47 protein-coding genes and 4 pseudogenes (2 of these 51 only partly in view) are annotated in these 57,475 nt (G+C 66.6%); 27 read left to right on the top strand and 24 right to left on the bottom strand.

The features are described from left to right. Positions 1-1,415: pseudogene (tnpC, locus tag BG90_RS00450) on the top strand (IS66 family transposase) (it extends 184 nt beyond the left edge of the window). A gap of 88 nt (positions 1,416-1,503) precedes the next feature. Then, a pseudogene (locus BG90_RS00445) lies at positions 1,504-1,782 on the top strand (IS3 family transposase); the annotation flags it as partial. 109 nt (positions 1,783-1,891) lie between these two features. Here BG90_RS00445 and BG90_RS37980 read toward each other — a convergent pair. Next, positions 1,892-2,038 (bottom strand): annotated as a pseudogene (locus tag BG90_RS37980) (methyltransferase family protein); the annotation flags it as partial. A 535-nt stretch (positions 2,039-2,573) separates the two neighbouring features. Here BG90_RS37980 and BG90_RS00440 point away from each other — a divergent pair. Genes BG90_RS00440 through BG90_RS00410 form a run of 7 tightly spaced genes read left to right on the top strand, consistent with a single transcriptional unit; the run spans position 2,574 to position 10,762 of the window. Beyond that, the gene (locus tag BG90_RS00440; RefSeq protein ID WP_010111068.1) at positions 2,574-3,734 is read left to right on the top strand and encodes a serine/threonine protein kinase; all 1,161 of its coding nucleotides are present in this window, start codon (positions 2,574-2,576) and stop codon (positions 3,732-3,734) included. A 20-nt stretch (positions 3,735-3,754) separates the two neighbouring features. Continuing rightward, positions 3,755-4,240: a hypothetical protein gene (locus tag BG90_RS00435; protein ID WP_010111067.1), complete on the top strand. Its 486-nt coding sequence runs from the start codon at positions 3,755-3,757 to the stop codon at positions 4,238-4,240. Further along, the gene (locus BG90_RS00430; protein ID WP_010111066.1) at positions 4,233-5,399 is read left to right on the top strand and encodes an alpha-hydroxy acid oxidase; all 1,167 of its coding nucleotides are present in this window, start codon (positions 4,233-4,235) and stop codon (positions 5,397-5,399) included. Before BG90_RS00435 ends, BG90_RS00430 begins: the two co-directional genes overlap by 8 nt. Next, the gene (locus tag BG90_RS00425; RefSeq protein ID WP_010122461.1) at positions 5,390-6,583 is read left to right on the top strand and encodes an aminotransferase-like domain-containing protein; all 1,194 of its coding nucleotides are present in this window, start codon (positions 5,390-5,392) and stop codon (positions 6,581-6,583) included. The genes BG90_RS00430 and BG90_RS00425 overlap by 10 nt, the downstream gene beginning before the upstream one ends. A 9-nt stretch (positions 6,584-6,592) precedes the next feature. Next, positions 6,593-8,605 carry a glycosyltransferase family 2 protein gene (locus BG90_RS00420; protein ID WP_010122463.1) on the top strand — a complete coding sequence of 671 codons (2,013 nt, stop codon included), beginning with the start codon at positions 6,593-6,595 and terminating at the stop codon, positions 8,603-8,605. Beyond that, the gene (locus BG90_RS00415) at positions 8,602-9,432 is read left to right on the top strand and encodes an alpha/beta hydrolase (protein WP_232239028.1); all 831 of its coding nucleotides are present in this window, start codon (positions 8,602-8,604) and stop codon (positions 9,430-9,432) included. Before BG90_RS00420 ends, BG90_RS00415 begins: the two co-directional genes overlap by 4 nt. Positions 9,433-9,448: 16 nt before the next feature. After that, on the top strand, positions 9,449-10,762 hold the full coding sequence (locus tag BG90_RS00410; protein WP_010111062.1) for a nucleotide sugar dehydrogenase: 1,314 nt from the start codon (positions 9,449-9,451) through the stop codon (positions 10,760-10,762). 93 nt (positions 10,763-10,855) lie between these two features. Here BG90_RS00410 and BG90_RS00405 read toward each other — a convergent pair whose 3' ends face one another. The 18 genes from BG90_RS00405 to BG90_RS00320 form a co-directional block, all read right to left on the bottom strand. Further along, positions 10,856-11,467: a LysE family translocator gene (locus tag BG90_RS00405; protein ID WP_025990554.1), complete on the bottom strand. Its 612-nt coding sequence runs from the start codon at positions 11,465-11,467 to the stop codon at positions 10,856-10,858. Positions 11,468-11,556: 89 nt separating this feature from the next. Further along, positions 11,557-12,351 (bottom strand): hypothetical protein, encoded by a 795-nt coding sequence (locus BG90_RS00400; RefSeq protein ID WP_010122464.1) that lies wholly within the window; start codon positions 12,349-12,351, stop codon positions 11,557-11,559. Further along, positions 12,327-13,133 (bottom strand): eCIS core domain-containing protein, encoded by an 807-nt coding sequence (locus tag BG90_RS30890; protein WP_010122465.1) that lies wholly within the window; start codon positions 13,131-13,133, stop codon positions 12,327-12,329. The genes BG90_RS00400 and BG90_RS30890 overlap by 25 nt, the downstream gene beginning before the upstream one ends. 310 nt (positions 13,134-13,443) lie before the next feature. Continuing rightward, a complete protein-coding gene (locus BG90_RS00390; protein WP_010110924.1) occupies positions 13,444-14,472 on the bottom strand; it encodes a histone deacetylase family protein in 1,029 nt (342 codons plus the stop codon). Continuing rightward, positions 14,469-16,088, bottom strand: coding sequence for a dipeptide ABC transporter ATP-binding protein (locus tag BG90_RS00385; RefSeq protein ID WP_038802557.1), 1,620 nt, complete (start codon positions 16,086-16,088; stop codon positions 14,469-14,471). The genes BG90_RS00390 and BG90_RS00385 overlap by 4 nt, the downstream gene beginning before the upstream one ends. Then, positions 16,085-16,936, bottom strand: a complete 852-nt coding sequence (locus BG90_RS00380) for an ABC transporter permease (protein ID WP_045568015.1) — start codon at positions 16,934-16,936, stop codon at positions 16,085-16,087. The genes BG90_RS00385 and BG90_RS00380 overlap by 4 nt, the downstream gene beginning before the upstream one ends. Positions 16,937-16,946: 10 nt before the next feature. After that, the gene (locus BG90_RS00375; protein WP_010112309.1) at positions 16,947-17,954 is read right to left on the bottom strand and encodes an ABC transporter permease; all 1,008 of its coding nucleotides are present in this window, start codon (positions 17,952-17,954) and stop codon (positions 16,947-16,949) included. Between the two features lie 13 nt (positions 17,955-17,967). Beyond that, positions 17,968-19,521, bottom strand: coding sequence for an ABC transporter substrate-binding protein (locus tag BG90_RS00370; protein WP_025990557.1), 1,554 nt, complete (start codon positions 19,519-19,521; stop codon positions 17,968-17,970). Between the two features lie 56 nt (positions 19,522-19,577). After that, a complete protein-coding gene (locus tag BG90_RS00365; protein ID WP_232239027.1) occupies positions 19,578-20,492 on the bottom strand; it encodes a DMT family transporter in 915 nt (304 codons plus the stop codon). 5 nt (positions 20,493-20,497) lie between these two features. Then, positions 20,498-21,241, bottom strand: a complete 744-nt coding sequence (locus BG90_RS00360) for a class II aldolase/adducin family protein (RefSeq protein ID WP_010112318.1) — start codon at positions 21,239-21,241, stop codon at positions 20,498-20,500. Positions 21,242-21,251: 10 nt separating this feature from the next. Then, on the bottom strand, positions 21,252-22,196 hold the full coding sequence (locus tag BG90_RS00355) for an NAD(P)-dependent oxidoreductase (protein WP_010112320.1): 945 nt from the start codon (positions 22,194-22,196) through the stop codon (positions 21,252-21,254). After that, a complete protein-coding gene (locus BG90_RS00350; protein WP_010112322.1) occupies positions 22,193-22,792 on the bottom strand; it encodes a DinB family protein in 600 nt (199 codons plus the stop codon). Before BG90_RS00350 ends, BG90_RS00355 begins: the two co-directional genes overlap by 4 nt. A gap of 13 nt (positions 22,793-22,805) precedes the next feature. Beyond that, on the bottom strand, positions 22,806-23,933 hold the full coding sequence (locus BG90_RS00345; protein ID WP_010112324.1) for a pyridoxal phosphate-dependent aminotransferase: 1,128 nt from the start codon (positions 23,931-23,933) through the stop codon (positions 22,806-22,808). Positions 23,934-23,948: 15 nt separating this feature from the next. Beyond that, positions 23,949-24,500, bottom strand: coding sequence for a hypothetical protein (locus BG90_RS00340; RefSeq protein ID WP_010112325.1), 552 nt, complete (start codon positions 24,498-24,500; stop codon positions 23,949-23,951). Between the two features lie 63 nt (positions 24,501-24,563). After that, positions 24,564-25,541 (bottom strand): iron-containing redox enzyme family protein, encoded by a 978-nt coding sequence (locus BG90_RS00335; protein WP_232239087.1) that lies wholly within the window; start codon positions 25,539-25,541, stop codon positions 24,564-24,566. 401 nt (positions 25,542-25,942) lie between these two features. Further along, complete coding sequence (locus BG90_RS00330) at positions 25,943-27,187, bottom strand: metal-dependent hydrolase family protein (protein WP_010112328.1); 1,245 nt, start codon at positions 27,185-27,187, stop codon at positions 25,943-25,945. Continuing rightward, positions 27,178-28,530, bottom strand: a complete 1,353-nt coding sequence (locus tag BG90_RS00325) for an MFS transporter (protein ID WP_010112330.1) — start codon at positions 28,528-28,530, stop codon at positions 27,178-27,180. The genes BG90_RS00330 and BG90_RS00325 overlap by 10 nt, the downstream gene beginning before the upstream one ends. A 195-nt stretch (positions 28,531-28,725) precedes the next feature. Then, entirely contained in the window at positions 28,726-29,643 is a 918-nt protein-coding gene (locus BG90_RS00320; protein ID WP_010112332.1) for a LysR substrate-binding domain-containing protein, read from the bottom strand. 96 nt (positions 29,644-29,739) lie between these two features. On the opposite strand from BG90_RS00320, the gene BG90_RS37700 reads away from it, so the two are divergent. The 5 genes from BG90_RS37700 to BG90_RS00305 all read left to right on the top strand — a co-directional run bounded on the left by BG90_RS37700 (position 29,740) and on the right by BG90_RS00305 (position 33,849). Beyond that, complete coding sequence (locus BG90_RS37700; protein WP_257791830.1) at positions 29,740-29,871, top strand: hypothetical protein; 132 nt, start codon at positions 29,740-29,742, stop codon at positions 29,869-29,871. A gap of 305 nt (positions 29,872-30,176) precedes the next feature. After that, a complete protein-coding gene (gene tnpA, locus BG90_RS31390; RefSeq protein ID WP_010122516.1) occupies positions 30,177-30,650 on the top strand; it encodes an IS66-like element accessory protein TnpA in 474 nt (157 codons plus the stop codon). Beyond that, positions 30,650-31,003, top strand: coding sequence for an IS66 family insertion sequence element accessory protein TnpB (gene tnpB / locus BG90_RS00315; protein ID WP_010122518.1), 354 nt, complete (start codon positions 30,650-30,652; stop codon positions 31,001-31,003). Before tnpA ends, tnpB begins: the two co-directional genes overlap by 1 nt. Before the next feature lie 99 nt (positions 31,004-31,102). Beyond that, positions 31,103-32,725 carry an IS66 family transposase gene (tnpC, locus tag BG90_RS00310; RefSeq protein WP_010122519.1) on the top strand — a complete coding sequence of 541 codons (1,623 nt, stop codon included), beginning with the start codon at positions 31,103-31,105 and terminating at the stop codon, positions 32,723-32,725. Positions 32,726-32,862: 137 nt separating this feature from the next. Further along, on the top strand, positions 32,863-33,849 hold the full coding sequence (locus BG90_RS00305; RefSeq protein WP_107950886.1) for a helix-turn-helix domain-containing protein: 987 nt from the start codon (positions 32,863-32,865) through the stop codon (positions 33,847-33,849). Positions 33,850-34,082: 233 nt separating this feature from the next. Here BG90_RS00305 and BG90_RS31385 read toward each other — a convergent pair whose 3' ends face one another. The 3 genes and pseudogenes from BG90_RS31385 to BG90_RS00300 form a co-directional block, all read right to left on the bottom strand. Beyond that, the gene (locus BG90_RS31385) at positions 34,083-34,754 is read right to left on the bottom strand and encodes a type III secretion system effector phosphothreonine lyase (RefSeq protein WP_010122524.1); all 672 of its coding nucleotides are present in this window, start codon (positions 34,752-34,754) and stop codon (positions 34,083-34,085) included. Between the two features lie 174 nt (positions 34,755-34,928). Then, a pseudogene (locus BG90_RS31380) lies at positions 34,929-35,114 on the bottom strand (integrase core domain-containing protein); the annotation flags it as partial. A gap of 63 nt (positions 35,115-35,177) precedes the next feature. Beyond that, a protein-coding gene (locus tag BG90_RS00300) for an IS3 family transposase (RefSeq protein WP_374189749.1) occupies positions 35,178-36,313 on the bottom strand; the annotation gives its coding sequence in 2 pieces (ribosomal slippage) (positions 35,178-36,049 and positions 36,049-36,313; 1,137 coding nt in all). A 285-nt stretch (positions 36,314-36,598) separates the two neighbouring features. Between BG90_RS00300 and tssF the strand changes: the two genes are divergently transcribed. Continuing rightward, positions 36,599-38,449 carry a type VI secretion system baseplate subunit TssF gene (tssF, locus tag BG90_RS00290; RefSeq protein WP_010122528.1) on the top strand — a complete coding sequence of 617 codons (1,851 nt, stop codon included), beginning with the start codon at positions 36,599-36,601 and terminating at the stop codon, positions 38,447-38,449. A gap of 79 nt (positions 38,450-38,528) precedes the next feature. On the opposite strand, the gene BG90_RS00285 is transcribed toward tssF, so the two are convergent. Continuing rightward, complete coding sequence (locus tag BG90_RS00285; RefSeq protein WP_045568268.1) at positions 38,529-39,935, bottom strand: hypothetical protein; 1,407 nt, start codon at positions 39,933-39,935, stop codon at positions 38,529-38,531. A 23-nt stretch (positions 39,936-39,958) separates the two neighbouring features. Continuing rightward, on the bottom strand, positions 39,959-40,225 hold the full coding sequence (locus BG90_RS00280) for a PAAR domain-containing protein (RefSeq protein ID WP_010115879.1): 267 nt from the start codon (positions 40,223-40,225) through the stop codon (positions 39,959-39,961). Between the two features lie 516 nt (positions 40,226-40,741). Between BG90_RS00280 and BG90_RS00275 the strand changes: the two genes are divergently transcribed. The 12 genes from BG90_RS00275 to BG90_RS00225 form a co-directional block, all read left to right on the top strand. Further along, a complete protein-coding gene (locus BG90_RS00275; protein ID WP_010115878.1) occupies positions 40,742-43,540 on the top strand; it encodes a type VI secretion system Vgr family protein in 2,799 nt (932 codons plus the stop codon). Positions 43,541-43,542: 2 nt separating this feature from the next. Next, on the top strand, positions 43,543-44,379 hold the full coding sequence (locus BG90_RS00270) for a DUF4123 domain-containing protein (RefSeq protein ID WP_010115877.1): 837 nt from the start codon (positions 43,543-43,545) through the stop codon (positions 44,377-44,379). A 112-nt stretch (positions 44,380-44,491) separates the two neighbouring features. Then, on the top strand, positions 44,492-45,070 hold the full coding sequence (locus tag BG90_RS00265; protein WP_025989866.1) for a DUF3304 domain-containing protein: 579 nt from the start codon (positions 44,492-44,494) through the stop codon (positions 45,068-45,070). A gap of 17 nt (positions 45,071-45,087) precedes the next feature. Beyond that, complete coding sequence (locus BG90_RS30885) at positions 45,088-45,666, top strand: DUF3304 domain-containing protein (RefSeq protein WP_085967513.1); 579 nt, start codon at positions 45,088-45,090, stop codon at positions 45,664-45,666. After that, positions 45,663-48,071: a T6SS phospholipase effector Tle1-like catalytic domain-containing protein gene (locus BG90_RS30880; RefSeq protein ID WP_038801968.1), complete on the top strand. Its 2,409-nt coding sequence runs from the start codon at positions 45,663-45,665 to the stop codon at positions 48,069-48,071. Before BG90_RS30885 ends, BG90_RS30880 begins: the two co-directional genes overlap by 4 nt. 108 nt (positions 48,072-48,179) lie before the next feature. Further along, positions 48,180-51,515, top strand: a complete 3,336-nt coding sequence (locus BG90_RS00250; protein ID WP_045568014.1) for a type VI secretion system Vgr family protein — start codon at positions 48,180-48,182, stop codon at positions 51,513-51,515. Further along, positions 51,493-51,987 (top strand): hypothetical protein, encoded by a 495-nt coding sequence (locus BG90_RS00245; RefSeq protein WP_010104375.1) that lies wholly within the window; start codon positions 51,493-51,495, stop codon positions 51,985-51,987. Before BG90_RS00250 ends, BG90_RS00245 begins: the two co-directional genes overlap by 23 nt. An 86-nt stretch (positions 51,988-52,073) precedes the next feature. Beyond that, a complete protein-coding gene (locus tag BG90_RS34415) occupies positions 52,074-52,301 on the top strand; it encodes a hypothetical protein (protein WP_124072276.1) in 228 nt (75 codons plus the stop codon). Positions 52,302-52,310: 9 nt separating this feature from the next. Further along, positions 52,311-52,892 carry a hypothetical protein gene (locus tag BG90_RS00240; protein ID WP_232239026.1) on the top strand — a complete coding sequence of 194 codons (582 nt, stop codon included), beginning with the start codon at positions 52,311-52,313 and terminating at the stop codon, positions 52,890-52,892. Between the two features lie 11 nt (positions 52,893-52,903). After that, a complete protein-coding gene (locus tag BG90_RS00235; protein WP_025989864.1) occupies positions 52,904-55,744 on the top strand; it encodes a type VI secretion system Vgr family protein in 2,841 nt (946 codons plus the stop codon). Position 55,745: 1 nt separating this feature from the next. After that, positions 55,746-56,621: a hypothetical protein gene (locus BG90_RS00230; RefSeq protein ID WP_010115868.1), complete on the top strand. Its 876-nt coding sequence runs from the start codon at positions 55,746-55,748 to the stop codon at positions 56,619-56,621. Further along, positions 56,618-57,475, top strand: partial view of a T6SS effector BTH_I2691 family protein gene (locus BG90_RS00225; RefSeq protein ID WP_010104369.1) — the 5' end (the start) only. 1,992 nt of this gene lie beyond the right edge of the window; only the first 858 of its 2,850 coding nucleotides appear in the window; it begins with the start codon at positions 56,618-56,620; its stop codon lies off the right edge, out of view. Before BG90_RS00230 ends, BG90_RS00225 begins: the two co-directional genes overlap by 4 nt.

The raw sequence follows: 57,475 nt of genomic DNA, 5'->3' as shown, positions 1-57,475 counted from the left end.
GCGAAGCCCGCAGTGCCGATCAACGGGACTTGTTCTTGAACGAGGCCGAAGCGCTGGCGCCGACGGCGGCAACGCTTCCGGCACAAGAGGAAGACGAAGCCCAAACGCAGGTAGCCGGCCACGCGCGTAAAAAGCCCGGGCGCAAACCGCTCGATCCGGCTTTGCCGCGCGAAGTCATTCGCTATGAACTGCCGGAATCGGAGCGCATGTGCCCTCACGACGGCTCGGTACTCGTTGAGATCGGCGTGGAGGTGAGCGAATAGCTCGACATCATCCCGCAACAGGTGCGGGTGATCCGCCACGAACGTGTGAAGTACGCCTGCCCGCGCTGCGACGAGAGCCTGAAGGTGACGCCGGCACGCTCGCGCGTCATCCCGAAGGGCTTGTTTACGGAAGCGGCGCTGGCGTGGTTCGTCGTCTCCAAATACATGGACGGTCTACCGCTGTATCGAATTGCTGCGTTGCTCAAGCGCTTCGGAGGCGACATCTCGCGCAATACGCTGGCCGCGAGCTTAGTGCGAGTAGGCGAAGCCGTGCAGCCGGTGATCAACCTGATGCGAGATCACCTGCTCGATAGCCACATCGTGTTCGCGGACGAGACGACGGTACAGGTACTGAAGGAGCCAGGAAGAGTGCCACAGACGAAGAGCTACATGTGGGTGCAGATGAACGGCAGCGGGCCACCGGTGCGACTGTTCGGCTACGCGCCGGGGCGCGGCAAACAACACGGCAGCGATCTGTGGGCCGGCATTCGCCGTGGCGCCGTATTTATGACGGACGGCTACGAACCGTACAATGCGATCGCCGATGCCAACGGTCTCGTCCACCTTGGCTGTTGGGTGCATGCTCGCAGGTACTTTGTAGAAGCGCAGAAGGTCCTGCCGAAGAAGGCTCAAGGTGCGCATCAGCCATCGACGCAGTTCATCACGCTGATCGGCAAGCTGTATGCAGCAGAATCGCACGCAGATCAGAAGCCGCATCGTCGGGCTCGCCTTCGCCGGCGCTATAGCCGTGCGGTGCTTGCACAAATCAGGGCGCTGCTCGATGAGCACCTGGCGACGACGGCCCCCAGCGGCTTGCTAGGCAAGGCCCTGAACTACCTCGCCGGACAATGGCCGAAGCTGAACCGCTACGTCGAGAACGCGGCGTGGCCAATCGACAATAACCCCTGCGAGAACGCGATTCGCCCATTCGTAGTGGGACGCCGTGCGTGGCTGTTCGCGGATACGACCGGCGGTGCGAAAGCAAGCGCCAATCTCTATTCGCTCGTCGAGACGTGCAAGGCCAACGGCGTCGACGCCTACCGCTACCTGACCGAGTTGTTCAAAGCGCTGCCTTACGCGCGAAGCGCCGACGATGACGAGGCGCTGTTGCCGTGGATGCTCGGCCAGCGCACGGACACCACGGCGGCCTAATTCGCGTCAACGCGCAAGGGCGTGGTCAATCGACCGCTTACCATTTAACACCTCCAATATGGAGATGTTGCAACGACCGATTGAATCCGCCCAATATGCAAGCCGGACCTACCGGAAACTGGCTGCCGACTTCAAGCTAAATATCTCGATGAGCCGACGCGCGAATGCGTGGGACAACGCCCCGATGGAGAGCTTCTTCAAGACGCTGAAAGTCGAAAGAATCTATCAGCTTCACTACGAAACACGTGCCCAGGCTCGCTTGGACATCGTCGACTGGATCGAAGGCTATTACAATCGGCAACGCCTGCACACCTCAATCGACTTCCAGACCCCTGTCGACTACGAGGCCGGATTGATCGCCGCATGACTTGCTGTACGTGGAAACGAGACAGGGTCATGCGCAGGGTGTCGAGCAGCGACGTGCCCGCAAACCGCGATTCACCGTCGTACGTGAGCAGCCCGAGCGACGCGCAGGTCCGCAGGAACCGGAACGTGGCCGACGGATCGGTGCCTTCTGCGGCGGCGATCTCGGCCGCCGTCGCGGGAGCGTCGGCGACGTGGTCGGCAAGCGAATAGGTGGCGGCGGCATGGACTATCTGGGTGATCCAATAGCCCGTGATCATCTGCATCATGCGATCGGTGTCGGCCAGCTGGGGCGTCGTGGCGGTCATGGTTGTCCTGAATCGGTTGGGAGTGCAGGGTATCTGTCTGATGAAATATTGGGAGTCCGAAATGATGACGGCACGACGGCGGCCGAAGCGATTCGGTTCGCCCGATCCTGCTTGCGACATCCGGAAACACCGGTTCCCGCCAGCAGAACAACCGGGCGCGCGAACTTATTCCATCGGCCATTCGCGCGGCCGGCCCGCATCCCGGGCTGTGTGTCGAGTCGGACGGCGCACGATGGCTCGGCGCATTTGCCAAACGATCACTTGGAAAAATCATGTGCGGCGCGGCCCGCGCATCGGCTGAGCCATCGCGCCGGACGCCACCGATCACATGCATCGTGCGCATGCGCGCATTCGGAATTATCGATTCGTCATGCGTCGACGCCGCTTTAGTATGGCTGGGTCGTTTCGATGCAAAGCATGTCGTGCTGGCGGCGCGGTGTGGATGCGAGCCGTCGGCGGAACCTGATCCAGATCGGAGACAGATGGGATGCAAACGGAAATCGGCAAGGCCGGCCGCCAGGCGCCGGCACGCGTCAATAGTTGGGACGAGTGGGCGCCGCTGCGGCGGATCATGGTGGGGCGCGCGCGCGGAACGATGGTGCAGGCGCCGGAGCCGGCCGTCTCGCGCGACTGGCCCGAGCACGGTTTCCCGCACGGCAGTTTCGGGCCGATGCCCGACGATTTCGTGGCCGCGGCGGATGCGCAGCTCGATCATCTCGCCAAGCTGCTGACCGACCGCGGCGTGGTGGTGGACCGCCCGCCCGAATTCGATTTCTCGCAGGCCGTGGCCACGCCCGACTGGACACAGCAGTCGATGTTCGGCTGCATGCCGCCGCGCGACGTGCTGATCGTGGTGGGCAACGAGATCCTCGAGGCCACCATGTCGCAGCGCAGCCGCTGGTTCGAGTATCTGTGCTACCGGCCGCTGCTGCTCGATTACTACCGCGACGATGCCGCGATGCGCTGGGAGGCGGCGCCCAAGCCGCGGCTGACCGAGGCGTCCTACGATGCCGATTTCCACACGGGCTATCCGGCGCTGCCCGATAACGAAAAGATCGATCGCGTGCGCGCCAACCGGCTGCTGCTGACCGAGGCCGAGCCGCTGTTCGATGCTGCCGATATCGTGCGCTTCGGCAAGGATCTGTTCGTGCAGTTGTCGATGGTGACGAACCAGCTCGGCTACCGCTGGCTGCGCGATCATTTCCCCGAGCATCGCGTGCATGCGGTGACCTTCGACAACTTCTACCCGCAGCACATCGACGCGACGCTCGTGCCGTTGCGGCCCGGGCTGGCCCTGCATTGCGGCGAGCGTGCGGCCGACCCGGACATGGTCGAATACTTCCGCCTCAACGACTGGCAGATCGTGTCGGCCGCGAAGCCGGCGCGCACGCGCGAGACGCTGCCGCAGCTCTGCTTCTGCTCGCAATGGCTGTCGATGAACCTGCTGAGCCTGGACGAGCGCACCGTGTTCGTCGAGGCGAGCGAGTTCGCCCAGCAGGAACAACTCGACCGGCTCGGCTTCGAGGTGATCCCCGTGCCGTTCTGGGATGTCGCCCCGTTCGGCGGCGGGCTGCATTGCTCGACCGTCGATATCGAGCGCGCCGGCACGATGCACGATTATTTCCCGCACCGGTATCGCCGCTTCTAACCCGGCTTCAGGGCTGAACCATGAATGCATTCGACGACGCGCGCTGGCGTCCCGACGCGCTCGATGCGCTGGTCGATGCCGTGCTGGCGAAGTCGAACCGCGATTTCCACGGCTTCGGCATCATCGTGGCCGACGACGCGGCCCGCCTGCCGGTGTTCCAGTTGCCGGCGGTACGCCACCGCGCGCGCGGCGAGCCCGGGCCCGACGACGAGCTGCTCGACGACCGGCTCGCGCGCTACGCCTGCGCATCCACGTCGCTGCACGACGGCTTCCATGTGCTGTCGCCCGATCTGCATCTGCGGATCGCCTCGTGCTACGTGGCCGCGCCGGTGCCCCCGCGCGAGTGGGAGCCGCCCTGCATGCGCGGCATGGAGGACCGGATCGGCAGCCGCTGGATCACGGGGCTGTTCGCCTCGCTGCTGCCCGGCGTGGTCTGCGTGCTGGTGGTGAACAGCCAGCGCGTGGGCAGCCGCTTCGTTGGCGGCGAATGGGCCGGCCATGCGTAGCGCGCGGCTCTACAGCGTCGAGCAATATCGGCACGCGGCCCGGCGCCATCTGCCGCGCTTCGTCTTCGATTACCTCGAAGGTGGCGCCGGCGGCGAGGCGGGCCTGCGCCACAACCTGCAACGCCCGGGCGAGATCCGCCTGCATCCGCGCCGGCTCGTGAACGTGTCGAACGTGACGACGCAGGCGGCCCTGTTTGGCCGCACCTACGCGGCGCCGATCGGCATCGCGCCGGTGGGCATGAGCGGCTGTTTCCGGCGCGGCGGCGATCTGCACCTGGCGACGGCCGCGGCGCGGGCCAATGTGCCGTTCGTGATGTCGATGGCGTCAAACAGCACGGTGGAGGAGGCCGTCGCGATCGGGGGGCCGGTGCGCACTTGGTTCCAGCTCTATGTGATGGAGGCGGCGCTGTCGGACGCGCTGCTGGCGGACCTGCGCGCGGCCGGATGCGAGACGCTGGTGGTGACCGTCGACGTGCCTGTGAGCGGCAAGCGCGAGCGCGACCTGCGCAACGGTTTTGCGTTGCCGTTCCGGCTGCGGCCCGCGCACTGCGTCGACGTGCTGCGCACGCCGCGCTACTGGCGGCACGGCAGCCGGCTCGCGGACCTGCGTCTGCGCAACATCGAGCGCGTGCTCGACGTGCGCGATCCGCTCGCGCAAGCGAGCCTGCTGCGCCGCCAGATGGACATGACATTCGACGCGGCGGCCTTGCGCCGGATTCGTGCAGCGTGGCCGGGCCGGCTGATCGTGAAGGGCATCCTGCGTGCGTCCGATGCACTGGCTTGCGTGTCGGCGGGCGCTGACGCCATCGTCGTGTCGAATCATGGCGGGCGGCAGATCGACAGTTGCGTCTCGCCGTTCGACGTGCTGGCCGAGGTGGCTGACGCGGTGCGCGTGCCGGTGCTCGTCGATAGCGGCATCCGCTGCGGCGAGGATGTGCTCAAGGCGCTGGCGATGGGGGCGAGCCTGGTGCTGGTCGGCCGGCCCGCGATCTACGGGCTTGCCGTGGATGGCGCCGACGGCAGCGAGGCGGTGCTGCGGCTGCTCGCCGACGAATTGCGGCTGGCCATGGCGCTGTGCGGATGCCGGTCGGTCGCGGCGATCGATCGTGACCTGTTGTATCCGGAGCGGCTGGCGCGGCGATCGTGCGAGTGGGGCTGAGCCGCGCCGCGTGGCGCGTGGGCAAGGCCGCCCGGGCCGAGGCCGGCGGGCGCGACAGAACGGAGGAAAGTGTGGACACGACGGACCTGAAGGTCGATCTGAGAATCGGGCAGATGGAGGACCAGCGGTTCCCGTCGCGCCGCTGGGGCGACGCGTGCCGGCGCCTGTTCGCGCAGGACGGCGACGCGTCGTTCCAGTACGCGCCCGAGGCCGGCTTGCCGGCGCTGCGCGAGGCGCTGTCGGCGTTCCTTGCGGCGCGCAACGGCCGCCCGGTGCCGGTGGCGGAATTGCTCGTGATCGGCGGCGCCTCGCACGCGATCGACCTGATGCTGAAGTTGATCCTGCCGGCCCGCGCGACCATCGCCGTCGAGGATCCGAGCTATTTCCTCGCGCTGCGCATGTTCGCGGACTGGGATGTCGAGCTGTTGCCGATTCCGATGCAGGAAGACGGCCTAGATGTCGAGCGGCTCGAACAACTGCTGCGCCACGGCCGCGTGGACATGCTCTACAGCATTCCCGTCAACCACAATCCGACCGGCATTTCGCTATCGGCGCAAAAACGCGAGGCGCTGCGCGCGTTGTCGGCGCGCCATGGCGTCTGGATGCTGTTCGACGAGGTCTATCAATTCGTCGGCGAGCCGATGCCCGAGTGCATGTACCGCCATGGCGACGAGCGGATCGTCTCGGTCGGCTCGTTTTCGAAGATCCTCGCGCCCGGCGTGCGGCTCGGCTGGATGCATGCATCGGCCGCGGTGGTCGAGCGGCTGGCCGGCTCGGGCGAGCTGCTCAGCGCCGGCGGCGTCTCGCCGATCACCGCACGCGTGGTGGCCGATCTGCTCGCGCGTGGCGAGCAGCAGGCCATCCTCGACGAACTGAACGCAATCGGCACGACACGCCGCCTCGCGCTGTCTCAGGCGCTGCGCGAGACGCTGCCCGCGCGCGTGCGCTTTCGCGAGCCGAGCGGTGGGTATTTCGCCTGGCTCGACTGCCCGGCCTCGCTCGACATGGGCGAGCTGCGGCGCCGCGCGCTGGCCGCCGGCATCGCGTTCCATACCGGCGACGTGTTCTCGTGCCGCAGCGCGCACGGCAACGGCATCCGGCTGGCTTTCACCTATTACCCCGAAGACGTCCTGCTCGCGGCGGGCAGGCGGCTCGGCGATCTGATCGGACACACCCTTGGCTGAGAGGCATCGATGCGAGAACCCCGAACGCTGTTCCTGAACGCCTGCTCGTCGCTCGGCAACCGTGCGAAGCCGGCCGCCGACGTGTTGCAGAGCCGCTTGCTGGCGCTGATCGGCACGTCCAATGTCAACGCGATTCCCGCCGCGCATCTCGCGCTGGCGCAGCGGATCCTGCTGGCGCGCGAGGCGCTCGCGGACGGCACGCCCGGCGAGGCCGACGCCGATGCCGTGCGCGACTGGCAGCGCCAGCTCGTGAGCGACCACCTGCGCATGCGGGCCGCGCATTTCGGCGCCGACCAGGTCGCGCCGCTGCCCGACGCGGCGGCACTGGCCGCCGAAGGCCGTGACGTGTTCGTGATCGTGAAGTTCATGGATGAGGAGCCGCATATCGAGGCCACGCTGCTGTCGCTGCTGAATCAGGATTTCGACCTGTCGCGTGTGGTGATCCTGATGGTCGACAACAACTCGTCGGACCGCTCGCCGGCGCTGGTGCAGCAGTTGATCGCGGGCAACGCCACCGCGGCGCGTGTCTATTACCTCAACCAGCCGACGCCGGGCGGCGGCAGCGCCGCGCGCTACGGCACCGACCGCGCAATGGCCACGGTGCTGGCAATGAGCGAATCGGACGGCGACTGGTCGCGCTTGCAGCGCGCCACGATCGGCGTGTCGGACGGCGACACCGTCTATCACGGGGGTGTGCTGCGCGAGATCGATTCGATCCTTGCCCGGCACCCGTGCGTCGATGGCGTGATGCCGTTCCTGATCTACAAGCTGACGGCTGCGCTGCGTTTCTTCCGTCGTTATACGGCGATCGATGCCGATTTCACGATTCCCGCCGACGCCGCCGTGCACGACGTGAGGTTCTCGCTGGCCACGATCGACGCCTACGGGCATCTGTCGCGCGCCGAGCGCCGGCGCCTCGCCACCGCCGCGGGCGGGCGCGCCGTCTGGCTGCGCGATCCGCAGGGCCATCTCGCGAAATGTTTCCCGGACGGGCAGATGCTGCTTCAGCAGTTGCCCGTGTCCGGCGAGGATCGCGCCGTCGTCTATCTCGAGAACGGTTATATCGAGCGCGACGAGAAGTGGAAATGGCATGCGCTGATCGGCCATGACCTGTTCCTGCGGCGCCTGTTTACCGATCTCGGCTTTCTCGAGGAGGCCGTGTTGCCCGACACCAGCGACGCGCTAAAGACGTTTCGCTGCTGGAGCTTCGCGATCGGCGGCCAGCATCAGCTGTCGAGCCCGTCGCTGAAGATCGTCACCGGCACCGACTATCAGTCGGGCCGCGTGCTGCAGGCCGTGGGCTGCCGCGTGGTGCTCGGCGACGCGCGTTATTACGCCGAGACCGAAACCGATCGCCTGGCCAAGATGGTCCGCAACTTCCGCCTCACACGCCATATCTTCTACGGCGACGTGCGGGCCGATTCGATCGCGCGAGCGAGCGGCCTCTACCTGCACATGACGCGGATCCAGGATCAGGTCGAGCGCGAGATCCGCGGCTACCCCGACAGCTTCTACGAACAGGTCGCGTTTCCCGAGCGCGTGGCGTTCCCGCTGCGCTGGCTGCTCAAGAACACGCTGATCATGCTGGCGCTCGCGGATGCGCCGGCACGCCGGCTGCTCGAGACGCGCGTGCTGGACCGCCTGCTCGGCGAGCCGGGGGCGCTGGCCGCGTTGGGCGCCGAGCTCGGCCTCGACCTGACCGGGCCGCTCGCGGCCATGGACCACGAGGCGCGCGACACGGCGGCCGAGCGACTGGCCGAACGGATCATCGTGGCGCGCCACGCGCCGATCATGCGCTTCTACCGGCAGGTGCTCGCCGACTGGTTCGACGCCGCCGGGCTCGATCCGGTAGCTCAGGCCTGGCTGCTCGACGGCATCGAGGATTGCCGTTGCGCGCTGGCGCGGCACAGTGAGCCGATCGACCCGGCCCAGGCCTGGGCCGGCTCGGAATTCGTGATCGACGAGGCGCGCGGCCAGGTCACCGACCTGCGGCCGGCCGCGGGAGCGGGAGGCGAGCGATGACCACCGTGCGAAGCATGACGCTGTATGACGGCGAGGCGCCGTTCGCGCGGCCCGACGATCGGGCCCGCGAGGTGACACTCGACATCTATCTGCCCGACGCCGGCGCCGTGCGCGACAGCCATGCGCTGATCGCGCTGCCGGGCGGCGCCTATACGTTCCTCTCGCCGAAGTCGGGGCGCGACTACGGGCGCTGGTTCTCCGAGCGCGGGCTGACCGTGTTCGCGCCGGCCTTCCGGCTCGGCTCCGAGGGTTACGACTTCCGCGCCATGTGCACCGACGCCCTGCGCACGATGGCGCTCGCGCGCGAGCTGGCGCAGGAGCTCGGCTACCGGGCCGATCGCGTCGGGTATGTCGGTACCTCTGCCGGTGCGCATCTGGCCGCCGTGCTGGCCACAGGCGCGGGCCGTGCGCTGCTCGCCGAGCATGGTGTGGATCGTCATGTCGAGCTCGACGCGGCGCCCGAATTCTGCGTGCTCTGCTACGGCGTGCTGAGCCTGATGGCGCCGCTCGGCCACGACGAGACGCGGCGCAACTTCCTCGGCTCGTATCACGACGACCCTGCCTGGCGCCGGGCTTTCAGCCCGGTCGAGGCGATCGGCGCGGCCACCCCGCGGAGCTTCGTCTGGCACACCGCCGAGGACACCGAGGTGCCGCCCGCCAATTCGCTGCGTTATGTCGAGCGGCTGATCGGGGCGGGCCGGCCGGTGGAGTTCCATCTGTATCAGAAAGGCGTGCACGCGCTGGGGCTCGCGCGCGAGCAAGGGCTGCACTGGGCCGAGGATTGCGCCCGGTGGATCATGAACCGCGAGGACGGCGCCGCCGCGTGACCGGCCAGGAGTGACCATGGATCTCAAGAATCAGCTACTCGGCAAACTGCACGACCGCTCGGCCGTGATCGGCGTGTTCGGGCTCGGTTACGTGGGCGTGCCGCTGTCGTTCTGCTTCGCCAGCGAGGGCTTCCCGGTGATCGGCTTCGACGTGGACGCCGCACGCGTGGCCATGCTCAACGACGGCGAGAGCTACCTTTCGTCGATCGACGGCGCGCGTTTCGCCGAGGCGCGACGCCAGGGCCTGCGCGCCACCACCGATTTTCGCGCCGCCGCCGACGTCGATGTGATGGTGATCTGCGTGCCCACGCCGGTGGACCGGCACAAGAACCCCGACTTCCGCCATCTGGAGGCGGTGGTCGAGGCGATCCTCCCGCATCTGCGGCGCGGCCAGCTCATCTCGCTCGAAAGCACGAGCTATCCGGGCACCACCGACGATCTGCTGCGCCAACGCATCGAGCAGCGCGGCTTCGTGGTGGGCGAGGACGTGTTTGTCTGCTTCTCGCCCGAGCGCGAGGATCCCGGCAACGCGCATTTCTCGACGCGCACCATCCCGAAGATTTGCAGCGGCGCCACCGCCGCGTGCCTCGAGGTGGGGATCGCGCTGTACGGCGCGGTGATCGACACGGTGATCCCGGTGCGCACGATGGCCACGGCCGAGCTCGCCAAGCTGTTCGAGAACGTCTACCGGCTCGTCAATATCGCGCTCGTCAACGAGCTGAAGATGCTCTGCCATCGCATGGGGGACGTGGACGTGCACGAGGTGATCGCGGCGGCGGCCACCAAGCCGTTCGGCTTTTCCGCGTTCCGGCCCGGCCCCGGCCTGGGCGGGCACTGCATTCCCGTCGATCCGTACTATCTGGTCTGGAAGGGGCGCGAGCTCGGCTGCACGCTGCGCCTCATCGATGCGGCCAACGAGCTCAACGGCGCCATGCCGTCGTGGGTCGCGCAGAAGCTCGCCGAAGCGCTCAACGATGCGGGCATCGCGCTGCGCGGCGCGCGCGTGATGGTGGTGGGCGTGGCCTACAAGAAGAATATCGGCGATGTGCGCGAGTCGCCGTCGATCGCGATCATCGAGCTGTTGCAGGCCAAGGGCGTGCAGGTGGAGTTCGTCGACCCGCATGTCGAGACGATCCGCCCGGGGCACGGCGCGGGGCGCCCGCTCACACGCGTGGCGACGCATGCCGGCGACGCCGCGCATTACGACGCCGTGCTGATCGCCTGCGATCATGACGCGATCGACTACGCGCGGCTCGGCCGCGAGGCGCGCATCATCGTCGACGCCTGCGGGCGCTATACGGAAGCGGCCAACGTGCTCGTGAAGGCGTAGCGGGTGTAGCGGCGGCGGGGCGGGGAAGCGGGCTGGATGGGGCTTCCCGCCGGGCGGCCGAGCCGCCCGGGAACGCTTCGGCGCCTCGGTGCCTCAACGCGCCGCGATCGACACCGCGGCGCCGGCCATCATGACGGCGGCCGAGCGGTTGGCCGCGCGCACCGCGCGCCGGCTACGCAGCAGGCCGCGCGCCCGCGAGGCGAGGATCGACCAGCCGAAATCGACCGACACCAGCACGATGAACATCGTGACGGTGAGCTGGGCCCATTCGACGGGGCCGACGCGCGACAGGTCGATGATGGTGGGCAGCAGCGACAGATAGAACACCATGATCTTCGGGTTGCCGAGCGTGACGGTCAGGCCCGCGAGGAACATGCGCAGCGGCGACTGGCCCTTCGGCAATTCACCGGCGGTGAGCTCGGCGGGGGCGAACCACATCTTCCACGCCAGATAGAGCAGATAGAGCACGCCGGCGTACTTGATGACGAGGAACACCTTTTCGAACGCATGCACGAGCACGGCGAGCCCGGCGACCGCGCAGCCGAGCCACAGCGCCTCGCCGAGCCACATCGCGGCGAGGAACGGCAGCACGTCGCGGATGCCGTTGGTCAGCACGCGCGAGACGAGTGCGGCAATGCTGGGGCCGGGCGAACCGGCGGTGATCAGCAGTGCCATCGCGAAGATCAAGAGTCCTGAGAGGGTCATGGCCGGTTCCCGAAGATCGGTGTTGCGGGTGGAGGAGGCGGAGCCGCCGCGGCGGCCCCATCGAGCGCATTATGCTGGTCCAGTACTTCTCACATTGTTCCCGCTTGCGCAAGTCGCTTTTTATCTCGCGCTTTCTTGCCGATGTCTTCGGTCGGATCGTAGCCGACGCCAAAATTCGCGGCCATGTCCATGGTGAAGTGATAGCGGTGGATGTCGGTGATGTCGCGCCGGTAGGTCCGGTTCCAAAACGCGAACAAGGCCAGCGCCAGCGCCTCGATCCGCTGGCTACCGGCACCGCCGGCCGCCGCCAGCACGAACATGCGCGCGGCCGTCATCGATGGCCCCATGTCGGTGGGATTGTTGAGCCGCATCGCGGTGCGCACGTGCGGATTGCTCGGGCGCGGTGTGGCGTCCTGGCCGCGCCAGGCGCGATCGACCGGGGTGCGCTCGATGGACGTGCCGTCGTCGCTGTAGGTCGAGCCGAAGTATTTGTCGGGGGGCAGCGCATGCATGTTCTGGCGATTGCGCTCCTGTTCATTCGGCACAGTGCGCAGCAGCTCCGCGTTCCGGGTCTGGTACAGCAATTCCTGCACGTCGTGGATTGCCGCGACCAGTTCCCCGAAGCTGTGCTGGCCCGGTGAAGTCAGGACTTGTTCAATGGTGGTCGCCTGGTTGGTGCGCACGTATTCGAGATAAGTGCGGCGGTTCTTCGGGTCGAGCTTGGCCACCGCGTCAATGGTGGTGTGATAGCTGTCCAGCGCTTGCGGAATCTGCTCCGCGATCAGCCCGACCAGCTCCGAGCGAATATCTTCGTTGCCGACGATCTCCAGCGCGTGAGCCTTCTCGTTGCGCTTCTTGTCTAGCGAGCGCGCTTCGGCCAGCAAGGCCGCCGCAAAGCTGTCGTTCGTGTCATAGGCCCGCGCCCGGGCCTTGACGGGCTTGCCGCCGCCCTGCGGGAGCGGCCGAAGGCCTTGATCCCTTGATGGGCGGGCGAGGCGGCCCACTTGCGTACGACATGCACGAGGCGCGCGCGATCGGTACCGAGATACTCGGTGTAGTCGTCTTTCAGCGTCGCGTTGCTGATCTCGCCGGCCAGGCCGTCGACGATATCCTCGGCATCCGCGGCGTCAATCAACTGCTTGTTGACCGTCAGCTTGGCCTGCAGCACTGCGTTGCCGGTTTGCGGCGCGGTGTGTGCCACGCCCTCCCGCGCCGTGCCGGCCGTCGCAGGCCGCCCGGCCGCCGTCGCGCCGAGCCGTTGCGCGCGCGGGCCCATCCGGTCGGCTTCGTGCTCGAGCGCGGGGCTGTCGTTGAACGGCGAGCCCTGGTGATGCGTGTTGGCCGCCACGCGCCCCTGGGCTTGCTGCACCAGATGCCAGCCTTCATGCGGCAGATCCTGGCGGCGGCCCGGTGCGAGATGGATATCGGCGCCGCGCGCATAGACGGAAGCCGCGTAGTGCCCGGGCAGCGGCGAATCGTAATGCACGCGCGCGTGGCCCAGCGCGACGCCGCCCAGCTGCTCGAGGCCGGCTTGCAATGGAGCGGGCAGCGGCTGCCGATTGCCGCCAGCGTGGTTCGTGGCCGAAAGCGAGGGCCGTGCCGCGGCATCGGGCGCATCGGCGCGACGCCGCTGGATCGGGCTTGCCGCGTAATGGTAGTCGCCCATCGGGGTGGACGCCTCGGCGGACGCGATGGCGGGACTGGCCGGCGCAGCTCGCCGGGGCGCGCTCGGCTGCGGTGCGGTCTGTTTCGAGCGGACGGAAGGGAGTCGTCGCATGGGCTTCGAAATGGGTATGGTGGCCGCTTGGGCCCAGGTAGCGAGCCATCGCAAGACGACGGATGGCTCGATGGTCGGTCAAGTTTTGGCCCTTGCACAGGAGAAACGACCGACGAAATTCGAGTATAGCGCTCCGGTGGGCGTCAAGGCGCGCACGAATTGTGTCGATACCGCTCGAGCGAGGCCCTCGTGTCCGGTCTCACGCCGCGCTCAGGAAGCCACGCAGCGCGCTCGACAGGTTTTCGCCCAAGCTCGCCGACAGATACCCGCCTTCCTGCACCAGCACAGTCGGCAGCCCGAGCCGCGCGATCTCGGCGGTGATCCGGAAGAACCCGGCCGTGGTAATCGCGAGCGACTGATACGGGTCGTGCTCATGGGCGTCGAGCCCGAGCGCCACCACGAGCGCGCCCGGCGCGAAGGCGCGGATCCGTGCGCAGGCCTCGTCGAGCGCGCTCAGGTAGGCCGTGTCGCCGGTGCCGCGCGGCAGCGGCAGGTTCAGGTTGTAGCCTTCGCCGTCGGCCTCGCCGCGTTCATGGGCGTGGCCGGTGAAAAACGGCGTGAAATCGCGGGTGTCGCGGTGCAGCGATACGGTCAGCACGTCGCGGCGCCGGTAGAAGATGCCTTGCGTGCCGTTGCCGTGATGGACGTCGATGTCGAGGATCGCCACGCGCGCATGCACGGCGCGCAGCGCCTGGGCGGCGATCGCCGTGTTGTTCAGGTAGCAGAAGCCGTTGGCGCGCTCGGCATAGGCGTGATGGCCGGGCGGGCGGCACAGCGCATAGGCGGCGCGCTCGCCGTCGGTCACCAGTTGCGCGGCATGGGCGGCCACCTGCGCCGAGCCGTAGGCCGCCTCCCAGGTATGCGGCCCGATCGGGCAGGCGCCGTCGCCGAGATGGTAGCCGGCCTGTCCGAGCACGCTGTCGGGGTAGCTGGCCGGCTGCCCCGGGAACGGGTGAATGTTCGGCCGCACCTCGTCGGACGGATCGTCGAGCAACTGCCAGCGTGCGTGCGCGGTCTCGAGGAAACGCAGGTAAGCCGGTGTGTGGACAGCCGCGATCGGTGCGAGGCCGTAGTCAGGCGGCGCCAGCAGCTCGTGGCCGTCGGCCCGCGCGGCAGCGGCGAGCCGCTCGACGCGTTCGGGGCGCTCGTGGGTGCGGCGCAGCTTGCCGCGCACGAGGAAATGTTGCGGATCGTGCCGCGCGTGCGCGTCGCTGTAGACGGCCTTCATCGTTCGCCCTCGCGCCGTGCCGCGAGCGAGGCGGGCATGACCGGCACGGCGTCGATCAGCGCGCGCGTATAGGGATGCGCGGGGTGGGCCAGCACGCGGGCGGCCTCGCCGGCCTCGACGATCTCGCCATGGCGCATCACGGCGAGCGTGTCGCAGATCATCGCGGCCACGCGCAAGTCGTGCGTGATGAACAGCATGGCCAGCCCGAAGCGCGCCTGCACGTCGGCCAGCAGCGCCAGCACCTGGGCCTGCACCGGCATGTCGAGCGCGGAAAGCGGCTCGTCGGCGATCAGCAGGTCGGGCTCGGTCGCGAGCGCGCGGGCGATCGCGATGCGCTGGCGCTGGCCGCCCGAGAACGCGTGCGGCCAGCGCGCGGCGGCGTCGGCGCCGAGCCCCACCAGGTCGAGCAGCTCGGCCGCGCGGCGCATCGCGTCGGCGCGCGGCATGCCCTGCGCGATCGGCCCGGCGGCGATCGCGGCGCCCACGCTGCGGCGCGGGTTCAGCGAGGCCTGCGGATCCTGGAACACCATCTGGATCCGGCCCTTGGCCGACCCGGGCCGGCCGCCCGCGAACACGATGCGGCCCGCATCGGCGCGCACGAGGCCGGCCACGCAGCGCCCGAGCGTCGATTTCCCCGATCCCGATTCGCCCACGAGGCCGAGCGTTTCGCCGCGATGCAGCACGAATCCGGCTGCGCGCACGGCATCGACGCCCGCGCCGCGCCGCCACGGCAAGCCGCGCGCGTGATAGGTCTTGGTCAGCCCGCTCACCTCGAGCACGCGCGGCGCCTGCCGCAGTGCCGCATGGGTTCCGCGCGCACCGCGTGTGCCGTCGGGCATGGCCGCGACGAGCCGGCGCGTATAGGCGTGGGCGGGCGTGGCCAGCACGCGCTCGAGCGGCCCGCTCTCGACGATCTCACCGTCGAGCATCACGGCCAGATCGTCGCCGATCTCCGCGGCCACGCCCAGATCGTGCGTGATGAACAGCAGCGCGGTGCTGCGGCGGCGCTGCATCGCGCGCAGATTGCGCAGGATCTGCGCCTGGGTGGTGACATCGAGCGCGGTGGTGGGTTCGTCGGCGATCAGCAGGGCCGGCTCCAGCAGCATCGCGCAGGCGATCAGCACGCGCTGGCGCTGGCCGCCCGAGAGCTGGAACGGATAGCAGCCGAGCCAGCGCTCGGGCTCGTCGAGCCCCGCCTCGCGCAGCGCGGCGAGGATCCGCGTGCGGCGCTGCGCGGCCGGCAGCGACAGGTGCGCGTCGAGCCCCTCGCCGAGCTGCGCGCCGATCCGCATCAGCGGATCGAGTGCCGACATCGGCTCCTGGAACACCATGCCGATGCGCCGGCCGCGCAGCGCGCGCAGGCGCTCGGCGTCGAGCGCGAGCAGATCCTCACCGCCGAGCACGATGCGCCCGGCCGTGGCGCGGATGCCGGGCGCCGGCAGCAGGCCGATGATGGCGTGCGCGAGTATCGACTTGCCGGAACCCGATTCGCCGACCACGCAGAGCGTGCGGCCCGCGCGCAGGCGCAGCGAAACGTCGTGCACGGCATGGCGGCGGCTGGCGCCCGGCGGCAGGCCGATGCTGAGCGCTTCGATCTCGAGCACGGTGTCGTTCATCGCGTGCGCTCCGTGAGGCGCGTGTCGAGCGCGTCGTTGAGGCCGTCGCCCACGAGGTTCAGCGCGAGCACCGACAGCACGATCGCCAGCCCCGGGAACACGGCCATCCACCAGGCCTCGCGCAGCGCCGTGCGCGCCGCGCCCACCATGTAGCCCCAGCTCATAAGGTTCGGATCGCCGAGCCCGAGGAAACTGAGGCTCGACTCCAGCAGGATCGCGCTCGAGATCATCATCGAGGCAATGACCACGATCGGCGCGCTCGCGTTGGGCAGGATCTCGCCGAACGCGATGCGCCAGGCCGGGCGCCCGACGAGCCGCGCGGCCAGCACGAAATCGCGCTGGCGCAGCGACTGGCATTCGGCGCGCATGAGCCGGGCCACCGGCGGCCACGAGACGGCGGCGATGGCCGCCACGATCGAGCCCAGCGACGGCTCGAAGATCGACACCAGCACGATCGCCAGCGCGAAGCCCGGGATCGACTGGAATAGCTCGGTGAAGCGCATCAGCACGAGATCGGCCCAGCCGCCCGCGTAGCCGGCCACGGCGCCCACCAGCACGCCCGCGAGCAGCGCGGCGGCGGTCGAGACGACGGCGATCAGCAGCGAGACGCGCGCGCCGTGCAGCATGCCGGCCAGCAGGTCGCGGCCGAGCAGGTCGGTGCCGAGCGGCAGGCCGGGCGCGGTGAGCGGGGGCAGGAACGGCTGCTGCACCATGGCCCACGGGTCGTTGGCGTCGAGCCAGGGGCCGAGCAGCGCGCAGGCGGCGACGAGCGCCAGCACGACGAGGCCGGCGAGCGCGCCGCGGTGGCGCACCAAACGGGTCAGCAGCGGGGGCGGGGTGGCATGCATGGCGTAGGGTTCAGGCCGGGGCGATGCGCGGATCGACGAGCAGCATCAGGCAGTCGGTCAGCAGGTTCATGCAGACCGCGAGCGCCGCGGTCACGAGCAGGCAGCCGAGCAGCACCGTGTAGTCGCGCTGCATCAGCGCATCGAACATCAGGCGGCCGATGCCGGGCCACGCGAACACCGTCTCGGTCAGGATCGCGCCGCCGATCTGCGCGCCGGCCTGCATGCCCGCGAGCGTCACCACCGGACGCAGCGCGTTGCGCAGCACATGCGCGCGCCAGATCCGCGCCGCGCGCACGCCACGCGCGCGGGCGGTGCGCACGAACTCGAGGCGCGCCACGTCGAGCATCGCCGCGCGCGTCATGCGCACGTAGATCGCCATGTAGAACAGCGCCAGCGTGCCGACCGGCAGCACCAGATGGGCGGCGACGTCGAGCGCGGCGCGCAGCCCGTGAAGCTCGTCGCCGCCCGCCTCGGCACCGAAGCCGCCGATGCCTCCGACGCTCGAATAGCCGAACGCGGGCAGCCAGTCGAGCCGCACCGAGAACAGCAGCACCGCCATCAGCGCGAGCCAGTAGAGCGGCGTGGCATAGCAGAGCGTCGCGCCGGCCGAGATCAGCGTGTCGAGCCAGCCGCCGGGGTGCCGGCTCGCGAGTGCGCCGAGCGTGACGCCGAGCCCGAGCGAGAGCACGAACGCCGAGCCGGTCAGCAGCAGCGTGGCCGGCAGGCGCTCGGCGATCAGGTGCGCCACGCTTTGCTGCTGCCGATACGAATAACCGAGGTCGAGCCGCGCGAGATGCGACAGGTAGCTCGCGAGCTGCACCGGCAGCGGCCGGTCGAGCTCGAACTGGCTGCGCAACTGGGCGACGTACTGCGTGTCGGTGGCGCCCGCCTCGCCGGCCATCACGCTGGCCGGGTCGCCGGGCCCCGCGTGCACGAGGCAAAAATTGACCACGGCGATCAGCACGATCGCGGTGAGTCCCTGAAGCAGGCGCGCAGCGATGCGTCGGGCGAGATCCATGGCGGCGGCTCCGTCAGGCGAGCCAAGCGCGGCCGAGGCTGTCGTTCAGGCCGATCCCCGAGCTGACGACGTTGTTGACGCGGCTGCGGTAGAGCGTCGGGAAGTTCAGCTCATGCAGCCAGATATTGGGCACCTCGTCGGCAAGGATCTTCTGCACCTGCGCATAGATCGCGCCGCGCCGGCCGTCGTCGGTCTCGAGCGCGCCGGCCGCGAAGAGGGCATCGACCTTCGGGTTGCGGTAGCCCTCGACGTTGTTGAACGGTGAGCCCTGCGCGATGGTGTCCGAGGTGTAGTGATGGGCGATGCCGATCGCCGGATCGCCGAACTGGTGCACGTAGGTGAAGGCGAGGTCGTAATCCCACTGGCCGAGCCGCGCGCTCCAGCCGGCCACGTCGGTGGGCGTCACGCTCACCTTCACGCCGGCCTGCAGCAGGTTCTGGCGCACCATCTCCGCCATGCGCGTCCACGATTCGCCGTAGGGCAGCGGCAGGAGCCGCAGCGTCTCGCCGCGATAGCCGGAAGCGGCCACCAACGCGCGCGCGCGTGCCGGGTCGTAGGGATACTGGGTGACGTCGCGCGTGAAATAACGGACGTGACTGTTGAATGGGCCGGTAGCCGGCTTCGCGAAACCCTGCCAGGCGATCTTCGCGATGGCGTCGCGGTCGATCGCGCAGGCGAGCGCCTGGCGGAACGCGACGCGGTCGAGCGGCGGCCGGCGATTGTTGACCCACAGCCACGACAGCGGCGAGAAGAACTCCCAGCCGCGCGTGGTGACCTGCGCGCCCGGCAGCCGGCCGAGCCGCGCGACATCGAAATATTCGACGGCGCCGCCCGGCACCACGTCGATCCGCCCGGTCTCGAACGCCACGGCGCGCGCGGCGGCGTCCGGGATCACGTGGAAATAGACGGTATCGATATGCGGCTCGTCGGGCCGGTAGTAGTGCGGGTTGCGCGTGAGCTGGATATAGGCGCCGCGCTCCCAGCGCGCGAAGCGATAGGGGCCGGTGCCGATCGGCGCCATGTTGGCGGGGTTGGTGCGGAAATCGGTGCCTTCGTAGAGATGGCGTGGCACCATCGGCATGGTGCCCACCTCGAACAGGTTCAGGAATGCGCCGAACGGGCGCTTGAGGCGGAATTCCACCGTCATCGGGTCGAGCGCGCGGATGCTGTCCACCACGGCCAGATTGGCGCGCAGGCGCGCATGCGTGCTGCGCAGGAACACGTCCACGGAGAACACGGCGTCGGCGGCCGTGAACGGCTTGCGGTCGTGCCAGCTCACGCCCGGCTGCAGGTGGAACGTATAGCGCAGGCCATCGGCGCTCACGTCCCAGGCCCGCGCGAGCGAGGGCAGCGGCGCGAGCCGCTCGTCGAAGCGCAGCAGGCTCTCGTAGACATTGCCGGCGATCAGCTGGGTGGGGCTGTTCAGGTACAGCCCGATCATGAGGCCCGACGGCTCCGGCTGCACGAGCGCATGCAGCGCGCTGGCCGGCACCGCGCGCACGGCCGGCGCGGCAAGGGCGAGGCCGGTGGCGGCCACGCTGACTCCGATCATCTGACGACGCAACATCGGCCACTCCTGTTGACGATGAGACGATGAACGGCGCGCGGCCCGGCCCCGTCGGCTTAGCCGAGCGTCTCGGGTTTCGGCGCCGGTGCAGGCACGGGCCGCGCGGACTTGCCCGAGACGATCACCCAGCAGCTCGCGCAGACGAGTGCCATGCCGGCCCAGACGGCGGGCTTCGGCCATTCGTGCCAGACCAGCGCGCCGAGCCCGACGGTCCAGATCAGCAACGTGTAGTCGAGTGGGGCGAGCCGCGAGGCCGGCACGCGCTTGAGCGCATACCCGGCCAGCATCTGCAGCGCGGTGCTGGCGATCGCCATCACGAACACCACGAGCGTGTCGCGCCAGGTGAACAGCAGCCAGTCCTGGGCGAAGGCGCCGAGCGCCGTCACCACGAGCAGCACCGTGTTCGAGTGGAAGGTGCAACACAGCGCGCTGTCGGTGCGCACGAGGATGCGCGTGGCGATGTTGGTGCCGGCATAGGCCGCGGCCGAGGCCACCGCGATCAGCGCCACGCCGCGCAGTGTCGCGTCGGTGGGCGCCATCACGAGCCAGACCCCGGTCAGGCCGATCGCGAGCGCGAGCCAGTAACGGCGCGGGATCGCCTCGGCCAGGAACCAGGCCGCGAACAGCGTGGTGAAGATCGGCGAGGTCAGGTTCAGCGCGGTGGCGTCGGCCAGCGGCAGGTAACGCAGGCTCCAGAAGAAGAACCCGAGCGTGAACAGCACGGTCAGGCCGCGTACCACGTGCAACAGCGGGCGGCGCGTGCGCAGCGTGCCCCAGCCGGCGCGGCTCGCCGTAATGCCGAGCGGCACCGTGGCCAGCAGCGAGCGGAAGAAGATGATCTCGGCCAGCGGATAAGCCCGCGACAGGTGCTTGCCGCTCGCATCGACGAGGGCCATGCAGAAGATGCCGAGCGCGTAGGCCAGTGCGCCGCTCAGGATGGGGTTGCGTTCGGTATCGCGCAGAGGCTGCATGACGGTCACTCCCGGTAGTCTGGTGAAGTGCGGTCCAGCAGGCGGAGCAGGGCAGGCCATTCGCGTCGCCCCAGCGGCTGCGGAAACGCCTCGAATTGCCGGGCGACCCGTTCCGCGGTCTCCGGCGCAGGGCTCAGCATATCCGAGGAATCGCGGCAGGCGGCAAGTACCTGGAGTTGAACGCGGCAGGCGATCTCGAGGTGGTAGATCACGTGGAACGCCTCGGCCACCGTGCGGCCGACGGCGAGCAGCCCGTGATTGCGCAGCACGGCGGCCTGCCCGGCGCCGAGCGCGGCGGCCAGCCGGGCGCCTTCGTCGCTGCCGAGCACGATGCCTTCGTAGTCGTGATAGGCCAGCTGCGCATGGAATTTCATCGCATGCTGGCTCAGCGGCAGCAGCCCCGCGCGGCAGGCCGACAGCGCGATGCCGGCGACGCTGTGGGTATGGATCACGCAGAACGCGTCGCGGCGCGCGTGATGGATCGCCGCGTGGATGGCGAAGCCGGATGGGTTGACCGGCCCCTCGCCCGCGAGCACCGCGCCGGCCGCGTCGATCTCCACCAGGTCGCTCGCGCGGATCTCGCCGAACAACTGGCCGTAGCGGTTGATCAGGAACGCCTCGTCGTGATCGGGGCTGCGCGCCGTGATGTGCGTGAAGATCAGGTCGCTCATGCCGAAGTGATCGATCAGCCGGTAGCAGGCGGCCAGATCGATGCGCACCTGCCGGGCGTGCGGGGTGTCGTCGTTCATGCGTGCCGTGTCAGTAGCCGCGCCGCAAGTCGATCCGGTGCGCCGGAACCTGACCCGAGAGGACGCCGTGATGGTTGCCGACGATCTGCCCGGCCACGCGTTCGGGCGCCGCGAATGCGCCGATATGCGGTGTCGTGCGGATGCGCGGGTGGCGCCAGAACGGGTGGTCGGCGCCGAGCGGCTCGCTGGCATGGACATCGAGCGCCGCCGCCGCGTCGGGGGCCTGCGCGAGCCAGGCCAGCAGGTCGGCCTCGACGAGATGGCCGCCGCGGCCGACGTTGACGACGCAGGCGCGCGGCGCAAGCAGAGAGAACAGGGCGGCGTCGAGGATGCCGTGCGTATCGGGCGTGAGCGGCAGCGCGCAGACGAGCACGCCGCACTGATCGGCGAACGCGGCCAGCTCGGCGCGGCCGGCGTAGGTCTCGATGCCCTCAAGGCTCGCGCGGCGGGCGGCCCAGCCGGCCACCGGAAAGCCGCAGGCGAGGAACGCCTGGGCGATCGCGCGGCCCATCACGCCGAGGCCGAGGATGCCCACGCGGCAGCGCGCGCTGGCCGGATGCGGGAACAGCCGGTGCCACTGGCCTTGCTGCGCCTGCCCGGCATAGGCGTCGAGCCGCCGGTACCAGCCGAGCGCGACGGCCAGCACATAGGCCGCCAGATCGTGCGCCTGACCGGGATCGACGAGCCGCGCCACCTGCACGCCGCGCGCGAGGCAGTCGGGCAGCTCGGGATGGTCGAGCAACTGGTCGACGCCGGCGCCGCTGCACTGCAACAGGCGCAGCGCCGGCAATTGCGGCAGCAGGCCGAGCGGCGGCTTCCAGCTCAGCAGCGAGGTGATGTCGGCCGCGTTGCCCACCTCGGGGTAGAGGCGGATGTCGAGCGCCGGGTCGCGTGCCTGCAGCACGCGCTGCCACTGGCGCGCCGCGTCCGCACCGGCTTCGATCAGCAGCGTCATGCTCCGCTCCGCGCGGTGGCTGCCGTGGTTCCGGCGGCGGCCGCAGCGGCCATGGCTTCGGCAGATCCGACGACAGCGGCGCCCGGCGCATCGAGGCGCGGGCCGGGCGGCACGAACAGGCCGTCGATCTTGAGCCGCCCCACCGGCGTGGCCTCCAGCAGCAGCACGACCTGCCCGCGATGATGGGCCTGATGCCGGAAGATATGGTCGATTTCGCTCGCGAACGGCCATTCGCGCAGGTCGGAGTGGATCTCCTCGTCGAAGTAGAGCGTGCCCGTGAGCTCGGCCTCGTCGAAGCCCGAGACGAGTTCGAGCATGCGCGCGTCGGTGCGGCGGCGGTCCGCGAGGTAGGCGTCCCAGTCGGCATGCAGCAGCGTGCGCGTGGTGGGCGTGTCGAACTCGCTGCCGCCCACCTCGGCCACCCAGATCCGGTCGACCACGAGCACATGATTCAGCACCGCGTAGATCGAATCGAGCCCGGGCACGAGCGGCTCGTCGCGCTGCGCCGGGTGCAGCGTGGCGACGGCCTCGAGGATCTTCTCGTTGGCCCAGCGGTTGTAGAGCGCCTTGCCGATCACGTATTCGGAAAAATTCATCGCAACCTCCGCTTCAGTCCAGGGTCCGGGACGGTTCGGCCGCGCGCGTCGCGGCCAGACAAGCGTGCAGGCCGGCCAGCAGCACGCGGTTCTGCTCGGGCGTGCCCACCGAGATGCGCACGTACTGCGCGTAGTCGGGATGCGCGATCTTCGCGATCAGGATCCCGCGCACGCGCAGCGCCTCGACGAGCGCGTCGCGGCCGGGGCCCACGCGCACCGCGAGGAAATTGGCTTGGCTCGGCAGCACCGCGAGGCTCGCCTCGGTGAAGGCCGCGCGCAGCCGATCGCGCTCGCCGACGATGGCGTCGACCACGCCGCGCATGTGTTCGGTGTCGTCGAGCGCGGCGAGCGCGGCCACGATGGCCGGCGTGCCGACGTTGAAGACCGAGCGGATCTTCAACACCATCGATTGCAGCTCGGCATCGGCGCAGAGCGCGTAGCCGAGGCGCAGCCCGGCGAGGCAATACGCCTTCGACAGCGTGCGCAGGCAGATCCAGCGCGCCGGGCAGCCGGCGAGCAGGCGCGGCACGTCGGGGCCGCCCGAGCGCAGCGCGAATTCGTGATAGGCCAGATCGAAGACGGCGACCACATGGGGCGGCAGCGCCGCCGCGAACGCCACGATCTCGTCGCCGGACACGCCCGCGCCGGTCGGATTGTTCGGCGTGGGTACGAACACGAGCCGCGTGTCCGGGCCGATCCGCGCGGCCAGCGCACGCAGGTCGACGGCGCCGTGCGCATCGATCGGCACGCTCACGGCGCGGCCGCCGGCCACTGCGGTCGCGCTGTGGTACTTGCCGAAGCTCGGTGCCGGCATCAGCGCGACATCGCCGGGCTCGAGGAAGGTCAGCGCGAGGGTCAGCAGGAGATCGTCGCTGCCGGGGCCGGTCAGCACCGTGTCGGCGGCCACGTCGCTGCGTTCGGCCAGCGCCGCGACGAGTTCGGCCGGGTGCGGTGCCGGATAGCGGTTGAGATCGGTGAACGCGCGCTGCAGCGCGGCGGCCACGCGCGGCGAGGGCGGATAGGGGCTCTCGTTCAGATGCAGCGGCGTGCTGCCGGCGGCAAGTGTGGCATGCACCGCGGGGAAGCGCTCCGCCGTGCCCGGCAGCGAGGCCAGCAGCGGGCGACCGACGTTGGAGGACACGATCGGCCTCCGTGCTCAGGCGTGCAGCGGATGCGTGTTGACGAGCTCGTCCGCCAGATAGCGCAGCGTCTCGCCGAGCAGATGATGCTGCACCTCGAGGCGCGCGGCCTCGTCGGCGTCGAGCATGAGGTGCGAGGCGCACGACTCGAAATCGGCGATATCGGCCACGGCCTCGAAATAGCGCGTGTCGGCGTCGTCGAAATGCAGTGCATCCTTGGTGCCGGCGTCATGCAGATAGGTCGCCATGGGAAGCTCGCTTCGGTAGAAGTTCAGCAGCAGGTGGACGAACACGCGCGCATCGTTCAGCGACAGCACGAAGAACTGGTTGGCGATCGCCTCGGTGGCCGGCAGCGGCACGATCTCGACCTGCTCGCGCTGGCGCAGCAGCAGCGCGCGCGCATGGCGCACCATGGCATTGCCGAGCGCGTAACGCGCCTCGTATGGGCGGATCTTGTCGACGGCGTTGGCGATCGCCTCGGTGAGGCGGCCATGCAGATAGCCGATCTGTTCGCGATGCTCCGCGAGCAAGGCCAGCGGGGTGGCGGGCGCGACGGCGGCGGACGTCATGGCGGACTCCTCGGTTCAGGTGCGGGGGGCGAAAGCCCGGAATTCGGGATCGGAGCGGGCCGCTCAGCGCGGCAGCATGCGCGGGATGCCGATCACCGGATCGCTGTAGTAGTCGAGCACGTTCTGGTGCTTGCGCCGCTGCGCGTCGTAGAGCATGCGCAGGTTGCGGATCACGCGCGCCTGGTCGTCGGGGCAGATCGACGGGAAGCGGCTGTAGAGCAGGCGCGAGACGGCGCCATGATCGCCCGCATTGTTCACGTCGTTATGCACCGACTGGCCGCGCAGGAATTCGGGCGGCAGATCGTATTGCTCGAGCCGGCGGATATAGGCGTCACCGATATCCTGCGTGCCCTCGAACACGAACAGGCAGCCCATGAAGCTGAGCAGATCCGTGTTCGACCAGCGCGCGAGCAGATTCATCACCGCGTGCGTATAGGGCAGCGGCAGCGAGCGCTCGACGGTCTCGCGCGTGTGGCCGAGCGCCAGCAGCGATTTCATCAGCAGCTTGTCGTGCCGGTATTCGTCGAGCACGTAGTCGATCGCGAGCGGGCGCAGCGCGTCGTGCATGCGCGCGATGATCGGCGCGAGGCAGTCATGGGCGCGCGTGGTCACGTGGTAGCACTCGAAGCCCCAGCCGACCAGCACGTCGCGCGAGGCCCGGCCGTCGAACACGGCGCGCACCAGGGCGGTCTCTCCGTCCTGCCCCATCCAGCGGTTGTAGTAGAGGTCTTCCAGATGCAGCGCGAAAGCGAGGCCCGACATCGGCGCGCCGGCGTGGCCGCCTTCGGCGAGCAGGAAATTGCCGTCGAGCATCGACAGCGTGCTCGCGACCTGCTCGGGGCGCAGGCCGCCGGCGTCGTGCGAGAGCTCGTCGATGGTACGCGTGCCGTCGAGGCGGCCGAGCAGGATCTCGGTGGCCGGCAGCGACGCAGGATCGTCGAATTCGATTTCGTAGTCTTCGTCGAGATAGGTGATGACGAGGCAGTCGTCCAGGCGGCGGATCGCGCTGTCGCTGCGCAGCATGGGGCGTGTGATGTGCATCACGATGATTCTCCATTCGGACGGCGCCACCGCTGGGCGCGGGCCGGGACCGGAACGGGAGCCGCCTCGCCAGGCGGCGAGACGGCTCGGGCGGAAGATGAAGACGCCGGAATTACAGACCGTCGTTCATCAGACACACGCGCTTCGTACGCTTGATACGCATGATTTTCTCCTTGAAGGATGACGCTGAAATATGGATCGCCCAATCTTCCCGAGGGAAGCCCGGCAACCCGCCCGCTCCGGCGGCGGCAGGCTCGCCCGAAGGCTTGCCCGCCGCTGCCGGAACCCTGTCGGCGGAATCGGTGCCGGGTCGCGCTGATCGTGCTGTCGCGCCCCGGCGGGCCGTTCCGCCCTGTTTCAGCGCGCACGGCTTGTGCCGCGCACGCCCTGATGCTTGCCTGTCAATCGACTCCGACCAGTTCGCCGCGCCGTTGCACGCGTCCGCCATGCAGCACGTAATCGATGCGCTCGCCGTTGCCGGCCAGCACGCCGATGTCGGCGAGCGGATCGCCGTCCACCACGAGCACGTCCGCCATCGCGCCCGGCGCGATCGTGCCGAGCGTGTCGGGCCGCCCGAGGATCCGCGCGGCCACCGTCGTGGCGGCGCGCAGGGCCTCGAGATTGCCGAGCCGCTCGGCGCGCAGCCGGAATTCCTCGCCTTGCAGGTGATGCATGTCGCCGAGCAGGTCGGTGCCGAAGCCCATCGGCACGCCCGCGTTCGCGAAGATCTCGAGCGAGGCGCGGCCCGCCTCGCGCACCGCCGCGAGCTTGTCGAGCGCCGCGGCCGGCATGCCCGAGGCGCCGCAGCGCGCGATCGCCTCGTAGGTGACGAGCGTGGGCACCGCATAGGCGCCGTGTTCGCGCATCAGGGCGGCCGCCGCAGCGTCGACGAGATTGCCGTGCTCGATGGTGCGTACGCCGCAGCGGATCGCGCGCGTGATGGCCGCGCCCGTGTAGGCGTGCGCCATTACATAAGTGTTGGCCGCGCGCGCCTCGTCCACCGCCGCGCGGATCTCGGCTTCCGAATACTGGCTATGGCCGATCTCGTCGACGGGCGAGGCCACGCCGCCCGAGGCCATCACCTTGATCTGCGTGGCGCCGTCGCGGATTTGCTGGCGCACGGCCAGCCGCACGGCGTCGACCCCGTCCGCCACGCGCGCGATCGCGCCGGCCCGCGCATGGCAATCGCAGGGATCGGCGCTGTCTCCCGTCATGCGGAAATCGCCATGGCCGCCCGTCTGTGACAGCGCCTTGCCCGACGGGAACAGTCGCGGCCCCGTCACGAGGCCCAGCGCGATGGCCTGCGCGAGCCCGCCGTCGGCGCCGCCCGCGTCGCGCACGCTGGTGAAGCCGCGCAGCAGCATCGCGCGCAGGATCGGCAGCGCGCGCATGGCCGCGAGCAGGTTGGGCTGGGCCGCGTTGGAGCCGAGATTGGCGTGCGAGGCGAGCACATGGACATGGCAGTCGATCAGGCCCGGCATCACCGTCTTGCCGAGCGCATCGATCACATGGGCATCGGCCAGCGCCGGCGCCCGTTCCGACACCTCGACGATGCGCTCGCGCTCAATCACGACATGGTGGTGCGGCAGCCATTCGCCGCGCGCCACGTCGAGCACGTTGCCGCCGCGGATCACGATCAGTGCCATGGCCGGCCTCCGGTGCGTGCCGTGCGCGTCGTCCGGGCGAGGGGCGCCGCTTGCGGCGCCGGTGCGCGCAGCAGCAGCGTGCCGATCAGGCTCACGAAGGCGGCGGCCATCACGTAGAACGCCGGGGCCAGCGCGTTGTCGAGCGCATGCGTGAGCCAGGTGATGAAGAACGGCGCGAAACCGCCGAACAGCATGACCGCGAGGTTGTAGGCGAGCGACAGGCCGGTGGAGAGCACGGCGGTCGGGAACAGCCGCGTGAATTCCGCGAGGATCGGGCCCGTGTAGCCGGCGATCAGCAGGCCGAACGTGAGCTGGAAGCCCACCAGCGCGGCGACGGTCGGCACGCGGTGGATGAACGCGAACATCGGGTAGGCGAGCACGAGGATCGCTGCCGCCGCGCCCGCCATCAGCCATTTGCCGCCATGGCGGTCGGCGAGCCGGCCGGCCAGCGGCGCCGCGGCCATCAGCGTCGCCCCGCCCGCGATGCAGGCGACGAAACCGGCCCGTGGCGCGAGCCCCAGCACCTGGGTGGTGTAGGTCGGCATATAGAACAGCAGCACGTAGGTGCAGACGGTCCAGAGGAACACGAGCGCGATGCCGACCAGCGTCTCGCGGCGGTAGCCGTGCGCCACCTCGGCAAGCGGCGAGCGGCGGGGCCCGCGCGCCGCGACGGCCGCGAACGCCGGTGTCTCGTCGAGTCGGCTGCGGATCGCATAACCGATCGGGCCGATCAGCATGCCCGCCAGGAACGGAACGCGCCAACCCCAGGCGTGTAGTGCCTCGGTGTCGAGCGCGGTGGTCATCAGCGTGCCGAGCAGCGCGCCGCAGAGGATCGCGAAGCCCACGCCGGACTGGATCCAGCTCGCATAGTAGGCGCGCTGGCCAAGCGGCGCGATCTCGGTCAGGTAGGCGGTGGCGCCGCCCATTTCGCCGCCGGCCGAGAAGCCTTGCAGCAGGCGCGCCAGCACCACGATCGCGGGCGCCCAGGCGCCGATCTGCGCATGGGTCGGCACGCAGGCGATCAGGCTCGTGCCGAGCGCCATCAGCAGTGCGGTCAGCGCCAGCGCCGGGCGACGGCCGTGCCGATCGGCGAAGATGCCGAGCACGATGCCGCCCACCGGACGCATCACGAAGCCGACGCCGAACGTGACCACCGCCATCAGCAGCGCGGTCAGCCGGTCCGCGGCCGGAAACAGCAGCGTGGCGATCACCGGCGCGAAGAAGCCGTAGAGCGTGAAATCGAACCATTCGAACGCGTTGCCCAGCGCCGCGGCCCAGACGGTGCGCCAGCCGCGTGCGGGTTGCGCACGCTGCGGCAGGCCGGACAGAAGGGCTCCACTCATGATAAGGATTCCTATCAGATGCGTCGCGGGTCAGGTTCATTCCCGCGCCGGTCGCGCTTCGGGCACTGGGCCGTGGAAGGCGCTCGGCGTGTCAGGGAAAATTCAGGTCCGATGCTAGAGGAGGCGGGGCGGCAAGCGAAACGAAATATTTGCATCCGCGCATGCGTGCAGTGCATGCGCAGCGGATGCCGAGGCTCAGGCGCTGATCAATAGCTCGTTCGGCGCCGATTGCTGGGTCAACCAGCGCTTGAACAGCGCCACGGCCCGCTTCATCGAGCGTTCGTTGGGCGTGACGATGTAGTAGCCGCCGCCGTTGGTGGCGCTCTCGCGCGTGGCCCGCACGAGCTGCCGCGTCTCCAGGTAGTGATCGATCATCTGGTTCCAGCCGAGCACGAGGCCTTGCCCGTAGACGGCCATCTGCACTAGCTGCGGATAGTGGTTCGCGACGATGATGCGCCGCTTCTTTGGCATCGCCACGCCGTTCAGTTCGAGCCATTCATCCCACGACATCCACGGCCGCTGGCGGTCCTCGTGGGTCAGCAGCGTTTCCTCCACGAGCTCCGCCGGCGACAGCAGCCGGCCGCCCAGATAGTCGGGCGAGCAGACCGGGAACACCTCCTCGTCGATCAGCAGTTGCGAATCGAGGTGCGATTCGCAGCGGTCGCGCAGGTAATAGAGGCCGACATCGAATTCGGACGGCGCGAGCGAGGCGAGGCTGTCGCGCACGATCAGGCGCAGGTTGATGTTCGGGTGGGCCGAGCAGAACGAGCTGAGGCGCGGCGTGAGCCACAGCGTGCCGACGCCGGCCGAGCAGGCGACGGCGAGATCGAGGTCACCGTAGCGCTTCATGATTTCGAAGGTCGCCTCGGAGCATTCCTCCAGCAGCGCGCGGATGCGTTCGGCGTAACGCTCGCCGGCCACCGTCAGCCGTAACGCGCGCGGCTCGCGCAGGAACAGCGCGCGGCCGAGGAATTCCTCGAGCTGGCCGATCTGCCGGCTGATCGCGCTCTGGGTGAGATTGAGTTCGCTGGCGGCGCGGGTGAAGCTGGCGTGTCTGACCGACGCCTCGAACGCAATCAGACATTGCAGCGGGGGAAGGGGGGAGATTCGCATTGTCTCAGGATCCGGTGACGACTATGGCTATGACGTCTTGTAATTGAGGAGGCGGCCGAGCGGCGGCATCACGACCCGTTGCACAAAGGATGCCGCATGGCCGATACGGCAAACCGGATCCCCGCAGGCATCCGGATCTGCTTGAAACATGTCATGCGCGATGAATCACTGACCCTCGAAATTCGTTACGGTAAAGTAAATAAAAAAAATCCCGTACATGATTTTTGAAATGATTTCGGCGATTTTCATAACCGGGAAACAAGGGTGCGGTCTGTCCGGTATCGATCCGATTTGTTCGATGTCGCTTCAATCGATTCGATTGATTCGGATTATTTCATGATTAACGAAGATTGATTCCAGTTCTGTAAGCTACCGAGGCCATATCGGCGCTACTGCCATGGGGATGGACTGGAATGGGCCGGCCGGCCGGTAAAAACCGGATCACGGTAAGCGCAAAATTCTCCGCACCTAGCCGGCGCCGATGAATCGATCCACGATTGCGTCCGCAACCCACACTTGCGGACGCAGCCACGATGACAACTGACACGATTGACCTTGATTTCCTGCCCCTGAAGGTGATGCACGTTTCCGCGCGCGGCAAACGGTCGTTCGACCCTGATGGGAAACGCCGTCTGGTCGAGGCATGCTTGCAACCCGGTGCGTCACTATCTGGTCTGGCGCTCAAGGCCGGGGTGAACGCGAACCAACTGCGCAAATGGGTCGAGATGTACCGCAAGGCAAGCATCGTTGCCGGACAGCCGCGGACGATGGAAACCGAGCCTTCCGCGTTTGTTCCCGTCGTGTCGATTGGGAACGCAATGGTGAAGTCAGCACAGCCTACGGAATCATTGCCGACTCGTCGTGACTCTCCTCCGGCACTGAAGTCAGCGCCGCCGCAAGCGCGCCTGTCGGTCCGATTGCCCAACGGTGTCGTGATGGATCTGGAATGCTCGGCGCAGGATACGCCACTCGTTAAAGCGATGATCGCCGCGCTGGGAGCGCGTTGATGTTTCGCTTCGACGACGATCTGCGAATCTACCTGCATCGCGAGCCGATCGACTTCCGAGCCGGACTGAACACGCTGGTGACGGTGGTCGAGCAGTCGATGCAGTTGGACCCGCTTGCACGGGCCGTCTTCGGATTCCACAACCGCAAACGGGATCGCGTGAAACTGGTGCTCTATGATCGTGCCGGGTTCTGGATGATGATGAAACGGCTCGAGGCAGACCGTTTCGTGTGGCCCCGCCGTCAGCAGACCGTGATCGAGCTCACGACCGAGCAGTTGCACCTGCTGCTCGACGGCGTCGATGTCGATGCGGTGCGCCGCCATCCCACACGGCAGTACTGCTTCACGAGTTGAGGCCCGTCGTTGCCAATGTTGCCGGTAAACAACAGCCGACACGGTCGTTACAATTCTGCGTAAACCTGTGCGACGCCGCGCTTCGCTATCGTGAAGCGCATGAAAGCCGATCTCATCCGACTGCCGCCGGCCGCCAAGGCCTACATCCACGAACTCGAAACGCGCGCTGCCGCCGATGCGAAGCGTATTGCCGAGCGTGACGCCAGAATAGACGAACTGACCAAGCGCCTCGATGCGCTTGAGGAGCAATATCGTCTCGCGCTGGCCCGGCAGTACGCGCCGAAGAGCGAGAAGCGCCGTGATCGTGTGTTCAACGAGGCAGAAGAAGCTGCCGACGCGGAGCCGGCCGACGAGGACAGCGACGTGGCTACGCTGCCGGACACCGGGCTGCCTGAGCTCAACAAGCCTGCGCCCAAAAAGCGTGGCCGCAAGCCGCTGCCCGCAGATCTGCCGCGCGAGCGTATTGAATACGACCTGCCCGAAGACCAGAAGATCTGCCCGTGCTGCGGCAAGGGGATGCATCTCATGGGCGAAGAAGTCAGCGAGCAGTTGCACATGGAGGTCAAGGTGTCGGTGCTGCAGCACGCGCGCGCCAAATATGCGTGCCGGCACTGCGAACGTCACGGTGTGCGTACGCCGATCGTGGTTGCGTCGATGCCGGCTCAACCTTTGCCGGGCAGCTATGCAAGTCCCTCGATGATCGCCACCGTTACGGCTGGCAAGTACGTCGACGGCACACCGCTGTACCGGATGGAGGATGTGCTCGCGCGCTCGAACATCGCGGTCAGCCGTGGCACGCTGGCGAACTGGATCATCCGCCCGGCGGAGCTGCACTACACGCGGATCTACGAGGCGCTCAAGCAGATTCTGCGCAGCCAGTGGCTGATCCACGGCGACGAGACCACGGTTCAGGCCCTCAAGGAACAGGGACGAAACGCGCAGGACAAGTCGTACATGTGGGTTTACCGCAGCGCCGCGGATAGCGAACAACCGGTCGTGCTGTTCGAGTATCAGCAGGGCCGCGGTGGGGAGCATCCGCGCGCCTTCCTCGGTGACTATGCAGGCGTGCTGATGTCGGACGGCTGGGCCGCCTGGCGTACGGTGAAGACGGCAAAGCACCTTGGTTGCCTGGCGCACGCGAGGAGGCTGTTTACGGACGCGCTCAAAGGCCAGAAGAACAAGCCCAGCCCGCGCATCACGAGGGCACTCGAGTTCTTCCAGGCGCTGTATCAGGTCGAGGCGCTGGCGAAGCAGGCCGTTCCTGAAAGCGAAACGCTGACCGATTGCCGGTATCGCCTGCGCCAGCAGCACAGCGTACCGCTGCTGAACGCCTTCAAGGCATGGCTCGACGAGTTGGCGCCGAAGGTACTGCCACAGAGTTTGCTCGGCGAGGCGATCGGCTACTGCCGCCGGCAATGGCAGTATCTGATTCGCTACGTAGACGACGGCCGTTTGCCCATCGACAACAACGTCATCGAGCGCGACATCAGGCCGTTTGCCACTGCGAGAAAATCGTGGTTGTACAGCGATACAGAGGCTGGCGCGAAGGCGAGCGCGATAGTGTACAGCATGATGCTCACGTGCCGTGCCTGCGACGTCGAACCGCGCGCCTGGCTGCTGCACGTGCTGACCGAGTTGCCGCAGCGTGCTCCGGATGCGGACATCAGCGATCTGCTGCCGTTCAACTACGCGAAGCGGCAAGCCGAGGCGAGCGTGAGCTGACGCAGCGAGCGCGCCCCGGTCATCTGCGGTGGACTAGACTAAATCTGACAGTGGTTGGTTTTTCATGCTGGCGCGCATTGGCGCGGAGGGCGTAGCCCGTAGCGGCAATGCGCGCCGCGAACAGCAAGGAGTCCGCCATGACTCAGGAGCAGAAGGTAATTCGTGCCAAGGTCGGCATACTCGAGCTGGCCCGGCAACTCGGCAACGTCAGCCAGGCCTGTCGCGTGATGGGTTACTCGCGCGACAGCTTCTACCGATTTAAGGAACTGTACGATCGAGGTGGTGAAGCTGCGCTGCAGGAGATTTCCCACCACCGGCCGCTGCTGAAGAACCGCGTGGATCCGCAGGTCGAGGCCGCCGTTGTCGAACTGGCCCTCGAATTGCCAGCCTACGGTCAGGTGCGTATCGCCAACGAGGTCCTCAAACGGCATGCTCTGTCCGTCTCGCCACAAGGCGTCCGTAGCATCTGGTTGCGCCATGATCTGGAGACCATGCCGAAGCGCTTGAAGGCCTTGGAAGCCAAGTCCGCCCAGGAGGGGTTGGTGCTGACTGAGGCGCAGCTCGTCGCGCTCGAACGCGCCAAGCACGAAAAGGAAGTGCACGGCGAATTCGAGTCCGAATGCCCGGGCTACTGCGGCGCGCAGGATACGTTCTACGTCGGCAGCCTCAAGGGCGTCGGCCGTGTCTACCAGCAAACTTTCGTCGATACCTACTCGAAGGTTGCATTCGCCAAGCTCTATGATCGCAAGACACCTTTGCCGGCGGCGGACCTGCTCAACGATCGCGTTGTCCCGTTCTTCGACAGCTTCGGCATTCCGCTGCTACGCGTGCTGACAGACCGCGGCACCGAATACTGCGGCAACCCCGAGCATCACGAATACGAGCTGTATCTGGCCTTGGAGGACATCGACCATACCAACGCCATAGAAAGTCTGAACATGCAGTTGCGCAAGATCATCAAGACGCGTGGTCACTTCCCGAATGACGAGGCGGCGATCAAGCTGCTCTGGCTGGCGCTGCGCAATGTGCTGGCCAAAACCGTGCGGGCCGCCTTCGACTGGAAATCAGCGATGAACCAGTTTGCTATCCTGTTCGGCGAGCGATTCACGCAGGCACGCGGATAACGCGCTGTTCAACCGCCTCACCCACAAAAATTCGGACAGGTTCACTGCGGGTCCTCCCTCATGCGGGGCATTTGGTCTGCTCGGCCATTTGTATTTCCTCGTGTTGTGGAACTCTCATAAGTAAGCGATCCACGAACGACACCCGCAGAGCACGACACGAGCGTCTGTTCACATTTTCACGAACTGGGTAAACGCACAGGCAAGCGACGCATACACGGGGCTATCCAGGGAACTTATTCCGTCATCAACCGATAGAACGGTTCGACGCTTAAGGCTTGGCTTTGTGCTTCACTTCCATTGCGTTCGCTGCGCAGCTCGTTCCGATAGCTGACGTACTGCCAATGCTCAGGACGCACATCGGACTCGGGGTGTAGCCCCGGTGAAATTCCGTGCTTGGACAATTCCAACTCTAAATGCTCTACAAAATTCCGCACTGTATTTAGTAACGCCGCACCGTACTGCGAGTCATCGCCGTCCGGTTTTACATACAAGGTGAACTGTGCACCCAAACCGACGCGAGATTGATGGTCAACTCGCTCAATATCTGTCACCTTCCACTTGTCGATTGGACTGCATTCGGAGAATAGCAACCCGGTTAGAGCTTGGAATGCCTGTGGCACCTGCTCTCGCTGCACGCTGATATGAAATTTGTCCCCTGCAAACTCACCCAAGCATTTCGGCGGTTCGCGACGGGCATGTATGAAAGCGTCGAGATCGGTGTTCTCTAGCATGAAACCGTGACTCTTAGAGGCGAAGCCGATCTGACGCATTCCTGCATAGTCTGGGGCATGCAGAGCTTCGCCGAAGAGCTGTAATGGAAAAGCATGCATCTGTTGGCGCAAGTTTTCCCTATTGGTGCATAAATGTTCCAATGTCGATTGTGTTTTCGCATTGGCGACAGGCATCACATTCAAAGGAGGGAGATTGAGCTTAAGGTTTGGTCGGATAGGCATGACAGAAGAGCAATGAGCATGAGGTGGACGCTATACATTGCATACCATGACCCACTGTCCTGTCTATCAAAAATTGACCGATGATATTGGATTTACCCTTGACCTGCGGCGGAATTTTGTGACCAATCAGGCAGTGAGTCTCGCGTCGATATTATCGGAATCCAGCCAGGCTCGACGGACCGTGGCCGGAGGTCGATAGCGATGTGCGCTGTGAGGCCGGCGCTCGTTGTAGAACTGCCGTCAGCGTTCGATGAGCACCTTGGCCTCGGCACGGCTTCGGAACCATTCACGGTTCAGCAATTCGTCGCGTAGTTAGAGGTGGTCTCGCTCGTTCGGACAGGTTTTCGATATTTTTAAGTGGAATGTCCGAGGCAGTCATGCTGCCGATTTGATCGCAGACAGCGTCGCGAAGTATGCCTCATCCGGCGTCTGATCCGCCAGGCTCGAATGGGGCCGTTTCCGGTTGTACAGCTCGATGTATTCGCCAATGGAACGCCGGGCATGGCTGGCCGACTCGTAGGCCTTCAGATAGACTTCCTCGTACTTGATGCTGCGCCATACGCGCTCGACGAACACGTTGTCGCGCCAGCTTCCCTTGCCGTCCATCGGCAGCCGGATGCCCCGACCCAGCACGGCCTCGGTGAACGCGTCCGCCGTGAACTGGCTGCCCTGATCGGTGTTCACGATGTCCGGCAACCCGTAGCGGGCGAACGCTTCTTCCAGCGCTTCGACGGCATGCACGGCTTCCAGCGTGATGGCTACCCGGTGCGCCAATACCTTGCGACTCGCCCAGTCCACCACCGCCGTCAAATACACGAACCCGCGCGCCATCCGAATGTACGTCGTGTCGAGTGCCCATGCCTGGTTGGCCCGTTCGATCTTCAGGCCTCGCAGCAGATACGGCCAGATCTTGTGCTGCGCGTTGCGGCGGCTCGTGTTCGGCTTGCAGTACAGCGCCTCGACACCCGTGCGCTTCATCAGCGTGCGCACACGTCGACGACCAGTCTCGTGTCCTTCCCGGCGCAACAGGCGTGCCAGCATCCGCGCCCCGGCAAACGGAAACTCCATGTGCAGTTCGTCGATCCGGCGCATCAGCAATTGATCTGCCTCGCTGATCGGCTGTGGCCGATAGTAGACGCTCGACCTCGCGATGCTGAGTGCCCGGGCTTGCCGCGATACTGGCAACGCGTGCGTACGGTCAATCATCGCTTTGCGCTCAGCAATTCCGCTTTGGTGAGCGCGCCGCTTAAAAAATCATTCTCCAGCGTCAACTCGCCGATCTTTGCGTGCAGCGTCTTCACGTCCACCGGCGGCTCGTTCGATGTCGCACCAGCTGAGCCAAACACATCGGCCGCGCGCTCCTGCAACTGTCTCTTCCATCCCGTGATCTGGTTCGGGTGCACATCGAATTGCTGCGCCAACTCGGCCAGCGTCCGCTCGCCTTTGACTGCTGCCAGCGCCACCTTCGCTTTGAAGGCCGCTGAGTGCGTCCGTCGGGTTCGTTTCGTCATGTCCTCGGTTCCTTTGCCCGCATTATCGCTGGCTCAGGCCCCGGTCAAACCACTTATCCGACTGTCTGAATTTGCGCGGCCACCTCTCGGGGCGCGGCGTGGACTGCACCTGAATGTTCCGGTAAAGTGGGCCGTCGCGTCGGCCCTGGCTGATTGTCCGCGCAACGTTCGTCCATTGAGGGTCCGCCCAGCGGCTCCGGCCGTTCGCGAATCCGCCGAACGAGTGACCCGTCGCGTCGTCGTCATCGGCTGACCGGCGTGCGACGGCACTTTCGAGAATCGCTGATGGATGAACTCCTCTCATACTACGAACGCGAATTGGCGTTCCTGCGCCGCCATGTGCGCGATTTCGCCGAACGCTATCCGAAGATCGCGAGCCGCATGCAGCTCGCGAGCGGCGCCGACGGCAGCAGCGAGGATCCCCAGGTCGAGCGGTTGTTCGAGTCGTTCGCGCTGACGGGGGCGCGTGCGTCGCGGCACATCGAGGACGACTACTCCGAATTCACGAAAGCGTTCGTCGAGGTGCTCTATCCGCATTACCTGCGGGCCTTCCCGTCGTGCGCGATCGCCTGCTTCGACGTGGATGCGAGCCGCGCCGCGCAGATGTCGGCGTCGGTCGTCGTGCCGCGCGGCACGGAGCTTTACAGCCGGCCCGTCAAGGGCGCGAAGATGTTCTTCCGCACCGCCTACGACGTGACGCTGTCGCCGCTGCAGTTGACCGCCGCGCGCTTTCACGGCATGTCGCAGGCGCCGCGGTCGTTCCGGCTGCCGCCGAAGGCGGGGGCGCAGATCTCGCTGACCTTCGCGATCCGTTCGCCGCATGCGTCCGTCGCCGACCTGAAGCTCGACGCCGTTCGGCTGTACGTTCGCGGCGAGCCGCTGATGAGCGCCGCGTTGCGCGATGCGCTGTCGATTCATGCGTTGCAGGCGTACGTCGAACCGGATCGCAGCGGGCGATGGGCGGCGCTCGACCGGGTGCCGTTCGCCGCGGTCGGCGTGTCGCGCGAGGACAGCCTGATCCCTTGCCCGGAGACCGTGCATCCCGCGTATCCGCTGCTGACCGAGTATTTCGCGTTTCCGGAGAAGTTCGGCTTCTTCGACTGCGACCTGCGCCAAGCCGGGCGTCTCGGCGGGCGGCAGTTCACGCTCCATTTGCTGCTGAAGGACATTCCGGCCGATTCCGCGACGGCGAACGTGCTCGAATCGCTGAGCGCCGAGCACGTGCAGCTAGGCTGCACGCCGGTGGTCAATCTGTTCGAAACGTCCGGCAAGCTTGGAGCGCAGCCGAGCGCCGCGTCGGACACGCAGATGTATCCGCTCGTCGTCGACAAGCAGAATGCCTATGCGTACGAGGTTTATTCGGTCGATGCGGTGAAGCAGGTCCAGGACACCCCGCAAGGCGATCGGATCACGTTCTTCCAGTCGCTTCATTCGCTGTACCACGGCGGACACGCGACGCGGGCCTCGTTGTATTGGCGGATGCGTCGCGACGCGCTGATCGCGCGGAGCGAGCCGGGGCACGAGCTGTCGCTCGGCTTCGTCGACGGCGCGCTCGAGCCGGCCGTGCCGCCGCCCGGTCTCGATTTCGCGCTCACGTGCAGCAATCGCGATATGCCGGAACAACTGCCGCCCGGCATGCCGGGCGGCGATCTGATGATGGAAGGCGGCACGCTCGCGAGCCGGATCAGTCTGCTGCAGCGGCCCACGCGGCCGCTTCGTTTCCGGGAGGAGCGCGGCGCGCTATGGCGATTGATCTCGCAGCTCTCGTTGAATTCGCTGTTGCTCGCGGGCGGCGCGGGCGCCGTGCGCGACATGCTCAAGCTTCACGACCTGCAGGAGTCACCTGCAACGGCTCGCCAGATCGCGGGTGTCGTCGACGTATCACAGAAGCCCGTGACGGCCTGGGTATCGGAAAAGCCGTTCGCGAGCGTCGTGCGGGGGCTCGAGATTCGCATCACGGTCGACGCAGACTGCTTCGCGGGCACCGGCGTCAATACGTTCGCGCAACTGATGGACTGTCTGCTGAGCCAGTACGTTGCGCCGACCGGCTTCACGCAGCTCGTGCTCGTGTCGAATCAAACCGGTGACGAGCTGTGCCGATGCCCGCGCCGGTCGGGCGGCGGATTCCTGATCTAGCGGGCGTGGCGGGCGTGGCGGGCGTGGCGGGCGTGGCGGGCGTGGCGGCGGCGCGCCGCATGCGCGCCGCCGCGTTTGCTCAGGCCGCGGCCGCCAGGTCGGGCGCGCTCGGCGCGGGCGTGACGAGCATCACGCCGCGCGCAACCGGATCGCCGATCGATGCCGCGAAGGTCGGCTGCTGTTCTTCGATTGCGCGCCAGCCGGCGACCGCGATCGCGCCCAGCGCCAGTGCCGCGCCGCTTTCTCCGTTCGTGATGCCGAGGTGGCGGCAGCGTTCGCGGGCGTCGTCGGGCCATGTCCGCCCGGTGGCGCCGGCGATTTCGGTGCGGCGACTGCTGCGCTGATCCGCGTCGCTGACGAGTCCGCAGCCGGCCATCTCGAGGCCGGGCGTGGCCGTCTGCGCGCGCGCCGCATCGAGCAATTGTGCGAGCGTATCGGTCGACGGCTTGGCCGTCGCGTCGCCGGAATCGGGGCGGCGAGCGGCGACGAGCCGGTGGATGCGCGCTGCGTCCGCCGCATCAGCCGACGCGGGATGGGCGAGCAGCAGCGCACATGCGCCTTCGCCCGGCACCTGGCCATTCGGCTGATTGTGTCCGAAGAGCCTGCCGGCATTGTCGAGCGCGTGCACGGTCGTCTCGCTCAGCGACGAATCGCACGCCAGCACGATATGGCTCGCCGCCGACGGCTGGTGATGGAGCGATGCGATCAGTTCGTCGACGACCGCCCACGCCTGCACCGGGTCCGCGATCGTTCTCGTCTGCACGCGTTCGACGCCGGGCGTCCAGCGTTCGCGCGCGACGTGCGCGTCGAGCCACGCGGCGAGCGTGGCCGCCGCCGGCTGCCAGCGCTCGGGCAGCAGCAGATGCAGCTTGAGCGGCTGGGCGGCGCGGTTGGCGTCGCCCGTAGACAGCACCGCGTGGCGCTCGAGCAATTCGTCGAGCGTGTCCGCGGCGAGCAGCAGCGCGCGCCAATGTTCGTCGGTCAGCGCAGCGCCGGCGCCGGGCGGCAGCAAGCCTTCGTCGAAATGATCGAGCGAAACCGACGCCACGCCGCTCGCGAACACGCCCGTGCCGTCGGGGCGCCGTAGTTCGGGGTGCAGGCCGACGGCGGTTTCGTCGCGGGCGGCATCGTCGATTTCGGCGGTCGTCGCACCCGTCGGGAGCCGCACGGCGCTGTCGAGCAGCGCGATCGTCCATGTGCGGCTGGCTTTTTCATTCGCGGCCTGCGCGGCATCGGCCGCGGGCGCGGTGGGGGCGGCCCCCCGTGGTGCGGCGGCTTGCGACTCGCGCGGCTGGCCGACGGCCTTGCGTCCCCACGCGACGCCCACGGACAGCAGCGACGGCAGCGCGATGCCGTACAGCAGCAGTTCCGTTCCGCTCGGCGGATGGTAGGTCGCTTTCCAGTACGCGATCGTCGCGATCCACACCAGAACGAACACCGCGGCCACGAATGCCGTCTTGCTCAACCACGCGCGCTGCTGCTTCATGCGATTCCCCGTCGGTGCTTCCGTCACGCCGCGTCGCCGCCCGTGTTCGATTGGCTCGCGATCAGCACCGCGCCGCAGGCGGTCCGGTAGCCGTCGCGCGCGACGCCTTCGTTGTCGATGATCATCGTGTCGTCGCCTTCGACGATAGGGTTCGGTCCGTGGATCGGGCACGAGACCTGGTCGTTGCGTCGTGCGATGCCTTTGCCGTGGATCGCGGACGTCGCGGCCGCGGTCGTGACGGTGCCGCCGTGGCTGTGCTTGTCGCCAAGGACGATGAACGGGCGTGCCATGCAGTGGTCTCCTTGCGGGACGCTCGACGGGCATGCGTCGAGCGGGTCGATTTCGGCCCGCGTGCAACGCGGGCGGGGCCGATTTTACCGGCTAATCGGCATTGGAGACGATATTGGAATTTTGCTGGCGGAATTTATTACCTTAAAGGAAAGATTTACTGATCGGCATTGAAAATCGGCTCGGCCGTGGCGGTACGAAACATTTTCATTTTGAGATAGCGTCCGGGCGCGCGTTGTCGTTTGAGTTTCGCCGGTGTGTCCTATAGCCTAGCGTCGCGCCGTAATTTAAAATAGTTCGCCATTAATAGGGGACCTGTCGTTCGGCGGCATCGATGCCGGATCCCGGCGATGCGGCATGTCGAATCGTATCGCGCGTAATCCGGGTTTCGCTGCGCCGCATTTTCGCGATCGTTTGAGGGTGGTGGTCGCGCGGCTCAGTGGTTTTATCCGTCGTCCCGTTTCCGTCGCAGCACGCCGTATTTAAAAATAGTTGAACCCTGAGAGAGCGGGATTCTCATGAGCGTGATCACGCAATTCACGTCGTTTTTCGGCGCCGCCAATCGTCTCTATTCCCTCGACGGTCCAAGCGAACTCGCGTCGCTGCAGATCGAGCGGTGGGTGGGGCATGACGCGCTCTCCGACAATTTCCGATGGGACGTCTACGCGCTCGCGACCGATCCCGGTCTCGATCTCGACGCGATGCTCGGGCAGCGCGTGACGATCGGCACCGCGCTGTCGGACGGCACGAGCGCATTGCGCAGCGGGCTCGTGGCGGAAGCCGAGTGCATCGGCCATGACGCCGGCCTCGCGCGCTACTACCTGCAGCTCGTGCCCTGGCTCGCCGCGCTGACGCACGGACGCGACGAGCGCACGTTCGTCAGGCAGAGCATCGCGGACGTGCTCGGCGCGGTGTTCGCTCCGTACGGCGCGATCGCCCGCTGGCGTTTCACGGCGGACGCGAACCAGCGCATCGCGGAACTCGGCGCGCGCGATTACCGTGTGCAATACCGAACCCACACTCACTTCGATTTCGTCCGGCACGTGTTGGCCGAGGCGGGCCTCGGCTTTTGCTTCGTCGAGGATGCGGACGCGCCGGCCGGCCACACGCTGCTGATCTTCGACGACAGCACGCAGTTGCCCGAGGACGACACATCCGCGCGCGCGGGCGGCGTGCCGCAGCGCCTGAGCGGAATGGCGACCGAGCCGGACGACGTGATCGTCGGCATCGGGCAGTCGCTGTCGCTGACCGCGGATCGCGTCACGCTGATCAGCAGCGACTACCGCAGCAATCAGTCGACGACGGCGACAGCGAGCCTCGGCAGCCCGTCCGGGCCGCGCGAGCTGTACGACGACGTCGGACCGGAGGCGTTCGACAGCCTGCGCGATGCCGAAGACGCCGCGCGGCGGCATGCGGAGGCGATCGTTTCCGGCGCGCGCTTCTGGACCGGCTACAGCACGTTGCGCACCGCGCGCGCCGGCCGTGCGCTGCGCATCGCCAACGCGACGTGGCGCATGCCGCGCGGCGGCGCGCCAGTGCCGGACGCGTTCGTGCTGACACGCGTCGAACAAGTCGGCGTCAACAATCTGCCGGCGACTGTCATGGAGCGCGTCGAGCGCAGCCTCGGCCCGCTGCCGCTTGCGAACCTCGACGCGCGCGTGCTCGAGCAGGCGCGGGCGGGCGGCTATGCGAACCGTTTCGACGCCGCGCCGCGCGAGCAGGTCTGGCGTCCGACGCTCGAAGACGGCACCGGGCAGCGGCTGAATCCGGCGCCGACGGCGCTCGGCGCGCAAACGGCGATCGTGGTCGGCCCGCGGGGCGAATCGCGGCCGGGCTCGACGGGACCGGTGCACACCGATGCGCAGGGCCGGCTGCGGTTGCGCTATCACTGGCAGGCGGACGGCGACACCGGCACCTACCCGACGCGCGCGATGCAGCGTCTCGCGAGCCAGGGGCATGGGCTGCAGCAGACGCAGCGGATCGGTCACGAGGTGCTCGTGCAGTTCCTCAACGGGCTGGTGCATCGGCCGGTCGTGCTCGGCGGGCTGTTCAACGGCCGCGGCGAAGGCGGCGAGTCGCCGACGCCCGGCGGCGAAGCGGGGCAGCCGTTCGACGAATCGGTCTATACGCAGGCCGCCGATCACGCGGCGAGCGCGCAAGGCAATCTCGCGGGCGGCCATAGCCCAGCGTGGCACGGCGCGGGCGGCGGCGCGAAGCGTCACGATCATGCGGGCGCGCTGTCCGGCTTCAAGAGCCGGGGATTCGACGGCCAGGGCTACAACCAGCTCGTCGCGGACGATACCGACCGCATGGGCCGCATGCAGATGGCGACGACGCATGCGGCGACCCAGCTCAACATCGGCCACTTGCGCCATCAGGCCGACAACTATCTCGGCAGCTTCCGCGGACAGGGCGTCGAGCTGCGCTCGGACGCGTACGGCGCGCTGCGCGGCGCGCGCGGGATGCTGCTCTCCAGCTATGCGCCGACGGGCCCGTCGCAGCCGGCGGGCGACGTCTCGGCGCTGCAGTCGCTGCTCGCGCAGCAGGCGACGCTCGCGAAGCTCCTCGACAAGTCGGCCGATACGCACAAGACCTTGCCGTTCGCCGCGCAGCGCGGCGCGGAGAAGGCCGGCCAGTCTTCGATGAACAGCGACGCCGCGCCGCTCGACGCGCTCCGGAAGAGCTTCGCGACGACGGTCGGCGCTCACGGCTACGCGCAAGCGTCGGCCGACGCGTCGAGCCGCTCGACGGGCAACGCGCTGCCGCATACCGGCGACGCCGTGCTCGGGATCGAAGCGAAGGGCGGCCAGGGATTGCTGGCCGGCCAGTCGCTGCAATGGGCGGCGGGCGAGACATTGACGATCGGCAGCGGCAACGACACCAACCTCGGGGTCAATCGGACGCTGCGCATCCACAGCGGGCAGGGGATCGGCTGGCTCGCCGGCGCGAGCAATGCGAACGGCGTCGGCATGAGCGTGATCTCCGGCAAGGACGATCTGACGCTGCAGGCGCAGCACGACGCGATCGCGCTGCGTGCGCGCGACGATTTGAAAGTGGCGTCCGTCAATGCGGACGTCGAGGTCGCGGCAAAGCAGACCGTGCACCTTGCGGTCAGCGGCGGCGCGCATCTGACGATCGAGGGCGGCAACGTCACCTTCGGCTGCCCGGGGTCGCTCGTCGTGCACGCGGCGCAGCACGCGTTCGTCGGCCCGGATCAACTGGATACCGCGCTGCCGCAGTTCCCCGAGAAGGTCTGCGTCGAGTGCGTGAAACACGCGATGCAGTCGGGCAGCGCATTGGCCGGCAAGGCGGTCTGAGCATGACGATGGAAACGTTCGACTGGATCGATCCATATCCGGCGGACGCATTGCCGCGTCTGCGGCAAGTGCTCGATGCGCCGTCGACGGAGGGACGCTGGTATGCGCTGCTCGACATGGGTTTCTCGCCGTCGCTGCGCGATGCGCTTGCGGCGCTGAATCCGAACGGCGCGGTCGTCGCACTTTACGAAGGCGTTTACGACGGCGAAGGTCTGATGGAAATATCGCCTTGCCTGATGCCGCTGCCGGACGACGCGCAGCCGCGCGAAGAAGTGTGTGCGGCCCTGCTGCGCGAGACCGACGGCCGGCCGATGCTGAGCTTGCTGCGCGCGGCGCACGGCATCGACGCGCTCGTCGCGCATTTGCGCGGGCAGATGGAGGCGCGCGCCGAAGACGACGAAGCGTTTCTCGTGCGGCTCGCGGATACGCGCTGCGTGCCGACGTGGGCGGGCGTGCTGACGCCGGCCCAGCGCAATCGCTTTTTTGCGGGCATCGACGCGTGGTGGCTGTTCGATCGCGCGGCGTCGCTCGTCGAGCTCGATGTCGCGCCGGTCGGTATCGAGATCGCGTCGGACGACGGCGGCGACGGCGAGCCGTATCGCCTCGACGCCGATCAGATCGCGGCGCTCAGGCAGGCGTCGAAGATCGACACGCTGATTTTTCACGTGCGGCAGCGGCCGGAAAGCTTCGGACGGCTCACGGCGACGCCTTCGCAGGCTCATGCGTGCGTGAGCGAAGTCTGGGCGAAGGAAACGACGTCGCCGTCGGCTGCGGCGCGGGCGGCGCTCGATGCGCTCGAGGCGGCGGGGTGGCTGGTGCCGGTCGCGGTTTCCGCGTAGTCGAGGCGGCGACGTGATTCGGAACGGGGTGCAGGGGAAGCGTTGGGCGATGTCGCTGGTTGTGCGATCTCAGGTTCGGCGCGAGAGGCTGACCGTGCCGTTGCGTTTCGCGATGGATGTCGTTTTTCGGCTGATGCTGGTGCTGGCGTTGTCGGCGAGTGTGGCTGCTTGCTCGCGTTCGGCGCACGACGCGTCGTCGAAGGCGGGAGAGACGGGCGAGGTCGTGTCGCAGTCGGATGACGACACGATGGGTTTGATGCCGAATGCGCTCGACTACACGGATGTGCCGATCGGCCGGCTCTATGTCGACGGCGTATGGGGCGGAAATGTACGCGCGCGAGTAGGCAGCGGCGGCATGGGAATCTTGTGTTGCGTCTCGCTACCCGGTAAATGGCATCCCGGGCTGACAGTGACGGTCGAATGGCGCAACGACGAAATGTACGCGCGGGACCCGAAGTCGATGGCGAGTCGCGTTGTACCCGTCGAGAAGTACGAATATTTTTCAGATGGATTCTTGTGGGTGCTATTTTTGCCGGGAGATAAAATTAAAGCATATGCGTCACAGTGGATGCCCGGCTTTCCGGGATTCCCGGAAGGGCTGCAAGCGCCGAACGAGGCGTGTCCAGGACACTTCACGCTGAGGAACGACGATCCGCGCTGCCCTCATCCGGATAAGAGAATCAAGTCATGAATTTGCACTTTGGCCCGATGAAGATTTTTATTAGATTGACCATATTCCTGATGGTGTTTCTGGCTGGTGCGGGTTGCTCGCGCGCAACAGATAGGGCGTCCGCGCCCCTCACTACGAAAGGTGAGGAGGTCGCTCGGTCGGAAGATGACGCGATGAGTTTGAAGTTGAATGCGCTCAACTATACCGAGGTTCCAATCGGCAGATTTTATGTCGATGGGACATGGGGAGGCAATGTCCCATCCCGAATTGGTAGTGGTGGTGGAACGATTATCTGTTGTGTTTCCCTGCCAAATAAATGGCGCCCCGGGCTGACTGTCACAGTTGAGTGGCGCAACGACGAAATGTTTAAAAAAGACCCCGAATCGATGACAAGTCGAGTTGTACCTGTCGAGAAGTATGAATATTTCTCAGATGGATTCTTGTGGGTACTTTTTTTCCCAGGCGACAAAATTAAAGTCTATGCGTCACAGTGGATGCCCGGCTTTCCTGGTTTTCCAGAGGGGCTGCAGGCTCCAAATGAGGCTTGCCCTGGAAATTTCACGATGCTGAACAATGATCCGCGCTGCCCGGTCCCCGATAAAAGGATCAAGCCATGAGTATCCGTTTCGCTTCTGCACAGCGTCCCGATGTCAATGTTGTTACCAAGGAAGAGCAGGACGCAATTCTGCGTAGGCTCCAATCTGATGATGGTATGAGTTGCTGTAAGACACTGCACATCGGGTTTTTCTTTGATGGCACACGCAATAATGCGGATCGTGACGGGACAGGGAAAAGGGATAGTAACGTGGCCCGTCTGAGAGCGACATTTCCTGCCGACAGATACCACTATCGGATCTACGTCGCAGGAGTTGGTACGCCTTTTGTTGACCAGATCGACGATCACGGTGTTGGGTTACAAGCGGCGTCCGGGGCGGCGGCAGGATGGGCAGGGGAAGGGCGCATCAATTGGGCACTTTTGCAAATTCATAATGTTTTACATACCTATGCTCACGGTCGCTCGCTGACAGCGGCAACAGGGGAAAAAGATAAAGAAATCGTAAAGTCGATGAGCCTTGATATGAATTTCAAGGGCATCGATCTTGGTGGTACGCCGCCTAAACCCGGAAGCGTCGGTGATATCAAGGCGCGTTCCAGTTCTGGTGTCGGGGCGCTCAAGCTGATTGCGGCCGAACAGAACGGTATCGAATTGACCTGGGATCTAGACACGAATTGGGCGCAGTTAAAGGACGACTTGGATTCGTCAAAGTGGAATGATGCCTTGCAAGCTTGGGACAATAAGCGTCGCAAGGTATTGCTCGATCGTCGTGCCCGGTTAAAAGAACGCATCGGTGATCTGCTGGTCAAGGGAAAGCCGAAGCTGCAACGCATTCGGCTGTACGTATTCGGATTTTCGCGCGGCGCAGCGGAGGCGCGCACTTTTTCGAATTGGCTTGCTGACGCACTTGATCCCGATTTCAGTTTGTGCGGGGTGCCGGTCTCATACGATTTTCTCGGCATCTTTGATACGGTAGCATCGGTCGGTATCGCCCAGAGCGCTGCCGCAACGTTATTCGACGGGCATGGAGGATGGGGGCGCAAGGAACTGATGGCGGTGCCGCACTACGTGCACCGTTGCGTACATATGGTTGCCGCGCATGAACCGCGCGGATCGTTTCCACTTGACCTTATCGATTGCTCGATGAACGGTCGCGAGGAGATCGTCTACCCGGGTGTTCACTCGGATGTCGGTGGAGGCTATGGGCCGGGCGAACAGGGGCGTGGTCGGGACGATTCCGACAAACTTTCGCAAGTTCCGTTGCTCGATATGTATCGAGAAGCTCGTAAGGCGGGTGTGCCATTGGATATCAAAGGACCCGGTATCGGTGAGGACGTGGCCGCGTCATTCGCGATTTCAGCAGGACTAAAACAAGCTTTCGCGGCTTACGTAAAAACGAGCGAGAACTATTACTACGCGAAGGACCACGGCACCCCGGGTCTGATGCGTTGCCATTACGGCTTGTATCTCCGTTGGCGGAAGATGCGGCTCAAGGACATGCGCGCGCAGCCGAGCTTCAAGGCTGCGCAGGCAAGCTACCCGCAAGATGCGGCGGATTTGGACAGCGCGAACGCGGAGTTGAAGGAAGAATGGGACGATCTGCTGGAGGTCGAGAAAGCGGGCGGTCCGACCGTTACCCGATACGCCGAGAAATTTGCAATGAAGTGGGTCCGCGAGAATCCGAAAACGGCCGCTTTTATCTCAACGTCGCTACTTCCGGCTGCGGCCGCCGCCGAACTCATTATTCCGGGCGCTACTCCATTGACTGTTTTCTTGGGCGACAAAGCAGTGAAACTGGTACAAGCCCAACTCCAGGAAAAATGGGAGCAGTGGCAACAAGTCCGCAGCGACTGGAACATGGGCCCGCCCGAAGCGCCGATCAGCGCGCTGTACGACAACTACATGCACGACTCGCGCGCGTGGTTCAAGCCGCTCGGCGACGACGACGACGTGTGGAACCATAGGCAGATTCAGGAACTGAAGACCAAGCAGGCCGATTTCGAGCGTGCGCATGCCGCGTGGAAGAAGCGCGCCGACGCTGGCGTGCCCGGGCCGTGGCAGGCGGTGCAGGGGATGGGTTCGGCTACGTTGAGCTGGGGGCCGGGTACCGGCTTCCCACCCGAACCCGAGCCGCGCTCTCCGCTCACCGCGCAGCAGGCCGACCTGCTGAAGCGCTACGACGCCGCGATGCAGACAGCCCGAAAAGCACGCGCCGCGAAGGATCCGAGCGCGCCGACCGACAGCGCCGTGCTCACCGACCCGAAAGTAACGGGCGGCCTCGCGCTGCAAACCAGCGGCCGCGAATTCTATTTCCTGTGGGGCTTCCTGCGTTGGCGAACCGTCTTCGTGAACGGCGTGCGCTGGGATCAGCCGCGCGTGCCGACGGTGCAAGAAGAAATGGAAGGCATGCGAATCCAGATGCAACGCGCCGTTGACATGAAGGGCATCGGCGTGCTGTTCCAATGATCGAACGCACGCGAATGTCCGGCGATCGCGCGCCGGCCGAAGTCAATGCAACGACGTGCGTCGAACGGAAAGGGCGAGCACGGGCGCATACGAGTACTGGGAACTGACATGGATTTAGTCGCCGCATTAACGGGTTATTCGCAAACGACCCGCCACATCCAGATCGATACCGCGATGCCGGGCGCGTTCGTCGTCGAGCGCTTCCACGGTCGCGAGGGCGTCAACGAGTCGTTCCGCTTCGAGATCGACGTGCTGTCGAACGAACCGTTCGTCGATCTGACGCCGCTCGTCGGCAGCGCGGCGCGTCTGCGTCTTGCGACGGGCGCGGGCGAGCGGTGCTGGAACGGCTACGTCACGCATGCGGCGTACGCGGACAGCGACGGCGAAATCACGCGCTACCGCCTCACGATGGAATCATGGCTCGCGCTGCTGCGTCTGCGCCGCAACTGCCTGTACTTCGTCGATCTCGACACCGAGGGCATCTGCGAGCGCGTGTTCGGCGACTATCCGGAAGCGCGTCGACGCTACGAGCTGAAGGAGCCGCTGCGCAAGTTCAGCCTGCGCGGCCAGTATCGCGAAACCGACGACGCGTTCGTGCTGCGCCAGCTCTCCGAAGCGGGCCTGTCGTTCCGGATCGAGCATGCGCAGGATGCGGGCAAGGCGGCGTCGGGCGATCACACGGTCGTCGTGTTCGATCGCCGCGCCGAGTTTCAGCGCGGCAGTGCAATTTCGTACAACCTTCAGGACGTCGGCGATCCGGACGGCGTGATCACGCAATTCTCCGAGCGCCATCAGATGGTGCCGGACAAGGTCGTCGCGACGAGCTGGAAGGCGAGCGAGTTGCTCGCGCTCGCCGGCCACGCGCAGCGGCAGCCCGACGACAAGGCGCCGGTGCTGCCGGTGCGCGAGATCTACGACGGCCAGCGTGCCGGGCGCTTCGACACGACCGACGATGCGCAGCGCTACGCCGAGCAGCGCCTCGACGCGCTGCGTCTGCCGAAGCTGATCCATTACGGCGCGGGCTCGTCGCGCACGCTCGAGATCGGCAGGATCCACACGCTGAACGGCTATCTGGACAAGACGATCGCGTTCGTGCCGCTGTCGATCGAGCACGAGGCGGTCAACAACCTCGGCGCCGACATCGGCCAGCTGCTCGAGCGCGGCGAGCTGGAGAAGGGGCTGTACCGCAACCGCTTCGTCGCGGCGCCGGAAGGCACGCCGATCGTGCCGCCGTATCGCGACCGTCCGACCGTCCATGGCGTGCAGACCGCGATCGTCGTCGGCGAGCCCGGCAGCCGGGTCAGCAGCACGCGCGATCATCAGGTGCGCGTGCAGTTTCCGTGGATGCGCGGCGCCGCGCCGCTGCCCGGCGGCCTGACCGATACGGCGAGCCGCTCGAATCCGGCGGGCCACGCGCCGGGCGACCATCGGTCGGGCGTGCTCGTGCGCGTCGCCGAATCGTCGGCCGGGCCGAATTTCGGGCATGCGTTCACGCCGCGCGTCGGCGCGGAAGTGGTGATCGGCTTCGAATCGGGCAACATCGACATGCCGGTCGTGCTGGGCCAGGTTTACGGCGGACGCGTGCAGCCGCCGTTCGCGGCGGGCGAAGGCAGCGACGCGAACCATCCCGGCACGCTGACGGGCCTTCAGACGCAGACGCTCGACGGCCAGTCCGGCAGCCGCTGGGTGATGGACGACGCCGCGGGCCAACTGCGGCACGAGCTGAGCAATTCGACCGCGAGCAGCCGTCTCGCGCAGGGCTATCTGATCGATCAGCAAGGCGCGGTGCGCGGCATGTATCGCGGCGAAGGATTCGAGCTCGCGACGCAGGGATGGGGCGTCGTGCGGGCGGGCGAAGGCGTGCTCGTGTCGAGCACCGCGCGCCGGCTCGCGACGTCGACGCAGATGGACGTCGCGGAGAGCGTCGGTCAGCTGAAGCAGGCCGTGCAGACCGCGAAGAGGCTGAACGAATCGGCGACCGCCGCACAGGCGGGCGGCTTCGCGGCCAATGCCGCGCAGGCGGACTTCCTGAAGGCGATCGATCCCGCGCAGGAAGGCAAGTACACGGGCGCGGTCAACGGGCAGAGCGCGACGAAGCCGAGCGGTTCGCGGCGCGACGGCGGTGATCCGGTCGAGCGGTTCGCGGCGCCCGCGGTGCTGATGGAATCGCCGGAGAACATCGTGCTGACGACGCCGCACAGCGCGGCGTCCTATGCCGCGCAGCACGTGCATCTGACCGCGCAGGGCGACGCGCACGTGGCGGCCGGCGCGACGGTCGCGGCCGCGTCGGGCGATGCCGTGAGCCTCTACAGCGCCGCCGGCGGGTTGAAGGCGATCGCGAGCGACGGGCCGGTGAGCGTCGAGGCGCACACGTCGACGATGGAGATTCTCGCGGACCAGTCGGTGCGCATCGTGTCGACCGACGAGCGCATCGACGTGCTCGCGAAGGACGCGATCGTGCTGCAGCAAGGTCCGAACCGGATCACGCTGAAGGGCGGCGACATCACGGTCGAGACGCCGGGGCAGTTCCTCGTGAAGGCGGGCGCGCATCCGTTTCCGGGGCCGGCGGCGGAGAGCGCGTCGCTGCCGCCGCTGCCGATCCCGGCGCCGCTCGCGCTGTTCGACGAGCAGATCCGCTTCGTCAACGAACAGGGCGAAGCGCTCGGCAACGTCGCTTACAAGCTGAAGCTCGCCGACGGCTCGGTCGTGACGGGCGTCACCGACGACAAAGGCAGGACCGAGCGCGTGTCGACGGACGGGCCGACGGCGATCCAGTCGGCGACGCTGACGCCGACGCAGATCGTCGACTGCTGCGGGCGAACGTCGGATGCGCCGCTGCCGCCGGTTCAGGTCAACATCAAGGGCGTCGGGACCAACAACATGCTGGTGGGCAGTTCGGAGCAGTCCGTCACGGTCAAGGGCGAGAGCCGCGCGCTCACCGAGGGCGAGATCGAGATGGCGAAGACGGTGTTCCAGGACAGCATCGATTACAGCGCCGTGCGCGTGCACAAGGGCAGCTATTTCTGGTTCAACTTGCAGAGCAAGCACACGGCCGTGACGCCGAACGACAACATGTATTTCCGCGAAGAGGATTTCGAGGAGGACTTTTCGGTTGTCGGTAAAGAGTATCCGAAGCGTGGCTGGTTCATGCACGAGATGACGCACGTCTGGCAGCATCAGCGAGGATATGCCGTGCGCTGGCATGCGCTTTCGGTGACGATTCGCGGCGATAGCGCGTATCGGTACGAGATCGAACCCGGACAAGTCTTCAGCGACTTCAATATGGAGCAGCAAGGCAATCTCATTGCGGATTATTTTGCGCTCATTGTTATCGATGACCGAAGCGAAGTGATTCATGCGCATCCAGGAAGCAAGAACCAACTTCGACAGGTGTTGGCTCCATTTTTACAGGACCCGAAGAATGCATCGAATCTTCCGAAATAGTCTGATATGCATGTTGTCATGCTGGTGCATTGCGCAGGCAGGAGCAATGTCAAAAGGCCCCGTGCCTTTGGATGTCAAGCGCATCGACGGAAAGCCTGCGGCTTGTATTCCAATGAGCGACGACGGGGGAAAATCCAGCATGCGGCTCGGTTTCGTCGGAGTGAGTCGGGCGACGGGCCCCACCAGTCCCAATGTCATCTATTGGCAGATCGAAGTGCCGGACGACGCTCCCCCCATCTATCTGAAGCGTGGCGAGTGCATCGTTTACGGTCAGTCGATTCCCGGCGCAACGGTGTTGACGCCGCCGAAGCCGTTCGATTTCGACAAGTGGTACAACTTCGCCGTCATGCCGGGCGGCGAAGATGACGGACCCATATACAGAGGGAGCTTCTGCGTACGTAAGAAGCCGGGCGGTGGCGGACGCGTCGTGCTGCCTTCCGAGGGGGGCGATACGTGCTCGAGCGGGAAATAGCAGAGTTGAGCGGTCCGTGGACCGGATCGTCATGAAACCCGACATCGGTCGCCGTGCGATTGCCCCGTTCTTGGTGAAATTTGAAAATGAGCCGGATCTTCCGCAATGGTTCGATATGCATCATGTCGATCTGGTGTGCTGCACATGCCGCAGCGATGTCGCGAGGCACGGTGCGTGTCGATATCGAGCGGATCGACGGAAAGCCAGTGGCTTGTATTCCTGAAAAAGGCGATGGAGGTGAACAATCGGTACGTCTCCATATTGCAGGCATCAGCCGGGCGACCGGTCCCGCCAGTCCGGACGTCATCTATTGAGGCATCGCAGTGCCGGACGATGTACCGCCTGTCTATATGAAGCGCGGCGAATGCACCGTGTACGGCCAGTCGATTGCCGGCGCGATCGCGGAAACGCCACCGCGGCCTCTCGACACGGGCAAATGGCACGACTTCGGGATCATTCCGCGTGGCGACGATTCCGGAACGGCTTACGGCGGGCGTTTTTGCGTACTCGAAAACATGGCCGGGCGAGTGCGCATCGCGCCGCCGTCAGGGGGGCGACGATCCGTGCTCGTCGTCTCCGCGAAGCCATCAAATATTTGCACGTTGAATGGACTGTCGATGAATCTCGGCACTGACGTATTTCGCTTCTTGTCGCGGACCGCGCGGCTTCGCTCGCATGCGCTCGAGCCGGCGTTCGTTCACGCGACATCGATGCATTCGTATGCGACGCGTGACGAACGGCGCGACCGGCGGTCGGTGCGAACATCCGCTGCATCGGCAGCCGGCAAGACGAACGCACGCGCCTGCATCGCCGGCCGATCCGCGCGCCGAACGGCAACATCCCGTCGCGCCGCATCCCGACACCCGAACCCGGCCGCGCACGCCTTCGCGTGCCGGGCCCACTGAACGGACAAGCCATGTCGATCCACACTGACGTTCTACGAGCACTTTTCGGCGGCTGGTCGCAACACGACCGTTTCTTATGGGTGACGACGCCGCTCGGCGCGAACGCGATCGTCGCCGAAAGCCTGCACGGCTGGGAGGCGCTCGATCACGGCGGCTTCCGGTTCCAGCTCACCGCGCTTACGGAGAATCCTTCGCTGCCGCTCGCGCAATTGATCGGCGCTCCGATCCTGATCGAGTGGCAGGCGGCGGAAGGGCGCGATGCGCGCCGGCCGTTCCATGGCCACGTGATCGCAGCCGAGTTGATCGGCTATAACGGCGGCCTCGCGCGCGTGCGGCTCGTCGTGGAGCCGTGGCTGTCTCTGCTGCGTCAGCGGGTCGACAGCTACAACCATCAGAACGCGAGCATCGTCGAGATCACCGAACAGATCTTCCGCCGTCATACGCGCGGCGCGATCGCGCCTGCGTGGCGCTGGGCGCTCGCCGACGCAACGAGATATCCGAGGCGCAGCCTGACCGCGCAAGCCGGCGAATCCGATTTCGAATTCCTCGAGCGGCTGTGGGCCGAAGAGGGCATCTTCTACTGGTTCGAGCACGAGGGCGATCCGCATGCGTCGAGCCTCGGCAAGCATACGCTCGTGCTCGCGGATTCGAACCGGCGGTTCGCGCCCGACGATCCGGAGCGCGTCGGCTTCCACCAGACGAGCGACGGCGATCCGCGGGGCTGCATCCAGCACTTCATGAACGCGCGGCGCTGGCGCATCGGCAGCGTCGCGCGTGCGAGCTGGGATCACCGCAGCCTGTCGACGCGGCCGACGGGCGCGCGCGCGAACGGCTCGGTCGTGCCGGGCGAGGATCGCGACGTCGCCGGACCGTACGCGTTCCAGACGGGTGAGATCGGCGACCGGCGCGCGCAGCAGCAGCTCGACGCGCAGCGCGTGGCCGCGCTTCAGAGCGAAGGCCGAAGCACGCGCCGCGATCTGCGCCCGGGGCTGCGTTTCGCGATTGCGCATCATCCGACGCTTGGCGCGTCGGATGCGTTCGTCTGTCTGCGAGTCGAGCATTCGGCGCGCGCGAACGTCGACGCGACAGTGCGCAGCGCGATCGAACAACGTCTTGGCGCGATTCCGCCGATCGCCGATGCCGCGTCCGAGACGCACGGCGCGGCGAGCGCGTTGCATGCGGCGCTCGGCGCCGATACGCATCACGGCGAGCCGCTGATGCAAGACGATGCCGCTTATCGGAACCGCTTTCTCGCGCTGCCGGCCGAGCAGGCTTATCGGCCGCTGGCGGCGTCCGGTCACGGCGCGCGCGCGCATCCCGTCGCGGTGATGCCGGGCGCTCAGACGGCGATCGTCGTGGGCGCGGGCGATCCCGTCCACACCGACCGCGATCATCGAATCCGGATTCAGCACCATGCGCAGCGCGGCCAGAACGCCGCGAGCCGAGAAGACCACCCGCATGCGGCGAACGCGCCGGCCGACCGGAGCGCCGGCACGTGGACGCGGATGCTGACGCCCGTGGGCGGCGACAACTGGGGCGGCGTGAGCGTGCCGCGCGTGGGTCAGGAAGTGTGGACCGAGTGGCTTGAAGGACAGCCCGATCGGCCGGTCGCGGTGGCGGCGCTCTACAACGGCCAGGGCAACGCCGACGCGCAGCACAACGCGCAGGCGGGCGGTCCGAGCAGCAGCACCGGCAATGCGGCCGCGTGGTTCGCGGGCAATACGCACGCTGCAGTGCTGACGGGCTTCAAGACGCAGGACATGAGCGTCAGCCAGCAAGGCACGGGCGGCTACCGGCAATTCATGCTCGACGACACGGCGAGCCAGTCGAGCGCGCGCCTGTACACGACGGACCGCAACAGCGGCCTCACGCTCGGGCACATCAAGCAGATTCAGGACAATCAGCGTCAGGCCGATCGCGGCTACGGCGCGGAACTCGCGACGGATGCCGCCGGTGCGCTGCGCGGCGGCGCGGGGCTGCTGATCAGCACGGCGCCCGGCGTGAGCCAGATGGACGCGAGCGCGCCGAGCCAGGTGCTCGCGCAGCATCGGCAGATGCTGCAGAGCCTCGCGGAGCTCGCGCAGAAGCAGGGTGCGGAGCCGGGCTGCGCAACGCCGCAAGCGAAGAGCGCCGCCGCCGGGCAGAGCGCGTCGACGGGCGGCGGTACGGCGAAGCCGCTGCCCGCCGTCGACGGCCTCGAGCAGAGCAGGGAGGCGATCGGCGCGACGCGCGAAGGACGCGGCGGCGACATGGCAGGCGGCGGGAGCGGCAGCGCGGTTGCGTGGAGCAAGCCGCATCTCGTCGCGCATGGCGAGGCCGGGCTGGCTGCGATGTCGGCGAAGAGCCACGTCTGGGTGTCGGGCGCCGAGACGGCGCTGAGCGCCGGACAGGACGTGCAGCTGACCGCGAAGGGCAAGACGAGCGTCGTCGCGAATCACGGCATCGCGCTGTATACGCAGGGCGCGGCGGGCAACGGGCGGCCGGTGGCGGGCCGGGGCATCGCGATGCACGCGGCGTCCGGCTCGGTGAGCGTCCAGGCGCAGAACGCGGGCAAGCTGAGCGCGAGTGCGCAGAAGGCCGTCACGGTCGCGAGCGCGCAGGGCAGCGCTTCCTTGCAGGCGCAGCAGCGCGTGCTGCTGACGGCGGCGAAGGCGTATCTGAAGATGGAGGGCAACGACATCGTCGTCGGCGCGCCGGGGCGGGCGGATTTCAAGGCGGCTGCGCATCAGTTGACGGGGCCGAAGAGTGCGAGTGCATCGGCCCAATTGCCGAAGGGCGATCCGAAACTGTGCGAGTACAAGACGCGCGCAGCCGACGTGGCGCACGAAGGCACGATGAAGTCGGCGGCTTGACATGGTTTCGTTCGAACTCGATTCAAGAAACTTCCTCGCGTTTCAGTACGCGGTGATCAACCCGTTGCAGATTGACGAAGAGGCTTGGGCGGATCTCGAAACCGCGTCGCTTGTTCCCGATCGCTACCGGGAACAGGCGCATCTTTTTCCGCGTCTCGTCTGTTTGGCGTCGCTGGATGCGGCGGCGCGGGACGAGCTTTTGGCGCGTGCGCGAATATGGGACCGCGAATACGACGACCCATATTTCTCGGCGTTGCTCCACTCGACGAGAGGGACTGATTACATCAGGGGGCATCTGATCGCCCAGATGGAGCAATACCATCTCGCCCGCCGCGAGTACGACGTGATTCGACTGCACGATCCGAAGGTCTTCCGGCATTTGAACTGGCTGCTGAGTGCGGATCAATGGGAGAGCCTGCTTGGACCGATCGACTCGTGGGCGTGGCGAGAACCCGATGGGATATGGTGGAATCGCACGCGCGACGCGCGCATTACGGACGTTCCCGCCAGGATGCGGTTGTCTCCGGAGCAATGGACGACGCTGCTGCGCTTCGGCGAGATCAACCAGACGCTGACTTTGTTGTCGCGCATCGCTCCCGATCTGGCTGACGACGCGAGTCTCGCGCAGCGTCTGAATGCGCTGCTCGCAGAAGCATGGAACCTCCACCGCCTTGCCGATCGTTCAGATCGTTTGCTTTACGCGAGCCAGGCGATTCGATTCCATCCGCGCATTCATCAGCATCCCGAATTGCAGGTGCGTCTGAAACAGACGCAAGAGAATGAGGCGACATATGCCGATCTCTGCTCCGATCTCGATGACACGACCATGCAGCGCCTGGTCGATGAAATGAACCATCCGTACAAGGAACGCGTATGAATTCGTCCGTTGGCTCTTCGCTGCCGCCGACTGTCTGTCAGTTCTGCGACAAGAAAGGACTCCCGATTCTCCCGCTGCGCTACGCGATTGCTCGAAAGGACAAGGGCAATGCTCCGGAACTCAAGGCGCCGTTTTTGGCGGTCGACAAGAAAAAGGAGCAAGGCAAGGACCTGAGCAAATACGAGCTTCCTGGCGACCTTGCCCATTACACGACGCGATTGCTGCGTCCCGGTTACTTGTACGTTTACGACGAGGCACGTAAGGAGTGGTCAGCCTATGTCGTGACGAAAGGCGCCTATCTCTTTCAGTTCGACCCGTACGCAAAGGCGCCGCCCGGTGGGTGGGGCAAGGTCGAGTTCAGTTGCAAGCGAGAGGGCGACGCCTTTATCGCACGCTGCATCACGGTCAAGAATGCGGCGAAAGCGACGAAGGTGTGGCTCGGCTTTTCGGACGTGGCTTGGACCAAGGACGTGTTGGATAAGAACAGTTCCCCGGCTTATCGCGAAGCACACATGCGCAGCATCGACGTTGCGGCTTGGCGCGGCGAAGCCAGTCAGCCCCACGCGGCGCCGTTCGCCGAACTCGCCAGCCGAGTGGCCGAATATGCGACCACGCCCGGCGCACTGAACAAGGAAACTGCCACTTACGTGACGAGCTTGCTGCCGGTGCCTTACAGGACGCCCTCACAGTTGTTGGCCACGGATGCGACGACAAAGCGAGCGTTGGCGATGAGTTCGTCGCTGATCAAGGATTTGTTGCCTGCTGCGGTCAGCGTAAAGGCGGCAGACAAGGGAAAAGTCGTGTCTGCGGCTTGGGCGTTCTCACCACAGGACTTCTATGCGGATGCGGCCGAC

This window comes from Burkholderia oklahomensis C6786, from assembly GCF_000959365.1.
Classification (GTDB): Bacteria; Pseudomonadota; Gammaproteobacteria; order Burkholderiales; family Burkholderiaceae; genus Burkholderia; species Burkholderia oklahomensis.
The sequence above is the reverse complement of the archived record's forward strand: the minus strand, read 5'-3'. Positions and strand labels throughout refer to the sequence as shown.

What these genes read in the sequence shown, in the direction of transcription:
- BG90_RS00440 (WP_010111068.1), top strand. Translation starts at nt 2,574, where the DNA reads ATGCAAACGGAAATCGGCAAGGCCGGCCGCCAGGCGCCGGCACGCGTC.
- BG90_RS00435 (WP_010111067.1), top strand. Translation starts at nt 3,755, where the DNA reads ATGAATGCATTCGACGACGCGCGCTGGCGTCCCGACGCGCTCGATGCG.
- BG90_RS00430 (WP_010111066.1), top strand. Translation starts at nt 4,233, where the DNA reads ATGCGTAGCGCGCGGCTCTACAGCGTCGAGCAATATCGGCACGCGGCC.
- BG90_RS00420 (WP_010122463.1), top strand. Translation starts at nt 6,593, where the DNA reads ATGCGAGAACCCCGAACGCTGTTCCTGAACGCCTGCTCGTCGCTCGGC.
- BG90_RS00415 (WP_232239028.1), top strand. Translation starts at nt 8,602, where the DNA reads ATGACCACCGTGCGAAGCATGACGCTGTATGACGGCGAGGCGCCGTTC.
- BG90_RS00410 (WP_010111062.1), top strand. Translation starts at nt 9,449, where the DNA reads ATGGATCTCAAGAATCAGCTACTCGGCAAACTGCACGACCGCTCGGCC.
- BG90_RS00405 (WP_025990554.1), bottom strand. Translation starts at nt 11,467, where the DNA reads ATGACCCTCTCAGGACTCTTGATCTTCGCGATGGCACTGCTGATCACC.
- BG90_RS30890 (WP_010122465.1), bottom strand. Translation starts at nt 13,133, where the DNA reads ATGGGCGACTACCATTACGCGGCAAGCCCGATCCAGCGGCGTCGCGCC.
- BG90_RS00390 (WP_010110924.1), bottom strand. Translation starts at nt 14,472, where the DNA reads ATGAAGGCCGTCTACAGCGACGCGCACGCGCGGCACGATCCGCAACAT.
- BG90_RS00385 (WP_038802557.1), bottom strand. Translation starts at nt 16,088, where the DNA reads ATGAACGACACCGTGCTCGAGATCGAAGCGCTCAGCATCGGCCTGCCG.
- BG90_RS00380 (WP_045568015.1), bottom strand. Translation starts at nt 16,936, where the DNA reads ATGCATGCCACCCCGCCCCCGCTGCTGACCCGTTTGGTGCGCCACCGC.
- BG90_RS00375 (WP_010112309.1), bottom strand. Translation starts at nt 17,954, where the DNA reads ATGGATCTCGCCCGACGCATCGCTGCGCGCCTGCTTCAGGGACTCACC.
- BG90_RS00370 (WP_025990557.1), bottom strand. Translation starts at nt 19,521, where the DNA reads ATGTTGCGTCGTCAGATGATCGGAGTCAGCGTGGCCGCCACCGGCCTC.
- BG90_RS00365 (WP_232239027.1), bottom strand. Translation starts at nt 20,492, where the DNA reads ATGCAGCCTCTGCGCGATACCGAACGCAACCCCATCCTGAGCGGCGCA.
- BG90_RS00360 (WP_010112318.1), bottom strand. Translation starts at nt 21,241, where the DNA reads ATGAACGACGACACCCCGCACGCCCGGCAGGTGCGCATCGATCTGGCC.
- BG90_RS00355 (WP_010112320.1), bottom strand. Translation starts at nt 22,196, where the DNA reads ATGACGCTGCTGATCGAAGCCGGTGCGGACGCGGCGCGCCAGTGGCAG.
- BG90_RS00350 (WP_010112322.1), bottom strand. Translation starts at nt 22,792, where the DNA reads ATGAATTTTTCCGAATACGTGATCGGCAAGGCGCTCTACAACCGCTGG.
- BG90_RS00340 (WP_010112325.1), bottom strand. Translation starts at nt 24,500, where the DNA reads ATGACGTCCGCCGCCGTCGCGCCCGCCACCCCGCTGGCCTTGCTCGCG.
- BG90_RS00335 (WP_232239087.1), bottom strand. Translation starts at nt 25,541, where the DNA reads ATGCACATCACACGCCCCATGCTGCGCAGCGACAGCGCGATCCGCCGC.
- BG90_RS00330 (WP_010112328.1), bottom strand. Translation starts at nt 27,187, where the DNA reads ATGGCACTGATCGTGATCCGCGGCGGCAACGTGCTCGACGTGGCGCGC.
- BG90_RS00325 (WP_010112330.1), bottom strand. Translation starts at nt 28,530, where the DNA reads ATGAGTGGAGCCCTTCTGTCCGGCCTGCCGCAGCGTGCGCAACCCGCA.
- BG90_RS00320 (WP_010112332.1), bottom strand. Translation starts at nt 29,643, where the DNA reads ATGCGAATCTCCCCCCTTCCCCCGCTGCAATGTCTGATTGCGTTCGAG.
- BG90_RS37700 (WP_257791830.1), top strand. Translation starts at nt 29,740, where the DNA reads ATGGCCGATACGGCAAACCGGATCCCCGCAGGCATCCGGATCTGCTTG.
- tnpA (WP_010122516.1), top strand. Translation starts at nt 30,177, where the DNA reads ATGACAACTGACACGATTGACCTTGATTTCCTGCCCCTGAAGGTGATG.
- tnpB (WP_010122518.1), top strand. Translation starts at nt 30,650, where the DNA reads ATGTTTCGCTTCGACGACGATCTGCGAATCTACCTGCATCGCGAGCCG.
- tnpC (WP_010122519.1), top strand. Translation starts at nt 31,103, where the DNA reads ATGAAAGCCGATCTCATCCGACTGCCGCCGGCCGCCAAGGCCTACATC.
- BG90_RS00305 (WP_107950886.1), top strand. Translation starts at nt 32,863, where the DNA reads ATGACTCAGGAGCAGAAGGTAATTCGTGCCAAGGTCGGCATACTCGAG.
- BG90_RS31385 (WP_010122524.1), bottom strand. Translation starts at nt 34,754, where the DNA reads ATGCCTGTCGCCAATGCGAAAACACAATCGACATTGGAACATTTATGC.
- tssF (WP_010122528.1), top strand. Translation starts at nt 36,599, where the DNA reads ATGGATGAACTCCTCTCATACTACGAACGCGAATTGGCGTTCCTGCGC.
- BG90_RS00285 (WP_045568268.1), bottom strand. Translation starts at nt 39,935, where the DNA reads ATGAAGCAGCAGCGCGCGTGGTTGAGCAAGACGGCATTCGTGGCCGCG.
- BG90_RS00280 (WP_010115879.1), bottom strand. Translation starts at nt 40,225, where the DNA reads ATGGCACGCCCGTTCATCGTCCTTGGCGACAAGCACAGCCACGGCGGC.
- BG90_RS00275 (WP_010115878.1), top strand. Translation starts at nt 40,742, where the DNA reads ATGAGCGTGATCACGCAATTCACGTCGTTTTTCGGCGCCGCCAATCGT.
- BG90_RS00270 (WP_010115877.1), top strand. Translation starts at nt 43,543, where the DNA reads ATGACGATGGAAACGTTCGACTGGATCGATCCATATCCGGCGGACGCA.
- BG90_RS00265 (WP_025989866.1), top strand. Translation starts at nt 44,492, where the DNA reads ATGGATGTCGTTTTTCGGCTGATGCTGGTGCTGGCGTTGTCGGCGAGT.
- BG90_RS30885 (WP_085967513.1), top strand. Translation starts at nt 45,088, where the DNA reads ATGAAGATTTTTATTAGATTGACCATATTCCTGATGGTGTTTCTGGCT.
- BG90_RS30880 (WP_038801968.1), top strand. Translation starts at nt 45,663, where the DNA reads ATGAGTATCCGTTTCGCTTCTGCACAGCGTCCCGATGTCAATGTTGTT.
- BG90_RS00250 (WP_045568014.1), top strand. Translation starts at nt 48,180, where the DNA reads ATGGATTTAGTCGCCGCATTAACGGGTTATTCGCAAACGACCCGCCAC.
- BG90_RS00245 (WP_010104375.1), top strand. Translation starts at nt 51,493, where the DNA reads ATGCATCGAATCTTCCGAAATAGTCTGATATGCATGTTGTCATGCTGG.
- BG90_RS34415 (WP_124072276.1), top strand. Translation starts at nt 52,074, where the DNA reads ATGAGCCGGATCTTCCGCAATGGTTCGATATGCATCATGTCGATCTGG.
- BG90_RS00235 (WP_025989864.1), top strand. Translation starts at nt 52,904, where the DNA reads ATGTCGATCCACACTGACGTTCTACGAGCACTTTTCGGCGGCTGGTCG.
- BG90_RS00230 (WP_010115868.1), top strand. Translation starts at nt 55,746, where the DNA reads ATGGTTTCGTTCGAACTCGATTCAAGAAACTTCCTCGCGTTTCAGTAC.